At 60.7% G+C, this 57,671-nt stretch carries 52 protein-coding genes (1 of these 52 running past the window's edge); 17 read left to right on the top strand and 35 right to left on the bottom strand.

Annotated elements, in window-relative coordinates; translation table 11 throughout:
- Positions 1–724, top strand: the final stretch of a protein-coding gene (gene zwf / locus C3Y91_RS25790; protein ID WP_018480207.1) for a glucose-6-phosphate dehydrogenase. It extends 743 nt beyond the left edge of the window; the window shows 724 of its 1,467 coding nt (coding positions 744–1,467); its start codon lies off the left edge, out of view; the stop codon is at positions 722–724.
- 302 nt (positions 725–1,026) lie between these two features.
- Here zwf and C3Y91_RS38155 read toward each other — a convergent pair whose 3' ends face one another.
- The 13 genes from C3Y91_RS38155 to C3Y91_RS25725 all read right to left on the bottom strand — a co-directional run bounded on the left by C3Y91_RS38155 (position 1,027) and on the right by C3Y91_RS25725 (position 15,263).
- Positions 1,027–1,245, bottom strand: coding sequence for a hypothetical protein (locus C3Y91_RS38155; protein ID WP_130658080.1), 219 nt, complete (start codon positions 1,243–1,245; stop codon positions 1,027–1,029).
- A 367-nt stretch (positions 1,246–1,612) separates the two neighbouring features.
- Positions 1,613–2,659, bottom strand: a complete 1,047-nt coding sequence (locus C3Y91_RS25780; RefSeq protein WP_130698662.1) for an ABC transporter ATP-binding protein — start codon at positions 2,657–2,659, stop codon at positions 1,613–1,615.
- Between the two features lie 13 nt (positions 2,660–2,672).
- Complete coding sequence (locus C3Y91_RS25775) at positions 2,673–4,373, bottom strand: glycoside hydrolase family 32 protein (RefSeq protein WP_168575996.1); 1,701 nt, start codon at positions 4,371–4,373, stop codon at positions 2,673–2,675.
- Positions 4,374–4,375: 2 nt separating this feature from the next.
- The gene (locus C3Y91_RS25770; RefSeq protein ID WP_018480211.1) at positions 4,376–5,269 is read right to left on the bottom strand and encodes a carbohydrate ABC transporter permease; all 894 of its coding nucleotides are present in this window, start codon (positions 5,267–5,269) and stop codon (positions 4,376–4,378) included.
- On the bottom strand, positions 5,262–6,194 hold the full coding sequence (locus tag C3Y91_RS25765; RefSeq protein ID WP_018494273.1) for a carbohydrate ABC transporter permease: 933 nt from the start codon (positions 6,192–6,194) through the stop codon (positions 5,262–5,264). Before C3Y91_RS25765 ends, C3Y91_RS25770 begins: the two co-directional genes overlap by 8 nt.
- A gap of 73 nt (positions 6,195–6,267) precedes the next feature.
- Complete coding sequence (locus tag C3Y91_RS25760) at positions 6,268–7,560, bottom strand: ABC transporter substrate-binding protein (RefSeq protein WP_168575998.1); 1,293 nt, start codon at positions 7,558–7,560, stop codon at positions 6,268–6,270.
- A 46-nt stretch (positions 7,561–7,606) separates the two neighbouring features.
- The gene (locus C3Y91_RS25755; protein ID WP_027687940.1) at positions 7,607–8,617 is read right to left on the bottom strand and encodes a LacI family DNA-binding transcriptional regulator; all 1,011 of its coding nucleotides are present in this window, start codon (positions 8,615–8,617) and stop codon (positions 7,607–7,609) included.
- A gap of 170 nt (positions 8,618–8,787) precedes the next feature.
- Positions 8,788–9,537, bottom strand: a complete 750-nt coding sequence (locus C3Y91_RS25750; RefSeq protein WP_027687941.1) for a ribonuclease activity regulator RraA — start codon at positions 9,535–9,537, stop codon at positions 8,788–8,790.
- Between the two features lie 21 nt (positions 9,538–9,558).
- Positions 9,559–10,722 (bottom strand): mandelate racemase/muconate lactonizing enzyme family protein, encoded by a 1,164-nt coding sequence (locus tag C3Y91_RS25745; protein WP_130663129.1) that lies wholly within the window; start codon positions 10,720–10,722, stop codon positions 9,559–9,561.
- Between the two features lie 33 nt (positions 10,723–10,755).
- Complete coding sequence (locus tag C3Y91_RS25740; protein ID WP_130693684.1) at positions 10,756–11,853, bottom strand: ABC transporter ATP-binding protein; 1,098 nt, start codon at positions 11,851–11,853, stop codon at positions 10,756–10,758.
- Between the two features lie 11 nt (positions 11,854–11,864).
- Positions 11,865–12,755 (bottom strand): carbohydrate ABC transporter permease, encoded by an 891-nt coding sequence (locus C3Y91_RS25735; protein ID WP_018069653.1) that lies wholly within the window; start codon positions 12,753–12,755, stop codon positions 11,865–11,867.
- Positions 12,752–13,711, bottom strand: coding sequence for a carbohydrate ABC transporter permease (locus C3Y91_RS25730; protein ID WP_017967551.1), 960 nt, complete (start codon positions 13,709–13,711; stop codon positions 12,752–12,754). The genes C3Y91_RS25735 and C3Y91_RS25730 overlap by 4 nt, the downstream gene beginning before the upstream one ends.
- A 73-nt stretch (positions 13,712–13,784) precedes the next feature.
- Positions 13,785–15,263: an ABC transporter substrate-binding protein gene (locus tag C3Y91_RS25725; RefSeq protein ID WP_168575995.1), complete on the bottom strand. Its 1,479-nt coding sequence runs from the start codon at positions 15,261–15,263 to the stop codon at positions 13,785–13,787.
- Positions 15,264–15,470: 207 nt separating this feature from the next.
- Here C3Y91_RS25725 and C3Y91_RS25720 point away from each other — a divergent pair, with 207 nt between their 5' ends.
- From C3Y91_RS25720 to C3Y91_RS25705, 4 genes are all read left to right on the top strand, one after another.
- A complete protein-coding gene (locus C3Y91_RS25720) occupies positions 15,471–16,181 on the top strand; it encodes a GntR family transcriptional regulator (protein WP_024322990.1) in 711 nt (236 codons plus the stop codon).
- Positions 16,182–16,234: 53 nt separating this feature from the next.
- Positions 16,235–17,401, top strand: a complete 1,167-nt coding sequence (locus C3Y91_RS25715; RefSeq protein ID WP_018069650.1) for a mandelate racemase/muconate lactonizing enzyme family protein — start codon at positions 16,235–16,237, stop codon at positions 17,399–17,401.
- 69 nt (positions 17,402–17,470) lie between these two features.
- Positions 17,471–18,832 carry a mandelate racemase/muconate lactonizing enzyme family protein gene (locus C3Y91_RS25710; protein ID WP_130698664.1) on the top strand — a complete coding sequence of 454 codons (1,362 nt, stop codon included), beginning with the start codon at positions 17,471–17,473 and terminating at the stop codon, positions 18,830–18,832.
- A gap of 16 nt (positions 18,833–18,848) precedes the next feature.
- Entirely contained in the window at positions 18,849–20,048 is a 1,200-nt protein-coding gene (locus C3Y91_RS25705; RefSeq protein ID WP_024322987.1) for a mandelate racemase/muconate lactonizing enzyme family protein, read from the top strand.
- A gap of 281 nt (positions 20,049–20,329) precedes the next feature.
- On the opposite strand, the gene putA is transcribed toward C3Y91_RS25705, so the two are convergent.
- Both putA and C3Y91_RS25695 read right to left on the bottom strand, forming a co-directional pair.
- Positions 20,330–24,037, bottom strand: coding sequence for a trifunctional transcriptional regulator/proline dehydrogenase/L-glutamate gamma-semialdehyde dehydrogenase (putA, locus tag C3Y91_RS25700; RefSeq protein WP_168575994.1), 3,708 nt, complete (start codon positions 24,035–24,037; stop codon positions 20,330–20,332).
- A 28-nt stretch (positions 24,038–24,065) separates the two neighbouring features.
- The gene (locus C3Y91_RS25695) at positions 24,066–24,272 is read right to left on the bottom strand and encodes a hypothetical protein (RefSeq protein WP_130690073.1); all 207 of its coding nucleotides are present in this window, start codon (positions 24,270–24,272) and stop codon (positions 24,066–24,068) included.
- 151 nt (positions 24,273–24,423) lie between these two features.
- Here C3Y91_RS25695 and C3Y91_RS25690 point away from each other — a divergent pair, with 151 nt between their 5' ends.
- Positions 24,424–24,918 (top strand): Lrp/AsnC family transcriptional regulator, encoded by a 495-nt coding sequence (locus C3Y91_RS25690; protein WP_018480227.1) that lies wholly within the window; start codon positions 24,424–24,426, stop codon positions 24,916–24,918.
- Positions 24,919–25,093: 175 nt separating this feature from the next.
- Here the strand turns inward: C3Y91_RS25690 and C3Y91_RS25685 are convergent, their stop codons facing one another.
- Positions 25,094–25,474: a winged helix-turn-helix transcriptional regulator gene (locus tag C3Y91_RS25685; RefSeq protein WP_130663132.1), complete on the bottom strand. Its 381-nt coding sequence runs from the start codon at positions 25,472–25,474 to the stop codon at positions 25,094–25,096.
- Between the two features lie 148 nt (positions 25,475–25,622).
- On the opposite strand from C3Y91_RS25685, the gene C3Y91_RS25680 reads away from it, so the two are divergent.
- Together C3Y91_RS25680 and C3Y91_RS25675 are read left to right on the top strand one after the other, a co-directional pair.
- On the top strand, positions 25,623–26,015 hold the full coding sequence (locus C3Y91_RS25680; RefSeq protein WP_027687947.1) for a DoxX family protein: 393 nt from the start codon (positions 25,623–25,625) through the stop codon (positions 26,013–26,015).
- Between the two features lie 40 nt (positions 26,016–26,055).
- Positions 26,056–26,802, top strand: a complete 747-nt coding sequence (locus C3Y91_RS25675; RefSeq protein WP_130690072.1) for an SDR family NAD(P)-dependent oxidoreductase — start codon at positions 26,056–26,058, stop codon at positions 26,800–26,802.
- 83 nt (positions 26,803–26,885) lie between these two features.
- Here C3Y91_RS25675 and C3Y91_RS25670 read toward each other — a convergent pair whose 3' ends face one another.
- Positions 26,886–27,782, bottom strand: a complete 897-nt coding sequence (locus C3Y91_RS25670; protein ID WP_130761192.1) for a LysR family transcriptional regulator — start codon at positions 27,780–27,782, stop codon at positions 26,886–26,888.
- 94 nt (positions 27,783–27,876) lie between these two features.
- Between C3Y91_RS25670 and C3Y91_RS25665 the strand changes: the two genes are divergently transcribed.
- From C3Y91_RS25665 to C3Y91_RS25655, 3 genes are read left to right on the top strand one after another with little or no spacing between them, the layout of a single operon-like run.
- The gene (locus tag C3Y91_RS25665) at positions 27,877–29,064 is read left to right on the top strand and encodes an MFS transporter (protein WP_130676390.1); all 1,188 of its coding nucleotides are present in this window, start codon (positions 27,877–27,879) and stop codon (positions 29,062–29,064) included.
- Positions 29,065–29,095: 31 nt separating this feature from the next.
- Positions 29,096–29,842, top strand: coding sequence for an SDR family oxidoreductase (locus C3Y91_RS25660; protein WP_018069639.1), 747 nt, complete (start codon positions 29,096–29,098; stop codon positions 29,840–29,842).
- A 13-nt stretch (positions 29,843–29,855) separates the two neighbouring features.
- A complete protein-coding gene (locus C3Y91_RS25655; protein ID WP_018069638.1) occupies positions 29,856–30,326 on the top strand; it encodes a cyclophilin-like fold protein in 471 nt (156 codons plus the stop codon).
- A 132-nt stretch (positions 30,327–30,458) separates the two neighbouring features.
- On the opposite strand, the gene C3Y91_RS25650 is transcribed toward C3Y91_RS25655, so the two are convergent.
- Entirely contained in the window at positions 30,459–31,355 is an 897-nt protein-coding gene (locus C3Y91_RS25650) for a LysR family transcriptional regulator (protein WP_018069637.1), read from the bottom strand.
- Between the two features lie 129 nt (positions 31,356–31,484).
- Between C3Y91_RS25650 and C3Y91_RS25645 the strand changes: the two genes are divergently transcribed.
- Positions 31,485–32,342 (top strand): NmrA family NAD(P)-binding protein, encoded by an 858-nt coding sequence (locus tag C3Y91_RS25645; protein ID WP_130690069.1) that lies wholly within the window; start codon positions 31,485–31,487, stop codon positions 32,340–32,342.
- A gap of 395 nt (positions 32,343–32,737) precedes the next feature.
- On the opposite strand, the gene C3Y91_RS25640 is transcribed toward C3Y91_RS25645, so the two are convergent.
- Positions 32,738–33,775 (bottom strand): class I SAM-dependent methyltransferase, encoded by a 1,038-nt coding sequence (locus C3Y91_RS25640; RefSeq protein WP_027687952.1) that lies wholly within the window; start codon positions 33,773–33,775, stop codon positions 32,738–32,740.
- A gap of 230 nt (positions 33,776–34,005) precedes the next feature.
- Between C3Y91_RS25640 and C3Y91_RS25635 the strand changes: the two genes are divergently transcribed.
- Both C3Y91_RS25635 and C3Y91_RS25630 read left to right on the top strand, forming a co-directional pair.
- Entirely contained in the window at positions 34,006–35,952 is a 1,947-nt protein-coding gene (locus C3Y91_RS25635; RefSeq protein WP_130673760.1) for a putative bifunctional diguanylate cyclase/phosphodiesterase, read from the top strand.
- Between the two features lie 334 nt (positions 35,953–36,286).
- Entirely contained in the window at positions 36,287–37,939 is a 1,653-nt protein-coding gene (locus tag C3Y91_RS25630; RefSeq protein ID WP_130680577.1) for an acyltransferase, read from the top strand.
- A gap of 11 nt (positions 37,940–37,950) precedes the next feature.
- On the opposite strand, the gene C3Y91_RS25625 is transcribed toward C3Y91_RS25630, so the two are convergent.
- Positions 37,951–38,838 (bottom strand): LysR substrate-binding domain-containing protein, encoded by an 888-nt coding sequence (locus C3Y91_RS25625; protein ID WP_130680578.1) that lies wholly within the window; start codon positions 38,836–38,838, stop codon positions 37,951–37,953.
- Between the two features lie 111 nt (positions 38,839–38,949).
- Between C3Y91_RS25625 and C3Y91_RS25620 the strand changes: the two genes are divergently transcribed.
- The 3 genes from C3Y91_RS25620 to C3Y91_RS25610 are packed head-to-tail and all read left to right on the top strand — an operon-like array spanning position 38,950 to position 42,597.
- Positions 38,950–40,203 carry an aromatic ring-hydroxylating oxygenase subunit alpha gene (locus C3Y91_RS25620; protein ID WP_130680579.1) on the top strand — a complete coding sequence of 418 codons (1,254 nt, stop codon included), beginning with the start codon at positions 38,950–38,952 and terminating at the stop codon, positions 40,201–40,203.
- A 10-nt stretch (positions 40,204–40,213) separates the two neighbouring features.
- A complete protein-coding gene (locus C3Y91_RS25615) occupies positions 40,214–41,284 on the top strand; it encodes an FAD-binding oxidoreductase (protein ID WP_174827131.1) in 1,071 nt (356 codons plus the stop codon).
- Between the two features lie 32 nt (positions 41,285–41,316).
- Positions 41,317–42,597 carry a M24 family metallopeptidase gene (locus C3Y91_RS25610; RefSeq protein WP_130663138.1) on the top strand — a complete coding sequence of 427 codons (1,281 nt, stop codon included), beginning with the start codon at positions 41,317–41,319 and terminating at the stop codon, positions 42,595–42,597.
- 119 nt (positions 42,598–42,716) lie between these two features.
- Here the strand turns inward: C3Y91_RS25610 and C3Y91_RS25605 are convergent, their stop codons facing one another.
- From C3Y91_RS25605 to C3Y91_RS25535, 15 genes are all read right to left on the bottom strand, one after another.
- The gene (locus C3Y91_RS25605) at positions 42,717–43,730 is read right to left on the bottom strand and encodes a GlxA family transcriptional regulator (protein ID WP_130663367.1); all 1,014 of its coding nucleotides are present in this window, start codon (positions 43,728–43,730) and stop codon (positions 42,717–42,719) included.
- A gap of 29 nt (positions 43,731–43,759) precedes the next feature.
- Positions 43,760–44,758, bottom strand: coding sequence for a 4-hydroxyproline epimerase (locus C3Y91_RS25600; RefSeq protein WP_130663139.1), 999 nt, complete (start codon positions 44,756–44,758; stop codon positions 43,760–43,762).
- Between the two features lie 16 nt (positions 44,759–44,774).
- Positions 44,775–45,626, bottom strand: coding sequence for an ABC transporter permease (locus tag C3Y91_RS25595; RefSeq protein WP_018071458.1), 852 nt, complete (start codon positions 45,624–45,626; stop codon positions 44,775–44,777).
- Positions 45,623–46,471 (bottom strand): ABC transporter permease, encoded by an 849-nt coding sequence (locus C3Y91_RS25590; protein ID WP_018071457.1) that lies wholly within the window; start codon positions 46,469–46,471, stop codon positions 45,623–45,625. The genes C3Y91_RS25595 and C3Y91_RS25590 overlap by 4 nt, the downstream gene beginning before the upstream one ends.
- A gap of 5 nt (positions 46,472–46,476) precedes the next feature.
- Entirely contained in the window at positions 46,477–47,583 is a 1,107-nt protein-coding gene (locus tag C3Y91_RS25585) for a quaternary amine ABC transporter ATP-binding protein (protein ID WP_397462070.1), read from the bottom strand.
- 138 nt (positions 47,584–47,721) lie between these two features.
- Positions 47,722–48,573: a glycine betaine ABC transporter substrate-binding protein gene (locus C3Y91_RS25580; protein WP_027687961.1), complete on the bottom strand. Its 852-nt coding sequence runs from the start codon at positions 48,571–48,573 to the stop codon at positions 47,722–47,724.
- 79 nt (positions 48,574–48,652) lie between these two features.
- The gene (locus tag C3Y91_RS25575) at positions 48,653–49,999 is read right to left on the bottom strand and encodes an NAD(P)/FAD-dependent oxidoreductase (RefSeq protein WP_130663141.1); all 1,347 of its coding nucleotides are present in this window, start codon (positions 49,997–49,999) and stop codon (positions 48,653–48,655) included.
- Positions 49,996–51,513 (bottom strand): aldehyde dehydrogenase, encoded by a 1,518-nt coding sequence (locus C3Y91_RS25570; protein WP_130663142.1) that lies wholly within the window; start codon positions 51,511–51,513, stop codon positions 49,996–49,998. The genes C3Y91_RS25575 and C3Y91_RS25570 overlap by 4 nt, the downstream gene beginning before the upstream one ends.
- Positions 51,506–52,417: a dihydrodipicolinate synthase family protein gene (locus C3Y91_RS25565; protein ID WP_130663143.1), complete on the bottom strand. Its 912-nt coding sequence runs from the start codon at positions 52,415–52,417 to the stop codon at positions 51,506–51,508. Before C3Y91_RS25565 ends, C3Y91_RS25570 begins: the two co-directional genes overlap by 8 nt.
- Positions 52,414–53,130: a GntR family transcriptional regulator gene (locus tag C3Y91_RS25560; protein WP_018494241.1), complete on the bottom strand. Its 717-nt coding sequence runs from the start codon at positions 53,128–53,130 to the stop codon at positions 52,414–52,416. Before C3Y91_RS25560 ends, C3Y91_RS25565 begins: the two co-directional genes overlap by 4 nt.
- A 400-nt stretch (positions 53,131–53,530) precedes the next feature.
- Positions 53,531–54,103: an S-(hydroxymethyl)glutathione synthase gene (gene gfa / locus C3Y91_RS25555; RefSeq protein WP_168575992.1), complete on the bottom strand. Its 573-nt coding sequence runs from the start codon at positions 54,101–54,103 to the stop codon at positions 53,531–53,533.
- 54 nt (positions 54,104–54,157) lie between these two features.
- Positions 54,158–54,994 carry an S-formylglutathione hydrolase gene (fghA, locus tag C3Y91_RS25550; RefSeq protein ID WP_130663145.1) on the bottom strand — a complete coding sequence of 279 codons (837 nt, stop codon included), beginning with the start codon at positions 54,992–54,994 and terminating at the stop codon, positions 54,158–54,160.
- Positions 54,995–54,997: 3 nt separating this feature from the next.
- Positions 54,998–56,125 (bottom strand): S-(hydroxymethyl)glutathione dehydrogenase/class III alcohol dehydrogenase, encoded by a 1,128-nt coding sequence (locus C3Y91_RS25545; protein WP_168575991.1) that lies wholly within the window; start codon positions 56,123–56,125, stop codon positions 54,998–55,000.
- A gap of 152 nt (positions 56,126–56,277) precedes the next feature.
- On the bottom strand, positions 56,278–56,973 hold the full coding sequence (locus C3Y91_RS25540; protein WP_024324051.1) for a dimethylsulfonioproprionate lyase family protein: 696 nt from the start codon (positions 56,971–56,973) through the stop codon (positions 56,278–56,280).
- Between the two features lie 15 nt (positions 56,974–56,988).
- A partial coding sequence (locus tag C3Y91_RS25535; RefSeq protein WP_168575990.1) for an electron transfer flavoprotein subunit alpha/FixB family protein occupies positions 56,989–57,671 on the bottom strand: 683 nt, incomplete at its 5' end.

The following is a 57,671-nucleotide window of genomic DNA, read 5'->3' as shown; positions in this document are numbered from 1 at the left end:
CCAGATCCTCGCCTTCATGGCGATGGAGCCGCCCACTGCTCTTGAGCCTGCGCCAATCTCGGAAGAGAAGAACAAGGTGTTCCGCTCCATGTTGCCGATTGAGCCGCGCGACGTGGTGCGCGGTCAATACATTGGCTACCGTAATGAGCCTGGTGTCGATCCCGAAAGCGACACTGACACCTTCATCGCCCTAAAATGCGCCATCGACAACTGGCGCTGGGCCGGAGTGCCCTTCTACCTGCGTACAGGCAAGCGCATGGCCGAGGGGCAGCGCATTATTTCGATCGCATTCCGCGAGCCCCCGAAATCGATGTTCCCTGCGGGATCTGGCGTGGGGGCACAGGGCCCTGACCACCTCACCTTCGACCTCGCTGATGCCTCCAAGGTCTCGCTTTCCTTCTATGGCAAGCGCCCTGGCCCGGGCTTCCGGCTCGACAAGCTCTCGCTGCAATTCGCCATGAGCGAAACCGGCCTGATTGGCGAAGTTCTGGAGGCTTATGAGCGTCTGATCCTCGACGCCATGCGCGGTGACCACACGCTGTTCACTACGGCCGAGGGTATTGAGCGGCTCTGGGAGGTTTCCCAATCTCTCCTCGATAACCCGCCGCCCGTACGCCTCTACGACCAGGGCGGCTGGGGGCCGAAGTCGATCCACCAACTCATTGCCCCCCACGCCTGGCGCCTGCCGTTCGAGCGCGCCTGGAGGGATGCGGCAAAAGGGTGATTGACGGTCAAAAGTTGGATCGATGCCGGCGGTCGGAATGGCGCCGACCAATTGCGAACAATCCCAATAAAATGACGTTGGCAGAGACGTGCAGGAAACCGAGCTTCGACCGCTAATGCTCAGTTCCGAAGTGGCATTGGTGCGTGGACCTGCATTTGTGCAGATTTCGGTCTTTTGATACATCGTTTATTTCGTCGCCGCCGTCGGTACCTTGCAGCGAACGGATTTCGGGCGTCAGGAGGCGGGTGTTCGGTTCAGTATTGCAGCCGATCACAGCCCCTGTTTGCTGAGCGGCGAACGAGCTATGCAACCCGCTGCAACGTCGTCCTGAGGGGTATGTCTTTGAACAACCGCGATATGAGGCGCGGTCGCAATCCTTGCCTCTCATCGATGAGGAGGAATGACATTCTCTTTATCTCGATCGTGATCACGCCTGCATTGTCATGACGACGATAACTCCCCGAATCGATCGCATGGAATCCGTTTTCCACCGCCCAGGCGGCTATCATATCCGCGTTCATCAAGGTCCTGCTCTAGGAGATGCGGACGTGATTTCTCCAGCTGTCCCGCTCGTGCAAATCGCTTTTGCAGTCCTACGGATACCGTAACTGAAACGCTCTAATCCAGCCAAATCCTTCCGAGATACCAGTTCCCACATAGGTGGTGCGAGAAAGACTCGCAGCACTCGGCACGACTCAGCCTTAAGCCCCGCCCGTTTGGTGCTCTTGAAGACATTCGAACCGTGGCAACAGATCGCCGCGCAATTGGCCAATTCGATCAACTGAAGGGCCGAACACCCAATACCAAGACGTCGCAAGGCTGGACGGCACCGGCACCGAACCACGCCCGTCAAATGACGGACGCGGCTCAGCGGGAGGCGCCGGGGGATCAGCCTATCCGATTGCCTTCGGCGGAGAAGAGGTGGATTTTCTCGGATTTGGGCGCGAGGTGAATTTGCTGGTCGGGCTTTATATCCACCCGCCGGTGCAGCACGATGGTTGCCGTCTGCGTGCCGACACGCACCGAAAGATGGGTCTCCGCACCGGTCGGCTCGACAGTCAGCACGGTGGCCGGAATGCCCGTCTCCGCAATGTCGAGGTCCTCAGGGCGGATGCCGTAGGTGCGCGCCGCGCTTTGGCTCAATTGCGGGGGAAGCGGCAGGGAAACACCGCCTTCGATACGGAAGCCGCCGTCGCTGACGCCACCCTCGAAGAGGTTCATCGACGGCGAGCCGATGAAGGCGGCGACGAAGGTGTTATCTGGGCGGTCGTAGAGATCGAGCGGCTTGCCGATCTGCTCGATGCGGCCGGCGCGCATGACGACGATCTTGTCGGCCATGGTCATCGCCTCGATCTGATCGTGGGTGACGTAAACGATGGTCGTGCCAAGGCGGTGATGCAACTCCTTGATCTCGCTGCGCATGGTCACCCGCAGCTTGGCGTCGAGGTTGGACAGCGGCTCATCAAAGAGGAACACCTTCGGATGGCGTACGATGGCGCGGCCCATGGCGACGCGCTGGCGCTGGCCGCCGGAAAGCTGTTTCGGCAGGCGCTCCAGCAGGGGTTCAAGTGCAAGAATGCCGGCGGCTTCGCTCACCAGCTTGTCGATTGTCGCCTTATCGCGCCCCTGCAGCTTCAGCGCAAAGCCCATATTTTCGCGCACCGTCATGTGCGGATAGAGCGCGTAGGACTGGAACACCATGGCGATATCGCGCTCCTTCGGTGCGACGTCGTTGACGACGCGGCCGTCGATGCGGATTTCACCGCCACTGATATCCTCCAGCCCCGCCAGCATGCGCAGAAGCGTGGACTTGCCGCAGCCGGACGGCCCGACGAGCGTGACGAACTCACCGTCCTCGATATTCGCGGAAACCCCGTGGATAATGGAGACCGCGCCGTATTGCTTCAGAACCCGGTCGATTGCTACGGATGCCATTGTCTGTCCTCCCTCACAGTTTCAATTGCCAGACGCCGGCCGCGGCGACGGCGCCGGTGAGCGTTGCCGAACGTGCGGCGGAAAAGCCCGGAATGCGTTTGGACCCCGTCCAGCGGCCGTTGTCAGCGAAGACCTCGATGGAGCCGGCATCGAGGAAGATGCGCAGGCTCGACGGTTTCGCGCCGGTGGCGACGTAACGTGGCGGCGTCTTACCGGTGCGAGCGTCGAAGACAATCGCCAGACCATCGGCATCGAGTTTCACGCCTAGATCGACATCCGGATGATCGAAGGTGAGATCGAAGGCGGCGCCCGGCTCGGTGAGATCAAGTACGATCTCGACGGCGCCGGTGCCGAGCGGCACGGTCTTGCCGGCGGCAAGTGCGGTGTCGTCCAGCAACCGATGGCGCAGGCTTTCGACGGCTGCGATCGGCGGGGTCAGCACGGTGTCGCCGTCGAGAAGCACGCGGCGCGGCAGGGTCATGGTCGTCGGGAAATCGTCCCTCTTGGAAAAATCCGACCAGTTGGCGAGCCAGGCGATGCCGACCGGCTCGTCGCCATCAACGAAGGCCTGGAAGGCATAGGCATCCGAACCGAAATCCAACTCCTGCTCGAACTCCGCAGTGAAGGTGCGGCCATCGAAACCGCCGACGGTGACGGAGGTGAGGTTGCGGCGGCCGGTGGCCGGGTCGCGGCTGGTGAGCAGACCGAAGATCAGCGCCCAGCGGGTTTCTGCGTTTTTGCCGGAAAGCGGCACAATGCAGGGGCATTCCGCCGCCGTCATGCCGAAACCGTCCTCGCGATGGATGATGCCGAGGAAGGTCCAGCCATCGGCGCCTTGCGCGTCTGCGGTTTCATAGAGCAGTACGACGCCGCCCTGCCTGTCACGGCTGCCGAGCAGCATCTTCCAGCGACCGTCCGGGCCTTTGAAGACATAGGGGTCGCGGAAATCGGTGGTGAGGTTCAAGCCTTCCGGGCGCAGCGGCATGATGGTTTCCGACGGGCCGGCGACGATGCCGTCGCGGCTGACGGCGGAAAGCTGGATTTGCTCTTCCGGTTGCCGGTCACGCACATGCTCGGTGTAAAAGACGCGGATTTCCTCGCCTTCTGGGCCGGTGCCGGGGATCGCTGAGCCGGAGAAGGCACCGCCGCGGCCATCGTCCTTTTCCGATAGATGCGCCGCCGGGAAGAGGAACATGGGCAGATGCGTCCAGCGGACGAAATCCTTCGAGACGGCATGGCCCCAGTGCATGGTGTTCCAGCGCGGCTCATGAGGATAATGCTGGTAGAAGAGGTGAACGTTTCCGCCGAACCGTCCAAAACCGTTCGGATCGTTCATCCAGCCGAAGGGCGGGCGGAAGTGGTAGCTGTCGGGCACGTCGGGGGCGGCGGTGCGCGCATCGCTGTGCAGGACGCGGATGCCCTCCTTCATCACGGTTTCCGGCCGGAAGGCATAGGCGACGGAGAGCGCTGTGGTTGTCGCATCATAAGACAGCGCGGCACGACCGCCCTTCGCGAGCGTCACAGCGAAGAACTCAAATTCCCCCGTGCGGCGGGTCGAGGGCTCGCCGATGTCGTTGCCATCGACGGCGACGAAGAGCTTCGCCTCGTCGCCGGCATGGCGCGCCTTCAGCCACAGATGCAGCACCGTGCCTTCGGGCAGCGCCGCTTCGATGGTTTCAGGTGCTGACGTTTCGGATTTTGCCTGCAGAGACATGATCAACCTTTCACGGCGGAGCCGACGAATGAACTGACGAACCAGCGCTGGAAAGCCAGATAGAGAATGAGGACGGGGATCATCATCAGCACCGAGGCGGCCATGGCGCGGTCCCAGTAGATGCTGTCCTGTCCGAAGAAGGTGGCGATGGCGACGGCTATCGGCCGCGCATAGTCGGTCTGGGTGACCAGCGTCGGCCAGAGATACTGGTTCCAGCTTTCGATGCCCATGAGGATCGAGACCGTGGCGAGCGCCGGCAGGCTGAGCGGCATATAGATCGACCGGTAGATGCGGAAGGCCGATGCGCCATCCATTTCCGCCGCTTCATAGAGTTCCTTCGGCAGCTGCGCGAAGAACTGGTAGAAAAGGAAAACATAGAGCGGGCTTGCCACCCAGGGCAGGATCTGCACCGCGAATGTATCCGTCAGCCCCGCCCGCGACATCATGACGACGAGCGGCATGATGATGCTTTCCTGCGGGATGACATAGAGCGCGACGACCAGCGCCAAGAGCGCCGCCTTGCCGCGCAGCGAACCCCAGGCCAGAACGAAGCCCGCCATGGAATTGACGATCAGACCCGAGACGACGGTGGCGACGAGGATCACCAGCGAATTGAAGAGATATCGGCCGTAGGCCAGCTCGCCGGAGAAATGGGCGATCTCCTTGTAGTTCGACAGCGTCGGGTCGCTGACCCAGAAGGCGCGGAAGCTGCCCATGTCGGCGAGGATGCGGAAGCGGTCGTCCTTCAGGCTGGCGATCAGCAGCATGAACAGCGGCGAGATCATCACCAGCGCAATGACCAGGATGCAGAGGCTCTGCACGATGCGCAGGCTTCTCTTGCCGTTGCCCCTTGCGATTGCCAGCGGGGCGGGCTGGCTCAAAGCGATATCAGACATCGAACCGCCTCAGGAGTTTGCGTTGCAGGAGCGCGATCAGAAGAACGATGACGAAGAGGATGACGGAAACGGCCGATGCGTAGCCGAGTTTCTGCTCTTCGAAGCCGGCGCGCACCATGTAGTGGACAACGGTTTCGGTGCTCTCCTTCGGGCCGCCCTGAGTGAGGATCGCCACCTGCGTATAGAGCTTGAAGGCCTGGATGGTCGTGATGACCAGCACGAAGACATGGGTCGGGCGAAGGCCGGGCATGGTGACGTGCCAGAAGCGTCGCAGCGCGCTTGCCCCGTCGATGCGGGCGGCATCGTATAGTTCTTCGGGAATGCCCTGCAGGCCGGCGAGATAGATGATCATCTGAAAGCCATAGGCCTGCCAGGCTGAAAGCAACACGATGGAGAACATCGCCCAGTTGGGGTCGCCGAGCCAGTCGATCGGCTGGATCGTGCCGCCGGAAAGGAAACCGACGATCTGGTTGAGCGGCCCGCTCGGATACTGGAACAGCGTGCCCCAGATGACGCAGACCACCACCATGGAGGTGATCGCCGGCAGGAAGAACAAGCCGCGCAGCAGGTTTTGCATCGGCAGCTTCTGGTGCAAGAGTAGCGCGGTCAGGAAGGCGAGGCCGCACTGCACTGGCAGCACCCAGATGGTGAAGCGCGTAACGTTCCACAGCGAGGTCCAGAACAGCGGATCGGTGAAGACGCGCTCGAAATTCAGCAGGCCGACGAAGCGCACCGGCGTCGGCCGCGGCACGAGCGGTTGGTTGGTCATCGCCGTCCAGAAGGACAAGAGGAACGGCGCGATCAGGAATATCGCCAGAAGCAGAACGGCAGGTGCGATCATCGCCATTTCCTGCCAGAGCCGCCGCTTGTCGCGGCGTTTCGCCGGACGCCGCAAAGCGGGCGTGGAGGCCTGTTGCAAAGTCATTGTTTCCTCCTCATCGGTTATCCTTCCGAGATGGTCCAGGGCCGGCAGGACGAGCCGGCCCCGTCAAAACCCCTTACTGCTGCTCGTCGAAGGGCGGGTAGCCGGCGTTGTCCTCGATATCCTCGTCGATCTTCTTGGCAGCGGCCGTCAGCGCGTCCTGCGCGTCACCGCCATTGAAGATCTTGTCGACGGCCTGCATGAAGGCCGAGGTGATCGTCGGATAGGCCGGGTGCGGCGGACGGGCGATCGCGGTCTTGGAAGCCTGCTCAAAGGCGATGGCGAGCGGACCGCCTTGCGCATAGAGCGGGGATTCGGCAGCGAAGCTCTTCAGGCCCGGATAGGCGGACTGGGTCTTGGCGTACTCCCGGTACTCCTTGTCCTTCAGCAGGAAGCTCAGGAACTTGCCGGCGATCTCAGGGTTTTCCGAGGTCGCGGAAATGCCCCAGATCCAGGTTCCGTTCGGGCTCACGCCCTTGTCGCCGATCTTCGGCAGCGGCATGACGACGATATTGTCCTTCATCGCTGCCGATGCCTCCGCGTAGAACCAGTGGCCGCCCATGGCGAGCGCGGCCGGCTGTCCCTCGGCGTAGAACTGGTTGGTGCCCGACGAAGTCGGTACGACCCAGCCCTTCTTCACCCAGTCCTGCATCATCGTCAGCGCCTTGACGCAGGCCTCGCCATCGAGCGTGCCGCTGGCCTTCCAAGTCTTGCGGTCGATCAGGTCGCAGCCGGCGCTTTCGAGCAGGGGGCCGTAGGCATAGGTGATCCACTCGGTCTTGATGCCGTAACCTCGGAAGGTGTCGATCGGCCACTTCACGCCTTCAAGCTTGGAAAGCTTTTCGAGATAGCCTTCGAATTCCTCGCGGGTCCAGGCATCGTCGACCGATTTCGGAATGCGGGCGCCAATGGTTTCAAGATATTTCTTATTGCCGTAGAGCACGACCGAGGAGTCGGTTAGGCCGATCGCATAGAGGTCCTTGTCGATCGGATAGGTGCCCTGGGCGATATTCGAATCCGTCATGTCATCGAGCAGGTCCTTGTCAATGAGCGGCTTGACGGCCTGCAGATAGCCGGACCAGACATAATTGGCGAGGAACGGAGCATCGAGTTCCATGATATCGGGCAACTGCTTGGCCATGACGGCGGCGCTGAACTTTTCGTTATAGGCATCGTGCGGCGCGTATATCATCTCGATGTCGACATCGGGATTGGCGGCCTCGAAGCGGGCGGCAACGTCGCCATAGGCCTTCACCCACCCGGGATCGCCCTGGTGCATAACGTGGATGACAGTCTTCGCCTCGGCAAAACCGGCGGTTGCGACCAGCGCGGCGGACGCTAGGAGTGCGGAAAGTAAACGATTACCCATTGAAATGCTCATTGATATTCTCCTCCTGTTAGACACTATTCGATTTTCAGACGGATGCCCGTTCGACCAGATGGAACGGCAGTTTCCGCAGATGCGGCGGTTCGGGCTGCTCGGCCAGGAGGATCTCCATGGCAAGGCGGCCCATGGCGCGGTGCGGCAGGGCCATCGTCGTCAACGGCGGGTCCAGCCGCGAGGCAAGCTCGACCTGGTTGTCGAAGCTTGCCACCGCGATATCATCCGGAATGCGAAGACCGGCGCGGGCGAGCGCCGCATAGACTTCCATCGCCACGCGGTCATTACCGCACAGGATGGCGTCCGGCCGTTGACCGGATTTCAGAAGCGCCTCCACATGAGAGGCAACAAGGCTTGGCGCGCGGTCGCTATAGACGCTGCGGCGCACCGCCGGCAACACGCCGACGGGGTCGATGCCCCCCTCCTCAAGCGCCGCACGAAACCCCACCTCGCGCAGCGTGCCAGCGAGAATGCCCGGCAGGTTGATAAAGGCGATGCGTCGGCGGCCGGCGACGAGCAGATAATTCACGATCTCCCGCGCGCCGCCCTCTTCGTCCGGCACCAGCGCGGTGACGCGGCCGGCAGCCTCGCGGCAGTTGATCATGACGCCGACGGCGCCCGCCAACCTGTCCGACAGGGCGACATGCTTGTGATACATGGCGGCATAAGCAACGGCGCGCGGCCGGAACTGCTGCACCTCGTCGAGCACCGAGCCGATAGACTGGCCGCTTCTGTGGTTGACCGCAAAGACCGCCATGCCGGCGCTGCGGGCCGCCCCGTCGAGGCCACGCACGATCTCGGTGGCGAAGGGCGAAGTGATGAGGCCGTCGGAGACGACGCCGACCAGCGGCAGCCAGCCCTGACGAACGCCACGCGCCGCAAGGTTGGTCACGTAGCCGAGTTCTTCCGCAATGGCCTTGATCTTCTGGCGCGTATCGTCCGACATGCGGGCGGAGCCGCCGTGCAATGCGCCGGAAACCGTCTTTACCGAGACGCCCGCACGTTCCGCGATGTCAGAAAGCGAGACTGCCACGATCTTCACCATCCTCCTTGGGTTATCGATTACCCAATAGTGGCGGAAGACGCGTTTTGTCAAGCGGATTTTACGCGCACTGCTCGACGTTCCGCTGGCAATTGAGGGAGAACGCCAGCCTTTCTCGACGCGGTGCGCAAGTCGATGCGGCAGGTCGCCGGCCGCCTCCGGTAATCGAAAGGCTAACTTCGGTTCTCCAAGCGGTTTGTTTTGCGCCACTCTTCGTACTCTCCGCGGGCATCGTCATGCAGCGGATAGTAGCGCTGCAACGACCCGCCCTCCATAAGCTTCGCTCGCGAGAACTCCTCCCAATCGTGATGCTTTTGCGATTCTTCGATTACCTTCGAGGCCATTGCGACTGGAAGCACCACCACCCCGTCGTCGTCGGCGACGATGATGTCGCCGGGGATGACCGTGACACCGCCGCAGGCAATCGGAACGTTGACGGCATTGGGATAGATGCTGGTCTGCACATGGTAGTTGGGAGTCCAGCCGCGCAGCCATAGGGGGAGATCTAGCTTCTCGACATTGGGCCGATCGCGCATGCATCCGTCGATTACGATGCCAGCGCCGCCTCTGCCTTTGAAATACGTCGACATCATATCGCCAAAGACGCCCGAGCTCATGTCGCCGCGCGCGTCGACCACGACCACATCGCCCTCCTGCGCGTGATAGAGCACGTGCCGGTGCAACTGCGTCTCCGGATCGGCATATTCTCCCTCGGTGAAGAGGTCCGGCCGCTGCGGCATGAACTGGAGCGTCAGCGCCGGACCGACGATCGACTTCCCGCGGTTCTGCGGCACGGGACCGACCATGTGCGGATTGCGGAAGCCCATGTGGCCAAGCGTGCCGGCAACCGTCGCGGCGCCGATTTCCTTCAGTGCGTCGATCAGGTCTTTGGGCGGTCGCGTAATGTCGGGAGTATGGGTCATTTTAGACTCCGGTGGATGAAACTACCAGTTCGTAACAGAACCGTCGCGGCGCTTCAGGTGAGGCGCTTCCCAGAAACGAAAGCTCTCCGCCTTGACCGCCTCTTCATTGACCTCGACGCCGAGCCCCGGCAGATCGCTGACCGGATAGTCGGGGCCGTCGAGCCGTGGCTGCACGGGGAAGAAGTCGGAATTATCGAAGCCCAGCTTTGCTTCGGGCGCCCTGGTCTCGAGCCAAGCGAAATTCGGAACGGCGGCGGCGAGATGGATGGTCGCGGCCGTGCAGACTGGGCCGAGGGGATTGTGCGGCATCAGGTCCACATAGTGCGCCTCGCTCCAGCCAGCCACCTTCATCGCTTCGGTGAGCCCGCCAACATTGCAAACATCGAGCCGGTTGAACTGATGGATGCCGCGCTCGATATAGGGCAGGAATTGCCACTTGCTGGCAAATTCCTCGCCGATGGCGAACGGGATGTCGGTCATCGTGCGCAGGGATTCGTAGGCCTCCGGTGTCTCGTCCCGTATCGGCTCCTCGAGGAAATCAAGCACGCCACGGCCGAGCTTGTTGCAGAAGCTCGCCGCCTCTGCCACCGACAGCCGATGGTGATAGTCGATACCCAGGACGACGTCGTCGCCCAGCGCCTCGCGCGCCTTGTTTAGCATGCTTGCGGTAGTGCCGATCGATTCGCGCGGCTCAAAGATGTCCTTGCTGTTTTGCCCGATGGGAAAGAAGCGGATCGCCTGCCACCCCTGTGCGCGTAGTTCGCGGGCTCGTTCGATGGCAACATCGCCTTCGGCCTCGTCACCGGTCGAGGCGAAGGTAGGAATGCGGTCGCGCTGCTTGCCGCCCAGCAGGTCGTAGGCCGGCACCCCCAGCGCCTTGCCCTTGATGTCGTGAAGGGCAATGTCGATGGCGGAAATCGCCGCCTGCAGAACGCGCCCGCCTTCGAAGTATTGGCTGCGATAAACTTCCTGCCAGATCCGACCAATCTGCATCGCGTCTCGGCCGATGAGAAACTCGCGATAGTGCTCGATCGCGCCGGCCACGGCCTTCTCGCGACCGCTCAAGCCGCTCTCGCCCCAACCGAAGATGCCGTTGTCAGTCTCGACCTTGACCAGCATCTGGTTGCGCGTTCCTACCCATACCGGATAGGGCTTGATCGCCGTGATTTTAAGTTTCGTAGTCATCCACGCCCTCGTATCGCACACATCCGCTTGGTATCAGTTGGCCTTGAGGGCCATTTCTGTTTCGCCGTCGAACAGATGCATCCGCTCTTGGTCGAACTCGAGCCAAATCTGTTCGTCGGGCGCGACGGCAATGGTCGGCGGCACGCTGACGTTGACGATGGCGCCGGAAAGAAACGCCTGGACGAAGGTGACGTCTCCGGTCGGCTCCACCGTGTAGGCCTTGGCCGGGACGCTTCCAGGCATCGCACTTTTGTGCAGCTTGATCGTCGAGTGACGTGCGCCGAGCACAACCTTCTTGGTTGTTGCCCTTGAGACCTTCTGAGCGTTTTCTGGCGAGAGCTCGAGGCGCCAGCCCTCCGCGCTGGTCAACACAGTGTTGCCGCTTGCCGTTGACGCCTGCAGCGGAACAAGGCTCATCGCCGGGCTGCCGACGAAGCTGGCGACGAACATGTTCACCGGATGGGCAAAGACCTGCGCCGGTGAATCGTATTGCTGCAGGTAGCCGCCGTTCATCACCGCCATCCTGTCGGCCATGGTCACGGCTTCGAGCTGGTCGTGCGTCACATAGATGATCGTTGCCTTGAGGTCCTGGTGGAAGCGCTTGATCTCTGAGCGCATCTGCACGCGCAGCTTCGCGTCGAGGTTGGAGAGTGGTTCATCCATCAGGAATACCGCCGGATCGCGAACGAGGGCACGGCCGAGCGCCACGCGCTGCTGTTGCCCGCCCGAAAGTTCGCGTGGCTTGCGCTCGAGCAACTGCGTCATGTCGAGCACTCGCGCTGCTTCCTTGACCTTCTTGTCGATCTCGTCCCTTGGCAGTTTGCGCATCTGCAGCGGGAACGCCAGATTTTTGTAGACCGATTTTTGCGGATAGAGTGCGTAGTTCTGGAACACCATTGCGATGTCCCGGTCCTTGGGGTCGAGGTCGTTGACCACCCGGTCGCCGATGACGATGTCGCCCGATGTGATGGGGATTAGCCCCGCTACCAGATTGAGCGTGGTCGTCTTGCCGCAGCCTGAAGGGCCGACGAGCGCAACGAATTCGCCGTCGTTGACCGTCAGCGAAACATTGTTGACAGCTTTGAAGCTGCCATAGGTCTTGACCAGATCTTTGAGGACCACGTGGGCCACCGGCAACTCCTCTAGTGCTTGACTGCGCCTTCTGTAAGGGCGCGTACGAAGTATCGTTGCAGGACGAGGAACAGGACCACGACGGGCACGCTCATCATAAAGCTGGCCGCCATCAGGCCCGGAAAGTCCGTCGTATTTTCCGAGAAAAAGCGCTGGATGCCGACCGGCAGTGTCAACTGGTCGTTCTTGGAGAGGAAGGTGTAGGCGTAGATGTACTCGTTCCACGCGCCGATGAAGGCATAGATCGCCGTGGCGATGATTCCTGGCGCCGAGAGCGGCATCACGATCAGGACAAAGGCCTGGAACCGCGTCGCTCCGTCGATGCGCGCCGCCTGCTCGAGTTGCACCGGGATGTTGTCGTAGAAGCCCTTGAGGAGCCAGATCGCCAGCGGCAGGCCGAATGTGAGGTAGGTGAGGATGAGCGACGCATGCGTGTTCACCAGCCCGATCGCGCGCATCAGGATGAAGAGCGGCACGAGAAAGATCACGGCCGGGAACATGTTGCGAAGCAAGACGGCGAAGAACAGAAAGTTTCGGCCCGGGAAGGTGAAGCGCGAAAAAGCGTAGGCCGCAGGAACTGCCACGATGACCGAAAGGATGGTCGTGGCGGTGGAGACGAAAAGGCTGTTCCAGAAGAAGCGGAGGAAGTCCTGGCCAACGCTGTTTTGCGGATCGAGCAGCTTCTGGTAGCTGGCAAGGGTGGGTTGGTCAGGCCACCATTGCGGCGGGAATTGCATGGCCGCGAAGCCGGACTTGATCGAGGTGATCAGCATCCAGATCATCGGCAACGCGGTGTAAAGCAGCATGAACACGAGGAAGATGCGTCCGCCCCACCGCCATCCGTCGATGCGTATACGGCGACGGGCCTTGCCTCGAGGAGCAGTCTCGGCAATCGTGCTCATGCGCTCCCATCCTTCCGCTCGTTACCGCTTAGCGCACGGACGTAGAAGTAGCCGAGCGACATCAGGATCAGGAACAGCAGCACCGAATAGGCCGATGCTACCCCCCAGCGCTGGCGGCCGAAGGCGAGCTCATAGATGTGGGTGATCCAGATATGTGATGCGTTCGACGGCCCGCCGCCGGTCATGATCCAAGGGATGATGAATGAATTGAAGTTGGCCACTGCCAGCAGGAGGATCGTCACCGTCGAGACGTTTCTCAAGTGCGGGAAGGTGACGTGCCAGAACCGCTGCCATGCATTGGCTCCGTCAACTTTTGCGGCGCGCAGCAACTGATCGGGAACCGTCTGCAGGCCAGCCATCATCATGATCATGGCAAACGGAAACTCCCGCCAGATATTGACGACGATCAGGGAGGGCAGCACTGTGCTGACGCTGTCGATGAAATTCGGCGGCCTGTCGGCCAATCCGAGGCCGACCAGCACCGCGCCGATAATCCCAAAGTCCGAATGGTAGATCCACTTCCAGATATAGGACGCGGCGACCGCGCTGATAACCCAGGGAATGATCAGGACGGCGCGCAGGATGCCACGGCCGACAAAGTCGCGATGGAGCGCCAGGGCGCTGGCAAACCCCAGGACAAATGAGATGAAAGTGGATCCCAGTGTCCAGATAAGAGTGTTCGAGGTGACCGTCCAGAACACCGGACTTGTGAGGATGGCGGTGTAGTTGCCGAGGCCGATGAAAGTCTTGTCCCGGAGCTGCAGGCCCGGCGGCGTATTGAAGAACGACAGCTCGATCGTATAATAGATCGGATAGGCTATGACGATGAGCATCACAGCGATCGCAGGAAGCACGTACGCGTAGTCAGCGCGATGCTCCCAAATTTTTCGCAGCACGCTGGACCCGTCGGGTTGCAGTCTTCGGCGAGCCTCGGCCTTGCCAGTCAAGATCGTCACTGTGCCCTGCCCTTATTCTTGGGAACAAACCGGCTGCAATCGAGGCGCAGCCGGTCAGATCGTCAGGCTTGGACTAGAGTCCGCCGTCCATCAGGTCTTTCACCTTCTTGGCTGCGTCATCCGCTGCTTGGTCGACCGTCATGGCTCCGGTCAGGGCATTCTGCAGCATGTCCGGGACGATGATGTTCATGATCTCGGGCGACTGTGGCAGCGCCGGGAACGGGATACCGTATGGCAGCATCGAAGTCGTGACATCAAGGAACTTGATTTTTTCCAGGCGTTCCTTCATCCATTTGGTCTTGAAGCCGTTAAGGTTTCCCGGGTTCGAGCCGGCATAGGCCATCTTCAGCGACCATTCAGGGCTCGTCCACATGCAGATGATAGCCTTTGCAGCCGGCTCGTCTACCTTGCCGCCCTCGACATATTCGGGCTTCAGGATGTGAATGTTGGAACCGCCAAACACGACGGCACGCTTGCCGTCGGGGCCAGTCGGAATCAGACCGTAGCGCATGTTGTCGATGACGGTCTGCGCCTTGTCCTTGTCGGTACCCGTCGCCTTTTTCTGCAGGTCGAGCATGACGTTGTAGTCGGACGGGTGCGAGATCATCATGCCGAGCTGGCCAGCGAGGAAGAGGGGCTGGTTGTCGGCCTGCTGGTTGGTGAGCGCCGAAACCGGAACCGACTTGTCGCGAACATACATATCGTACGAGGCTTGCAGCGCCGCCTTGCTCTGCGGGCTGTTCAGCTCGACCTTCTTATAGGTCGGGTTGGCGGTAGCTTCGTCGAAGACGCCGCCGCCATAGGCCCACAGCTGCGGCATGAAGCGATACGGCGTATTGCCGGCATTCTTGCGAGCTACGAGGCCGTAACCGGCAATGCCGAGCTTGTCGTGGATCTGCTGGGAATCCTTGACGACGTCGTCCCAGGTTGCCGGAGCCTTGTCCGGATCGAGGCCTGCACGTTTGAAGATGTCGGCGTTCCAGATGAACGCCATCGTCTCGTTGTTGGTTGGAATGCCGTAGGTCACCCCGTCCCAGGTTACAGCCTTCATTGCGCCGGGCCAGAAATCCTCGGTCGAATACCCTACATCCTCGGGTTTGAGCGGCTGCAAATAGCCCTTTGAGGCGAACTCGGTGCCGCCCAGGATTTGCAGGCGGACCGCCATGGGCGCTGCATTGCCAAGGAGCGCGGTCCGGAACTTGTCCAGCAGGTCGTTATAGGTGAGGGCTTGTTCCTCAAGCTGGATGTTTGGATAGGTTTTGCGGAAGGTCTCGAAGAACTCCTTGTAATACTGGCGCAGGAGGTCGGGGTCGCCCTCGAAGACGCCCTGATACCAGAACGTCAGTCGCCCCTTGTAGTCGAGCGGGGTGACCTTGGCGCAATCGGCGGCCGTGTCAAAATCCTCTGTGCCGGCAATGGAGCGCACATATTGCGGCGACCACTTGCTCAAGTCGACCGGCGCACCCAGCGCGGACGCGGACATCAACGATACCATCAAAGCAGTGCAGACAGTGCCGCGCAGTACCGCACGGCCGAGTGAAATCCTCGTCATAAGGTATCCTCCAGGTTCTCCCATGCCGCTCTGCGTCGAGGCGAGCGGTCTTTGCTCCCCGGCCGCGGGACTTTCCACCTAATGTATCCCTTCGACCTAATCATACGTTTTCAGATTGAAGATTGTCTGTCAATCAAAGAAATCGTACATTGTTTATGGAAGCTTCGCATGATATCCGAGCAATATGTGTATTGATTGGGGACCGTCTTGGCCGGAACAAGCGATTTTAAAGCAATGCCACCCGAAGGGATCGACGCTATCGGGGCCTCCAGCGAGGGCGCCTCGCTTTATCAACTGATCAGGGAAGACATCATCGAAGGGCGGCTGGCTGCCAACGAGCGGCTTGTGGTCACCGACCTCGCCCGGCGCCACGGCACCTCAACCAACCCCGTGCGCGAGGCTCTGCAACTGTTGCGCGGGGAAGGCTTTGTCACCCTCGTTCCCAACCGCGGCGCGCGCGTGCGGCCCATAGATCAGGATTTTGTTCGGGACATCTACGAGATAGGAGTCTTGATCGAGCCGGCACTGACGCGATGGTTCGTGAATATGGCCACCGTCGAGGACATTGCTGAACTCGAACGCATCCAAGGCCTGATCGAAGACAACGACTTCGCCGACACGTTCAGGCACAGCGAGCTGGACACCGCCTTTCACACCGTAATGTACCAAAAGCACTACAACCGCCATGCCGCCGAGCTTTGGTGGAAGCATCGCGAAGTGCTTCGAGCCGTGAGCCGGCGTTTCAACTTCACGCTCGCCCGGCGTGCCGCGATCCTTAGCGAGCATCGCGAGCTCATCGCGCATGTAAAAGCGGGAAATGCGAACGAGGCAGCCGAACTCATTGCACGCCATGTCGAGGGCTCCGGCCGGCACATCCTCGAACACATGCGCGCGCGTAACGCCGCTCGGGCAGGATAGAATACATAGCCTGGAATATCGTTATCCCGACCATTTCAGTAAAGGCAGTTGAGATGAAAATCACCAGCGTCCGGCCGTGGCTAATCAGATCCGATGCTTCTTATTGGGGAGAGTATCTGTTCGTTGAGGTGACGACCGACGAGGGGGTGAGCGGCTGGGGAGAGATCACCACCACGACAAGGCTCGCCAATCGCGCCCTCTGCACGATCCTGCGGCAGATCGGTGCCGCTGTAACAGGCGAGGACCCGGCGCGTATCGAGTATCTGTGGCACAAGATATTCCGCAGCTTCACCTACATGGGCAGTCGCGGCGCCGCCGTCGAATGCGTAAGCGCCATCGACATCGCCCTTTGGGACATCCGAGGCAAAGTTCTTGGTCAGCCGATTTACGAGCTATTGGGCGGACCGGTCCGCGATGAAATCGCGCTCTACACCCATCCCAACCAGGCCAAGTTCACCAGCAAAGAGGCTGTAGTCCGGGAAATTCGAGACATCGTCGAGTCCGGCCACACTGCGCTCAAGTTCGATCCTTTCCCCCACCAGGGCCGCACCGCCGATGGACAGCCTCGCGAACAGCGGGACGGCTACCTCGATGGCAGCATGACCCGCAAGGATGAGCGCGAAGCCGCCGAACTCACGGCTCTGATCCGCGAAACGGCGGGCTCTGATGTCGACATTCTCATCGATGCGCATGGCCGGTTCGACGTTCCCACCGCCATTCGCCTTTGTCGGAGCCTCGAGGAAGCTGGTCAGATCGACTGGTTCGAGGAGCCTTGTCCACCGGAGAGCCTCAACGCTCTCAGACAGGTCCGTGAGAAGGTCAGCGCCGCTATCTCATGGGGCGAGCGCGGCCACACGAAGTGGGATTTCGTGCCGGTGCTCGAAAACAGGCTCGCCGACTACATCATGCCTGATGTCACCTGGACCGGCGGCATTACCGAACTCAAGAAGATTTCTGCCCTATGCGAAGCCTACTACATCCCGGTCTCGCCGCATGACGCCGCAGGGCCGATCAACGTGGTTGCGGGAGCGCAGGTGATGATGACCGTTCCTAATTTCTACAAACTTGAAACGTCAGAGTGGAACCTGGGCAAATACGATCACCTCATCGACAGACCACTCGATGTTTCGAACGGCAGCCTCAAGCTTACGCCCAAGCCTGGTCTCGGCGTTGAAATGAACCGCGACTACCTTCAAAGCCACGAGATAGAGCTGGACTAGCTAGCAACGCACTACGCCGCCGCAGCGGTGCGCGGCGACGAGCCCCGCCGACCAGAACGAGGATAAATCATGCCAGAGGCAGATGGAGCCGACGAGGCGCTCAATCGGGTGAACACGCATTCCAAGCCGTCCGACCTTCGCATCACCGACATGCGGGTAGCCGAAATTGTCGGCGCGCCGTTCACCTCGGTGCTGCTCAAGATTTACACCAACCAGGGCATCGTCGGGCTTGGCGAGGTGCGCGACGGCGCCAGCGCCACCTACGCGCTGATGCTGAAGAGCCGGCTGCTTGGCGAGAACCCTTGCGACATCGACCGCCTGTTTCGCCGGATCAAGCAGTTCGGCGGGCACGGCCGGCAAGGCGGCGGCGTATCGGCGGTTGAAATCGCGTTGTGGGATCTTGCCGGCAAGGCCTATGGCGTCCCCATCTACCAGATGCTCGGCGGCCGGTTTCGGGAGAAAGTGCGCGTCTACTGCGACACCGACGCCACCGTGCCGAGCGGCACCGAGACCGGCAGGCGCCTCAAGCAACGCATGGAGCTTGGGTTCACCTTTCTCAAGATGGATCTGGGGCTGATGCAGATCGCGGATGTGCCCGGTGCGGTCGTGTCTCCTGCCGGCTCACTTGAAGGGTACCGCGACCACCCCGGCCGAGGCCCGCTGAAGACCATTGAAGAGCGGCGCGTCCGCAACGCTGCGTACGATTTGCATAATGTCCCGCACCCGTTTACCGGCCTCCACTTTTCCGACAAGGGCCTCGACTTCCTTGAGCAATACATTGCCGAGGTTCGTGAGGTCATCGGCATGGATATTCCGCTCGCCATCGACCACATCGGCCACATCTCGGTGCAGAACGGCATTCGCCTTGCCAGGAGAATTGAAAAATACGTGCCAGCCTGGCTCGAGGATGTAATCCCATGGCAGTACACTGAGCAGTACCGACAACTGCAGGACGCCACTACGGTGCCGATCTGCACCGGCGAGGACATATACCTCAAGGAGGGCTTCGAGCCTCTGCTCAAGAGCGGCGGCCTCTCCGTTATCCACCCAGACCTGCTCACCAGCGGCGGCATCCTCGAGACCAAAAAGATCGGAGATATGGCGCAGGACCATGGTGTCGCCATGGCCATCCACATGGCAGAAAGTCCAATCGCCGCCATGGCCGCGGCACATGTCGCGACCGCGACTGAAAACTTCATGGCGCTCGAATACCACTCTGTCGATGTCGACTGGTGGGACGATATCGTCACCGGCCTTCCCAAGCCACTGGTGAAGGACGGCTTTATCACTGTTCCAGACAAGCCGGGCCTGGGGATTGACGATGTCGTCGACGAGATGATCTCGCAGCATCTGCAGCCGGGTGTCACCGGCATCTGGCAGCCCACGGATCGCTGGGACGATGAGTATTCCTGGGATCGCACCTGGAGCTGAGGCAAAAGGAACGAAGATGAAGATCACCGACCTCCGCTGTGCCGTTATCGGCAAACACCCAATCGTCCGCATCGTGACGGACGAGGGCCTCCATGGCTTGGGTGAAGTCGAATTCACCAAGTCCTACCTCAAGCCCTTTGTGCTGCATTTCCGCGAGGCGCTGATCGGCGAGGACCCGACCGACGTCGAGAGAGTCATGCTGAAGATCCGCCAACGCGGCTCTTTCAAGCCGTACGGCGCGGCGGTAAGCGCTATCGAGCATGCGCTGTGGGATATTGCCGGCAAGGCCGCGGGCGTGCCCGTCTATAAACTGCTCGGCGGCAAGGTGCGCGACAAGGTGCGCGTCTACAATGGCTCGATTCGCCAGAAACGCACGGGCGACCGGCCGGAGGACTACGCCGCTGACGTCAAATGGATGATGGAGCAGCCGCAGAACTTCTTCATGGTCAAGCAAGGAATCTCGTTCCACTCCAACATGAAGGACACCATCGAGGACTTCCACTACGGCGTGACGCAGAAGAAGGCCGGCTATCACGGCGCCATGGATCAGGGCATGATCAGCGAGCGCGGTTTCAATCACATGCTCGACTGCGTGATCGCGATGAAGGAAGTGCTGGGCGACAAAGTCAGCCTGGCGCTCGACTGCGGCCCGGGCTGGATGCTGCCCGATGCGATCAAGTTCGCTCGCGCGGTCGAGAAGTACAATTTGATGTGGCTCGAGGACATGCTGACTGGCGACTACGTGCCGTGGGTCAATCCGCAGGCCTATCGGGAACTGACAACCTCCACCTCGACGCCAATCCACACTGGTGAGCAGATCTACCTGCGACACAATTTCAAGGAACTGATCGAGACGCAGGCGGTGCGCGTCATCGGCCCCGATCCAGCCGATATTGGCGGCATTGCCGAGCTCAAATGGGTCGCCGAGCACGCCTACATGCACTCGATCCTGATGGCACCGCACGGCACCGCTAACGGCCTGCTGGGGCTCGGCGCGTTGATCAATGTCTGCGCCACATTGCCTGCAAATTACGTCGCGTTCGAATATCCGAGCGCCTCCGACCCCTGGTGGGAGGATCTGGTAATCGGCTTGCCACCGCAGATCGTGAAGGACAGCATGGTGGACCTACTGGAAGCTCCGGGGCTGGGCCTCGATATCGACGCCGAAGCGGCCAGGAGATATCTCAGGGAAGAGGATGCGGGCTTCTTCGACTGAACCTCCCTCCACCTGCATGAGGTGAATCGTCTACGCAAATGACTGGGATGACACGCTTCGGTTCATGCAGCGCTCAGTAAGCCCCGCCGGAATGGGAAGGGAGATCGGGCTCCTCGCGGCCTCCGCAGGCCCGTGTCGCGACGGAATCGCAGCCGCCCGACGCCCTTATAGGCCGACGTATCGAGATTGAATCCCGGAAGAGGCCTCTTTTCCGTCTCGAGTTTCATCGGCGCATGCAATATGCGGCCGAGGGCGCATTTTCTGCGCCCTCGTCTTGTCACTCAGCCGATGGCCATCAGGCTTGCATTGCCGCCGGCAGCCGCGGTGTTGATCGACGTCGACACTTCCTCCAGCAACCAATTGAGGCAATAGGCTTCGGGATCGCTCGCCAATTCCTCGGTCGTCGCGGCCTGGACCAGTAGAAGCGGACCGGGCAGGTGAGCGATCTTCTGATTGACGGCAAGAACCCTGTCGCGATCTCCTTCGACGAGGGCACCGGAGAACGGTCCGTCCTTTTCCCAATCCGATGTCCAGGAAATCCGGCCGGCGACAGCCGTCGGAAGGTCGGCCAGGACTGATTTCGATAGGGAGCCCGCGTCCACGACGATATGGTTGCCGGTCGATAGGGCTGCGGCGATCTGGCGGTGAAGCCCGCCCTCCGTCTGCGGCACGAGGAGAATACGACCGCGGGGATGGAGCGCGTAGAGATTGAGCTCCCCGACCGGACCGGTGAGTTCACGTTCGAGCCCGAGTGCCGAGCGGCTTGCATATCCACGCGCCACTTCCCCCTCGCCCGACAAGCCCTTCTTGTCGAGCCAGACGATGTAGTCACGAAGGGCGAGGTCCGTATGAACGGAGTCCTGCTGCGGCGGCACGGGCGCACGCTGCACCAGCCGGCCGATATAGAGCGGACCGCCGGCCTTCGGACCCGTTCCCGACAGGCCGCGGCCGCCGAATGGCTGCACGCCGACGACGGCGCCGATGATGTTCCGGTTGACGTAGAGGTTTCCGGCCTTGATCCGGCTGGTCACATGCGCGATCGTTTCATCAAGCCGGGTGTGAAGCCCGAATGTGAGACCATAACCCGATGCGTTGATGTCGTCGATCAGACGGTCGAGTCCGTTTCTCTTGAAGCGGATGACATGCAGAACCGGTCCGAAGACCTCCCTCGTCAGGTCCGACAGCGACTTGATTTCGATGATCGTCGGCGGAACGAACGTTCCCGCCGCCGCACTTTCGGGCAACGGCAGCTGATCCACCTTGCGGCCCAAGCCGCGCATATGCTCGATATGCTGGTCGATCTCCGTCTTTGCGCTGTCGTTGATGACTGGGCCGACATCGATGCTCAGCCGATCGGTCCGGCCGATCGTCAGCTCGCGGAAGGCGCCCTTCAGCATATTGAGGGTCCTGTCGGCGACATCGTCCTGAAGGCAGAGAACCCGGAGCGCCGAGCAGCGCTGACCGGCGCTGTCGAAGGCAGACGCAATGACGTCGGCCACCACCTGCTCGGCCAATGCCGAGGAGTCGACGATCATGCCGTTCTGGCCACCGGTTTCGGCAATCAGCGGAATCGGCTTGCCGCCTGCTGACAGCCGTTCCGCCAGCTGCGCCTGGATCATGCGGGCAACTTCGGTCGACCCGGTAAACATGACGCCTGCCGTTTCCGGAGCCCCGACCATGCCGGCGCCGAGGCGGCCGCTGCCGGGCACGAACTGCAAGGCACCGACCGGCACGCCCGCCTCGTGAAGGATCTTCACACTCTCCGAAGCGATGATCGGCGTGACGCCGGCCGGTTTCGCAAGCACGGGATTGCCGGCCACCAACGCTGCGGCGACCTGTCCGGTGAAAATCGCCAGCGGGAAATTCCACGGGCTGATGCAGACGACCGGACCGAGGGGCGCATGCGAGGGGCCGAGGGTCTTGCGGGCCTGTTCGGCATAGTAGCGCAGGAAGTCGATCGCCTCACGCACTTCACCGACGGCATTAGCGGCAGATTTGCCGGCCTCGCGCATGACGATGCCCATCAGCACCTTGATGCGGGCCTGCATGATATCGGCGGCCCGCTCCAGGCAGGCGGCACGCTCGGCCGGCGGCACTGCGGCCCATTGCGGCGCGTGCTCCGCAGCCATGCGGACGATGCGCGCTGCCTCCTCGACCTTCACTTCGGTCACCGTGCCGACGACATCCCGGTGATCGGCAGGATTGAGAACATCGCGTGTCACCCCATCGGTAGAGCCGTCGGCAAGGAGGGGAAGCGCATGCCACGGGGCAGCAGCCGTAGAAGTGAGCGCCTCAGCCAAATCCGAAAGGGTGGCCTCGTTCGAGAGATCGAGACCATCGGAATTGGCCCGGGCGTTGCCGTAAAGAGCCTTTGGCGAGGCGATCTGCACGTGGGGCGTGCCAACGACAGGCATGGCCGCGACGATTTCGGCGGGATCGGCGATCAGCGCCTCGACCGAGACATTCGGATCGGAGATGCGGTGCACGAAGGAGGAATTGGCGCCATTTTCCAGAAGGCGTCGAACCAGATAGGCGAGCAGCGTCTCATGGGTTCCCACAGGCGCATAGATGCGGCAGGGCCGGTCCAGCTTTTCCTTCCCGACGACCTCGTCGTAGAGCGGTTCGCCCATGCCATGCAGGCATTGGAACTCGTATTTGCCGACGGTGAAGTCAGGACCCGCCAGACGATAGATCGTGGCGAGCGTCTGCGCATTATGGGTGGCAAATTGCGGGAAGACCGCATCCGGAGCATCGAGCAGCTTGCGCGCGCAGGCGACGTAGGCGACATCGGTGTAGATCTTGCGAGTATAGACCGGATAGTCGTCGAGCCCGTCCAGCTGGGCGCGCTTGATCTCCGCATCCCAATAGGCGCCCTTGACGAGACGGACCATGATCCGGCGCCCGGAACGACGTGCCAGATCGATGATGTAGTCGAGGACGAAGGGGCAGCGCTTGCCATAGGCCTGCACGACGAAGCCAAGCCCACTCCATCCAGTCAGCTCCTGTGCAAAGCAAAGCTCCTCGAGGAGATCAAGCGAAAGCTCCAGCCGATCGGCCTCCTCGGCGTCGATATTGAGGCCGATATCATAGGTCTTGGCGAGAACGGCCAGCGCCTTGACTTTCGGCAGCAGCTCGCTCATCACCCGGCCGGCCTGCGACCTCATGTAACGGGGATGCAGGGCCGAGAGCTTGATCGATATGCCCGGGCCGTCATAGATGCCGCGCCCGTCCGACGCCTTGCCGATGGCGTGGATCGCCTTTTCGTAATCCCGGTAATAACGCTCGGCATCGGCGCCCGTCGTCGCGGCCTCGCCCAGCATGTCGTAGGAATAGCGGAAGCCGCGTGCTTCCAGTGGCCGGGCGCGCTTCAGCGCCTCCGCGATCGTTTCGCCGGTGACGAACTGCTCGCCCATCATGCGCATCGCCATATCGACGCCGCGACGGATGACCGGCTCGCCGGCGCGCGCGATCAGCCGCGTCAGCGCTGCCGACAGGCTTCGGTCGTTGACCGTCGAAGTCAGCTTGCCGGTGACGACGAGACCCCAGGTTGCGGCGTTGACGAACATGGATTTTCCACCGCCGATGTGAGAGGTCCAGTTGCCCTCGGCGATCTTGTCGCGGATTAGCGCGTCCCGGGTTTCGGTGTCGGGAATGCGCAGCAGCGCTTCGGCGAGGCACATGAGCGCCACGCCTTCCTGGCTGGAGAGCGAATATTCCTGCACCAGCCCTTCGACTCCGGTCCCCTTGTGCTTGGCGCGCAACGCTTCGATCAGGCTGCGGGCCGTGCTGCGGATATCATAGCGTTTTGCCTCGGAGACGCGCGCTGCTGCCACAAGAGGCGGCAGGCATTCGGTTTCCGGCCGGCGATAGGCTGCCGTGATGGCCTGGCGAAGTTGGGATTGCGGTCGGATCGGTGGGGCAAAGCCGGAGAACGGCGCGCCGTCGACGGCATCTTGGGAGGGCGTGGAGGGGGTCGCTGCGTTCAACATGGAAGTCCCTATTCAATCGATGTTTGGTCTAGCGGATAAATGGAACAGCGGGCTCATCGTCCCAATGCTCATCATCCGTGAAAGCGGGGCCGGAATATTCCGTCTCGTGCAGCGAGCGCGCATCTGGTCTGTCGCGCTTGAAGGTGAGCGCCGCCGCCACAGCCCTTATTGCCACCGGCCGGTAGTGAACGAGCAGGTCGGGTTTTTGGTCATCATCCGCTTCGTTGTCATGCATGTATGATCCCCCGTTTTGAAGTCGGCGCCGATACCGATCACAGCGCTCTTTCGCCCGGCACCTAATCTATCACAGCCACAAATCGCGATCTCACTTGATTTTTACAGTTTCTAGGCCGTATGAACTTATTAATGCGTCATCGAGAGTTCAAATGGCCACAGAAACTGACATCTTTAGTGAATTGGACCAGTTCGACAGAAAAATCCTCGCCGCACTCGCCGAGGACGGAAGGCTGTCGATCACCGATCTGGCTACGCGTGTCGGATTGTCGAAGACGCCATGCCAGATCCGCTTCAAAAGGCTGATCAGTGAAGGATACATCGAAGGCTTTAAGGCCATCCTCAATCCGTCGAAAATGCAGCTCGACCACATTGCTTTCGTCGAAGTGAAACTCTCCGATACCCGCGAGCATGCGCTGAAAAGCTTCAACGATGCCATCAAGAAGATCGGGGAAGTCGAAGAGTGCCATATGATTGCAGGCAGGTTCGACTATCTCTTAAAGATCCGCACCCGCGATATCGGCCGCTACCGTCGCGTCCTCGGCGAGCGCATCTCGACACTGCCCCATGTTGCCAGCACATCGACGAACGTCGCGATGGAAACGGTCAAGGAAGGCTGGGACAAGTCCGGTTCGAGTTTTTCGTGAATGTGATCCTTGGGATGACCACCTGCCGGTGAGTTGCCGCAGAATCCAAAATGCGCGCCGACCGAGCTGCGCATAATCCGTCCAATTTGCCGCCGGACGAACTGCGATATATTCATTGTCGTCGGCTATCGCGCCAAAGCGGTTGCGGCAAGGGTAGCAATCGCTCCCAGGCAGTTCAGCCATCTCTCGCTTTCCGACCGCGTGCGCTCGGTTTCACCGGCACACTCTTGCCGTACTCATTCCACCATGCCGTCAAGGCTTCCATGGTGGGGCCGAGGCCCCGCGCTTTTTTCGTGATCTCATATTCGACGCGCGGAGGAATCTCCGCAAAGATGGTGCGGGACACGAGACCGTCTGCTTCGAGCTCGCGGAGTTGCACCGTCAGCATGTGTTGGGTGATGCCGGGAATAGCCTTTCTCAGTTCGCCAAACCGGTGGACCCGCTGATGGAGCAGCCACATGATTTCCAGCTTCCATTTGCCGGAGAGGAGCGCGAATGCGCGACGCATCTCCTCATGCATATTGATTTCGCCATCGGCCATAGTCTGGTTTTCCATACTAGCTGCAAGTAATTCATCCTACTTGCAAAAATAGACCTTAGACGACATTTTCACAGGGGCGCAGTAAAAGGAGCGCCTCTCACATAGAAACCGACAGACTCGACGAGAGGAATGTTGCTGCGTGGGCAGCGACAGGGATGAACCTATGCTTGAATTTTACGGATACTGGATCAGCACGGCACTTCTATCCGTGCTCTACCTCGCTTCAGCCTACATGTATGCCACAAAGAAACAGTGGGTTCGTAAGGCGCTGACGGAACTCGGATACAGCGCGAACGCCCTCGTTCCGTTCATGATCATTGTTAAGGTCCTCGGCCCGGTCGCGATCCTTTCGCGCGTCAGCGTGCCGCTCAGCGATCTCGCCTATGCCGGCATCTTCTTTCACCTGCTGCTATCGGGTCTCGCGCATATCGGCGTTCGAAAACCTGTCGGCGCTCTGCCAGCGGCGATCGGCCTGGCGCTGCTGATCACCTCGTTCATGACGCAGAACGACGCCCGCGACCTCCCTTCCCCTTACATCAAGGCCGCCGCCCTCTGACGCCTCGAAGATTCCCAAGCCTTATCAAATGGAGATACACATGGGTCGACTCAATGGAAAAGTTGCCGTTATCACCGGCGCAAGCCGCGGCATTGGCCGCGCCACCGCAAAGCTGTTTGCGGCCGAAGGCGCGAAGGTCGCAATTCTTTCTCGGACATCCGAAGGCGTCGATCGCGTTGTCGCGGATATCGTCGAAGCGGGCGGCAACGCGCTCGGCGTCGTCTGCGACGTCGGTGAAGCCGATCAGATCACGGCCGCGGTGGACACGGTTGTCGCTACATATGGCCGCATCGACATTCTCGTGAACAATGCTTTCGATGGTTCTGCGGTCTTGTCTTCGGTCATCGACCTTTCGCTCGAGCAACTGCAACGGAACTTCGACACCGGGCCGATCGCATATCTACGCTTCATGCAGGCTTGTTATCCTCACCTTAGAGAAGGTGGAGAAGGGCGGATCATCAATTTCGGTTCGATGGCTGGCACCGTGGGGTTGGCTGGTTACGGTCCGTACAACATGGCCAAGGAGGCGGTGCGCGCGCTGACTCGCACGGCCGCACGCGAATGGGGTGCCGACAACATCACCGTGAACAACGTTCTGCCGATCGCGGACACCTGGGGTGCCGCGGAAAAGGATGTTCCTCCCCCAACGAACGCCCTCGCTCGTTTCGGCTCGCCGGAAGACGACATTGCCCCGGTGGTGCTGTTCCTGGCCAGCAAGGATTCCCAATTCATTACGGGATACAGCCTTACCCCAGATGGCGGCGCAATCATCGACAGCGCACGGTAACAGCCTTCGGCAACCGTGGATGAGCAAGGGGCGCAGCGTGTTGCGCCCCGTTGTCCGGCAGAGCCTCCCGACATGAGTGTTGGTTACCGATGCCGGTAGCGAAAGGCTTCGACGAAGGCGGAGAAAGCAGGGGATGGATGGCGCCGGCTGGGGTAGTAGAGATGATACCCTTGGAATGTTGGCGCCCAATCCGCGAGCACTTCGTTCAGTTGACCGCTGTCACAATATTGCCGGACGAGGTCTCTCGGCACATAAGACAGCCCCGCGCCATCGAGAGCGGCATTGATCGCCGGCCCTATGTTGCTCATCACGAGCTGGCCTTCCACACGAACGCTGAACTCGCGGCCATCCTTTTCAAACTCCCAGGCATAGAGAGCGCCTGACGTCGGAAGACGCAGGTTGACGCAATTGTGGTCCGTCAAGTCATGCGGGGTCGAAGGCACAGTGCGGGCCGCAAAATATTCGGGTGATCCGACCACGGCGTAAGAGATATCGGGTCCAATGCGAACGGCCACCATGTCGCGCGCAATCGCTTCGCCGAGCCGCACGCCGGCATCGAATTGGCGCTCCACGATATTTGTGAAACCGTTGTCGATGATGAGTTCCACCGCGATATCGGGGTAATCCCGTAGAAATGCCGGCAGCCTCGAACGGAAGACCAGCTCCACGGCATCATCGGGACATACGAGGCGGACTGTGCCCGAAGGTTTGTCGCGCAGCGCGCCGAGGGCACTGATCCCGGCGGCGATGCTCTCGAAATGCGGCTGGATAGTTTCCATGAGCCGGGCACCGGCAGCCGTGGGAGCCACGTCACGCGTCGTGCGGGAGAGAAGCCGGACGCCGAGCCGGGCTTCGAGCGCGCTGATCGTATGGCTCAGCGCCGAGCGCGTGACTCCCAACTTTGATGCAGCGCGGGTGAAACTCCGCTCCTGAGCCACCTCCAGAAACGCACGCATTTCCGTGAACTCGTCGCGCCGCATTGTTGAATCTCCTTCATCACGACGTTCAGATTATAGCTTCTAGTCGCGCAAAACCAGTCCGGCTATCTATCTGGCAACGGACAGGAGAACATGTATGACCGTCGAATTGACATTGAATGAGATCCCACTGACGGACGACACGGCGACCTCATGGTCTGCTGTGACCTGTCTCTCGCTTCTCACTTTCCTTCTGGTGGGTTTGGAATTTCTCCCTGTGAGCCTTCTGACCCCGATCGCCAGAGACCTCATAGTGTCAGAGGGGCAAGCCGGATTGGCGATCACCGTGTCGGGAGTCTTCGCGGTTATCACCAGCCTTTTCGGCAATGCCTTCTTGGCGAGGATCGACCGGAAGTCTGTCGTCTTGTTCTATACGGCGGTTCTTGTTGCATCGAGCTTGGCGGTTGCCCTCGCACCCAACTTCCCTGTCTTTCTCGTCGGGCGGTCCCTGGTCGGCGTTTCGATCGGCGGCTTCTGGTCGCTGTCGACGGCTATTCTGGCACGCCTGGCCTCGGGCCGTGACCTGCCCAAGGCCATTGCGCTTCTTCAAGGTGGCACCGCATTCGCCCTCGTCCTTGCCGCGCCGCTCGGCAGTTTTCTTGGCGGGTTGATCGGATGGCGCGGAACCTTCTTCATCACGGTGCCGATCGGAATTGCAGCGCTCGTCTGGCAACTGGTCGTCCTGCCGAGGATGCCGGCGACGTCAACCGTCTCGGTGGCCAGAATATTAGGGCTGCTGCGTAATCGCACATTCGCGATCGGAATGGCGGCGACCGCTCTCGCCTTCATCGGCCAGAACGCGCTGTCCATTTATCTTCGCCCGTTCCTCGAAGGCGTCACAGGACTGCAATTGAATGTTCTGTCCATGGTGCTTCTCGGCCTTGGTGTCGGCGGACTGGCTGGAACCTCCGTCATTGGCTTCGTCGCCCGGCGCCATCTCCTGCTCGTTCTAGCAGGACTGCCGGCTGCTCTTGCGGTCCTTGCCCTGCTGCTGATCGCTCTCGGGCCGTTCGCGGCGGTTACGGCATCCCTGCTCGTCATGTGGGGATTTTTCTCAACCCCGCTTCCGGTCGCCTGGAACACCTGGATGGCCGCTATCGTTCCCGGTGAATTGGAAGCGGCAGGTGGACTGCAGGTGGCGCTGATCCAACTCGCCATTGCAGGCGGTGCTTTCGCTGGCGGCATGCTGTTCGACACCGCGGGATGGTGGAGCCCCTTCCTTCTGGCCGCCTGCCTTCTCGCCGGTTCGGCTGTCCTCGCCGCACTCGCCGGTCGCCGTTCCTGAACCTTCAGAAACCTCACAACAGGAGATCATCATGTCCCAAGGAATCGAAAACAAAGTGGTCGTCATCACCGGGGCAAGCAGCGGGCTTGGCGAAGCCACCGCCCGTCACCTCGCCGAGCGCGGCGCTTCCGTCGTCCTCGGCGCACGGCGTAGCGACCGCATCGCTAAGCTCGCTGAGGAGCTGTCCGCCAAGGGCTATAAGGCCACGGCAGTCCAAACCGATGTCACGGACCAACATCAAGTCAAGACGCTCGTCGACACGGCCGTCAACGCGTTCGGTCGCATCGACGTGATGCTGAACAATGCCGGCCTGATGCCACTTGCGCCGCTCGAACGGCTCAAAGTTGACGAGTGGGATCGCATGATCGACGTGAACATCAAAGGGGTGCTCTACGGCATCGCAGCAGCGCTTCCCCACATGACAGCGCAGAAGTCGGGGCACATCATCAACGTGTCCTCCGTCTATGGTCATGTGGTCGATCCGGGTGCCGCCGTCTATTGCGCGACGAAATTCGCCGTGCGCGCCCTCTCGGAGGGGCTGCGGAAGGAAGTGAAGCCATACAACATCCGCACCACGATCATTTCACCCGGCGCAGTGAGCACCGAACTCCTCGAACACATCAGCGAAAAGGACATCCAGGCGGGCACCAAGGAGTTCGTCAGTAAAATCGCGATCAGCGCGGACACGTTCGCCCGAACGGTCGCCTTCGCGGTGAACGAACCAGACGATGTCGACATCAACGAAATCCTGTTCCGGCCCACGGCTCAACCTGTCTGACGCGAGGCGCGCTATGTCGATGACATCCAAGTTCATGAGCCGTCGCGCGGTGCTGGGCGGAACCTTGGCGGCCGCCGCTCTACCTCTTGTGGCGCAAGGGCAGGACGAGCGTGGCTCGGCGGATCCCGAGGCGACAGACGTCAGGATCAGGATAGGCTTCAACAATCTAACCCTGACCGCGACGCTCTCCGACAATCCGACGGCGCGCGATCTCGCTTCCATGCTGCCCTTGAACCTCAAGATCGAGGACTACGGCAGGAACGAAAAGATCGTCCATCTGCCGCGCAAGCTGACAGAAGAAGGCAGCGGTGCTTTCGGAAACGAGCAGCCGGGCGACCTTTGCTACTTCAAACCGTGGGGTAACCTGGCCTTGTTCTACGCGGATTATCGCTGGGACGGGCTAATCCGGCTCGGCCGCTTCGACAATGGCTTCGAGCCGTTGCTGCTGCGCGGCGAGTATCCGGTCCGCATAGAACGCATATAACAAGGGCTTTATGGCGGGAGATAGCAATTCGTCTTCCGCCCAAGCATGAAAGAACCCCATAGACGATACTTCCAGAACCAGAAAGCCGCGGCCGGCTTAAGCCAGCAGAGGCGCTCGACGGGGCGCCTCCGTCTATTCGATGATCTCGACGCAGAAATCTATAAAGGCCCTGACCTTAGCCGGAACATGCTGACGCGAGGGATAGAAGGCGTAGAGCGGGAATGTCTCGTCCGACCAGTCGGGAAAGAGGTTCACGAGCTGCCCATTGTTCAGATAATCCGCCATCCCGAGTGAGAAGACTTGCGCGATGCCTATCCCCGCAAGGCAGGTCGCCAAGGTCGTGCCGGCATCGTTGACTAAAATGCGGCTGCGGGTCTCGATCGAGACGACCTCTTCACCCCGCCGAAGCTCCCATTCGAAAGGCCTTGCAGTCAGCGGGTCCTGGAATTGGATACAGGTATGCTCGCTCAAATCCTGTGGACGGCTCGGCCGACCATGTCGCTCGATATAAGCGGGAGCCGCAATGGTGATCACGCGCGTCTGCATCAACAGGCGCGAAATAAGCGACCTCTGCGCAGGCTCGCCAAAGCGCACCGCGACGTCCATGCCATCAGCAACAAGATCGCCGATCTCGTTGCGGGTGATGATCTCGATCTGGATATCCGGATAACGATCGAGGAAGGCGCCGAGCCGCGGGCCGAGCACAAGGCGTGAGAAATATGGGTCGACATTGACTCGCAGTCGGCCACGCACCGCCTGTCTGGCGCCAACAGCTGTCTGCGCAGCCTCTTCAATGCCGCTCAAGAGTGGGGCCACCTGTTGGTAGAACCGCGCGCCGTCATCGGTCAACCGCATCGTGCGTGTTGTCCGGTCGAGCAGCCGCAGACCGATCCGCCCCTCCAGTCGAGAAATGGCGCGGCTGACACCCGACGCCGATAGTCCCATCAGCTCCGCCGCCCGCGCGAAACTTCCGCTCTCGATAACGGCGGCCAGTACGCTCACGCCATTCAACAATCGTCCGTCAAACATCGCGCATCCGTGATTTTTAGTCACCAATCATGTGACAGAAGCGCGCTTCAGTCAAATGCTGCCAAAGGACATGATCAGCATAACAAACCGCCAACCTGCTGACGGTGGAGGAAGCAAAGGAGTCTAACCATGTTTGTGATCACCGGAGTAACAGGCCAAGTCGGAGGCATTGTCGCCGCGCGTCTGCTGACGGCGGGGGTGCCGATACGCGCCGTCGCGCGCAATGCGGAAAAAGCAGCGGAATGGAAGGACAAAGGCGCGGAACTGGCCTTGGCCGAGATGAGCGACGCCGATGCGCTCACTAAGGCTTTCGCCGGCGCCGACGGCGTCTTTTTGCTGATCCCGCCGACCTTCGATCCAACCCCCGGCTTTATGGAAGTGCGCGCTGTCATTGCGGCCCTGAAGACCGCGCTTCTTTCGTCTCGTCCTGCCAAGGTCGTTTGCCTCTCCACCATCGGCGCGCAGGCCAGAGAACCTAACCTCTTGAGCCAGCTCGGTCTCGTCGAACAGAAGTTATCCGTCTTGCCAATGCCGATCGCCTTTCTGCGTGCCGGCTGGTTCATGGAGAACACGGCCTGGGATATCGCGCCGGCACGCGAGACTTGTGTCCTCTCGAGTTTCCTGCAGCCGCTCGATCAGCCCTATCCGATGGTTTCTGTCTTCGACGTCGGAGCCAAGGCGGCAGAACTGCTGCAGCACGAGTGGGTGGGCAAGCAGGTCGTCGAGTTGATGGGGCCAGAGGGCGTCACGCCCAACGATATCGCCGCTGTCCTATCGTCCATCCTCTGCAAACCCGTCCGGGCGGAGCCGGTCGCCCGCGACACCTGGGAGCAGATTTTCACCGATCAGGGCATGCAGAACCCACTCCCGCGGATGCGTATGATCGACGGCTTCAACGAAGGCTGGATCCGGTTCGAGGGCGAGCCGGTAAAGGGCACGACCACACTGGACACAGCCATGGGCCGTCTGATTTGCCCCGGCCGATAAACAGCTGAAAGGCCGTGGCGGAGAGCAGCCACGCCCTTTCTCATGCAGCCTCTGATAGGGTCGACTCCGGATTTTGAACTAAGGACTACCCGAAGACTGCCGGATTGGACGGCAGCCTATTTCAAACCCTTCAAGGATAGCTTCCCACGCCTTGTAGCCTTCCAGTTCGCAATAGTGGCCATACAATTTCGTTGAACCAAAGCTAATTGCTTTTCCTGAGTGAGCGATCTGCGCCGATCTGAAATTAAGGAGCAACCGCAATTGCGGCGAGGCCGAGGGTCGCTTGTGTCATCTCGGCGGCGCAGCGCTTGTCCGCTTTCGCGACCCGTCGGCACTCCTCTTCAGTGCGCCCAGTTATTGGCTCAAACGCCATTGCATGTCGGCCAACATGCGGCCTACTGCGGTTTTTGAATTTCACAGTAGACAATGCTGCGGTTTGAGCCGGACCAAACAGACACCTTCACATCCGCCCCAGTCACGCTTTCACTGGCGATCAAGCCCATCTCTCGTTCTGACCGCAACAGCAGCGCCCAGTTCATAAATGTCTCCATATAGCCATCGACGTCCGTCTCCGGGGAGAAGTTGGCGAATAGGAATGTGCCGCCAGGCTTCAGCATGCTGACGCACTTCCTGGTCAGCTTTACGGCTACCGCGTCCGGCAGATAGTCATAAAGACCCGCGGCATAAACGAAATCGAACATTCCCAGCGCGTGCCTTCCACCGAGCAGGGATTTGACCGACCCGTTCACCGCCTGGACGGACGTGCCGGCGAAATCGCGGGCGACGGTACCAACGCTCATCGGGTCTTGATCCAAAGCGACCCAGCGTCTGATCTCGCCGGCGCCGAGAGCGCGCGACAAAGGCCCCTCACGAAGATGCCCAGCCGCGATGGCGAGGACTTCGGTGGAACCAGGCCGGGCCGAAGCGATTTCGTCAACGCGGCGAGCCAAAATGTCTCGACGCTGCCTTACCGCGACGGATGACGAAGCATTACGAGTGTAGGCGTAGATCGAACGTCCCAAGTTGCTGGCTGATAAGACAGCGTCCTCAATCTCAGGTCTGCCGTAGATGAAGTCGAGAAGGCGTGCGTCGCCAGAATAGCCGCGCGGCTTTTCGAACGACCAGCGGGTCAATGGATCTTGATGAAGATAGTGAGCAACGGGATGAGATTGCGCGATCGGAACGATGACGTCCCACACCTCCGGATGAAAGCGCCGCCGTATCTGATGCAAGGCGTCGGTAAGACGCTCGATGATCGCATTAGGCTCGACGCCGGATCTGAACTGACGGATCGACACGTCAAGGCTGAGGGCAAGCTCGGCTCTGGCAACGATAAGGTGGCCGGGATCCGGGGCAGCAACCCTTCTTGCCGCCCGACGAATTTCACCGGGCGCAACAAGACTTTCACCGTCCAAGACCAGGCTTTGTTCCATTTCGAGACCCCTTTGACATAGCGTTAAGCATAATCAACCTCGAAATAGGATGCGACTAGAATCTACACGGGATAAGAGTATTTCTACTATTGCGGGTCAGATCCTATCCCTCTAAGAGTGCTCAGCAATAAGACCAATCGGGTTCAGGTTGCAGAATGTAACTTTGGAGGGCGCCGAAGTATGGCTTACTTTTTACCTTCTCTATATCGTTGCCAGGCCGGTGTTTTTGCATGAGCGCGGCTTACGCTAATGTGCGGCGCGACGAATTGACCGTCAGCTTCTCATCTGCCGAGGCCCTCAAGTCTCTGGAAACTGAAAATGATGCTGCCCGAAGGCGGAGCTCACGGCATGGTCTTTGGATCGCGGTCGTCGTTTATGTGGCCTTCGCACTTCCAGATCGATGGCTTATCCCGGATGTTGCGCCTGTGACGATCGCCGCGCGATTCGTCATTGCAACGATCGCGCTGCTGGCTTTCGAAGCCTTGCGACTGGCAAATGCGAAAACCGTCTGGCTTGACATCACATGTGCCGCCGCACTGCTTGTGGGCTATGTGGGTTGGCTTTACCCGGCGATTGCCACCCGCGACGTCACCGCCATGTCATACTACATGATATTCGGCGCCATCTTCATGATGGGCGCCAACCTCTTTTTCAGTTTCCCGTTTCGGCTTTCGGTGATCACCTCGGGCCTCGTTCTCTGCGCATTTTTCGTTACGATCGAGGAGTTTTTTCCTTCAAGCCAAACCTACAAGCTTGCCTTCGGGATTTTCTACATTTCGTGCTTTGCCTTCACGTCTTTCGTCAATTGGCGATTGAACGTGGAGCGTCGAAATGTGTTGTTGAACGCGGCGGAGGCTCGCCACCAGCACTGGGAGGCGTCCGAGCGTGGAAGGTCGCTGCTCGAGCTTTCACATACTGATTACCTGACGGGCATAAGCAACAGACGCGCCCTGGATCGGCGGCTCGACGAATGCTGGGCCGCCTGGAAAGACGAACGCCGCGACTTCTCCGTGTTCCTCATCGACGTCGACTTTTTCAAACGCTTCAATGATCGCTACGGACATCAGGAAGGAGACCGATGTCTGACTGTCATCGCCAATGCGCTGAAGGCGGTTGTAGAGTCGTCCGATGGCATGATCGGCAGGTATGGTGGCGAGGAGTTTATCGTGGTCATGCCGGCTGCCCTCCCCAAGTTCGCGATGACTCTCGCCGAGAAGATCAGAATGGAAGTCGAGTCTCTTGCGATTGCTCACGACGAGCGACCAGATGATATGTCGATCGTAACCGTCAGCATCGGCGTCGCCTTCACCCGCGAGAAAGTTGGAGAGAAAGTTGAACGAATAGTCCGTGAAGCCGACCTCGCTCTCTACAATGCCAAAGCAAGTGGCCGAAACTGCATTCGTAGTTTTGATCCGCTGTTGCCTCGCCCCGACGACCATGCTGGTAAGCTCGTCCCGCTGCTGGCGGCCGCCATCGATCGCAAACTGGTCTCGCTCGTGTACCAACCGATCTTCGACGTGACGAACGGGAAAGCAAGAGCTGTCGAGGCTTTGATGCGCCTCAGGATGCCGGACGGCACCGCGGTTTCGCCGAAGACATTCATTCCGGTTGCAGAACGAAGTGGCGCGATCCTCGAACTGGGCAGATGGGCGATCGAGACGGCATGCCGTGATATACTGATGACCGATCGCATGGCTTCCGTCAGCGTCAACGTGTCGCCAATACAACTGCGTTCCCCGGGCTTTGCTGCCAGTGTCGCTGATATCCTTGCTCGGTGCGGGATCTGCGGGTCGCGACTGGCCTTGGAGGTCACCGAGGGCCTGGACATGGATATGCAGTCGGAGGTGCTTAAATGCATTGCCGATCTGCGGGCGCTCGGCGTCGAGATCTGGCTTGACGACTTCGGCTGCGGCTTCGCGGGCCTCTCTTGGCTGAGGGCAATCGAGTTTCAGACGGTCAAGGTCGATAGAACCTTCCTGCACGACTGCTCGAACCCACGCGGTTTGACGATGCTTCAGGACATGATTGCTCTTATCCGCAATCGAGGGAATACGATCCTGGTGGAAGGCGTCGAAACTGCAGCACAATTTTCCCTTCTCAAGGATCTTCGCATCGACCGCGTCCAGGGCTTTCATATGGGAATGCCGGTTAGCGCTGAACTACTGAGCGCGGCATAACTCGACCTCAAGGTTTTCCAGTCGGCTCAGCACGTTGCCGATGATCGGTGCGTGGCGCATGACGTCTCTGCAAATCGCGAATTCGGACGCCTCGGCCGCACCGACCGCCCGCACGGCAAACAGCTATGAGGGGCCATCCTACGGGCGTTTGCGATCGCATCGGTCGCCGGGAGGCCGGACCCGATCAAAGCAATTGGAGCCATTTCAACGAGGGCTGCGCCGCCATTGTCGGAAGTCTTGCTTTTGGACGAATCAGGCCCTCTGATGCGGCGAGGCAACGGATCGCTGAAGGCAGATGAATATTCGGCGGTTGAACCTGAGAATGAGGATCGAGATGGATCACGCCAACGGCCCGCAATCGTCAGTGAGCGAAGAGAGGGAAGCGCGCAGGCTTCAATACCTGACCTGGGAACACGTTGCGTCTGACCTCCGTCATCCGGCTCACCTCGCCCGCAAGGCGGAACTCCGGCGATCATGCGGTGCGGAGCTGGCCGAGACGTCCTACATCGCCGAGGGCGCCGCAATCTTCACCGAACGCTTGACGATGGGCGAACGGTCCTGGATCGCTGGGCACGCGCTCGTTCGCGGCGATATAATCCTCGGCGACGATTGCACCATCAATCCCTATGCCTGTGTTTCCGGCAAGGTGACGTGCGGCAATGGCGTGCGGATTGCTTCGCATGCATCGATCGTCGGCTTCAATCATGGCTTCGACGATCCGAACATTCCTATACACCGCCAGGGTGTCGTCAGCATCGGCATCGTGATCGGTGACGATGTCTGGATCGGCGCCAACTGCGTAATCCTCGATGGCGCCACGATTGGAAATGGTGCGGTGATCGCCGCCGGAGCGGTGGTCACGGGGGACATTCCCGCCATGGCGATTGCCGGTGGCGTGCCCGCCCGGGTGCTGCGGAGCCGAGGCTCGGCACCGAGGAAATCCGGCACGGGCGACATCGAAGATCAATTGGTCAGGCTCGGTCAGAAGGCGAAAGACCAATGGCCGGACATTCTTGCGCGCTGGAAAACGGAGGGAGCCTATGAATCGCTGGAGGCAGACGGCATCCGGAGACCGGCGATCCGGCATCTCTGCGACGCAATCGAGATCGCTGCCGGATTCGGCCTGCTGCCGCCCGACCTCAATCCGGCGGAGACGGTCGGGCTTCTCCAAGGTCTGCAGGACCAAGAGACCGGCCTTTTCCCGGAAGAGCATTCGCGAATGCATGGCAAGGCGCTGAGGGATGATCCAAAGGCGCTCTATAACGTCCTTGCGGTTGGCTATGCGCTTGAACTGCTTGGTTCCGGTCCACGGCAACCTGTCCATGCGGTCGAGCTCGGCGCCGGAGAGCTCGATGAATGGCTGAGCGCCCTGCCCTGGTCGACCCGGGCGTGGCACGCCGGAAGCGTGGTTGATGCGATCGGAACTGCCATGTACTTCAATGCGAAGTATTTCGGCATCGGGCATTCACGGCAGGCACTTTTCGAGTGGCTGAACCGGAATGCCAACAGCGTCTCGGGGCTATGGGGTGAGCCGACCGCGGGGGAAGGATGGCTCCAACCGGTGAACGGCTTTTATCGCCTGACGCGCGGCACCTACGCCCAGTTCGGCGTGGCACTTCCCCACCCGCACGTCTCACTCGAAACGGTTCATCTCAACTATCGCAACCACAAGGGCTTCGTTGCTGCGAAATACAATGCATGCAACCTGCTCGATACGATACATCCTCTGCTGCTGATTGCCCGGCAGACCGACTACAGGCGGACTGACGGGGAGGCGATCGCCCGCAATCTCATATCGCGGGCGCTGGATAGATGGCGGGATGGCGAGGGATTCCCATTCGCGGATGGTGGTGAACCGAGCCTGCAGGGGACGGAAATGTGGCTTTCCGTCATTCACCTGGCGGCCGATTTCCTGGGACTGGCAGATCGCTTCGCCTTCGCCCCTAAAGGCGTTCACCGAACGGCAACCGTGGGGCTGGGTTTGTGACTACGCTTCGATCACCCGTGCAATGATGCCGTCAGCCAGGCGGCGGCAAGGTCGCGTGCGTTGCTTCGCTTGGCTTTGACGGGCACGATCACGTTGTAACGATCTTCCGCGGCAAGCTCGCCACCGTCGACCTGCACCAGGGTTCCATCCTCCAGAAAGGTGCCCACCAGCATACGCCATCCCAATGCAATCCCTTGGCCTGCGCGCGCCGCGGCAATGGTTTCGGTATAGTGGTTGAACCGAAGCGACGGCTTTATCTCGATATTGGCGCCGGTGAGTGAAAACCACTGCGCCCAGCTATACCAGGAACGATCGAGAACATCCGTTTCGATGAATTCGTCGAGGGAGCCGGGCGGACCATCTCCCCGGCGCCGGAGATAGTCGGGAGAGCAGACGGGGCAAATGACATCGCCGCGCGAGGCGATGACGGTTCCATCGCTGAAGGGCGCCACACCATAGCGAATTGCCACGTCGACTTCTCCGTCGTCGAGAGTGATCGGGCTGTCCTGGGATATCACTCGCACCAGGATACCCGGGTTCGCCCGGCGGAATTCGGCCAGCCGCGGCAGCAGCCAGAAAGAAGAGAATGCAACGGTCGCCCCTATCGTCAACACGTCCTGGCTGCGAGACTGGAGCGCTTCTACGCCCTCGGCAATATCGGCAAAGCTCTTCGCCAGCGTGGCTCCGAGGTTGATGCATGCCGCCGTCGGCTCGATCGCTCGATGCTTGCGCACGAATAAGGGCTGGCCGAATTCCTCTTCCAGCAACGCAATCTGCCTGCTGACCGCCGCCTGGGTGACGCCCAATTCGGTCGCAGCCGTGGTGAAGCTCTTCTTTCTGAGCACCGCCTCCAGGGTCACCAGTGCCGTCAGCGAGGGGATCCGTCTTCTAAAGTGCATCACAGAACTCCTCATCACATGATAAAAACTCATGCGAACCCAATTTTTTATGCCGTTGAAACATCGACACTGCAAGGGCAATCTCGGGAAACTCTCGCATAAGAGGTTCTGATGCTAAACAAGCTCCCATCTTCCATTTCCGCCCTTCTCGACGCTCGTGCCAACGGTCACTCTCTGCCGGCCGGCCTTTACGTCAGAGAAGATGTGTTCGAAGCAGACATCGACGTCTTCTTCCACAATCACTGGATCTGCGTCGGTCTCGATTGCGATGTTCCCGAACCCGGTGACGCCACGGTGATCGATATCGGCAAGACGAGCCTGATCCTTCTGCGTGACGACGACGGAGAAATTCGCGTCCTGCACAATGTCTGCCGCCATCGCGGCTCCCGCCTCCTCGATCCGGGCAAGACGATCGTTTCAAAACTCGTCTGTCCCTATCACACCTGGACATACGAACTGACGGGTGAGCTCAGCTACGCGCCTCACATGGGCAAGGACTTCGACAAGGAGTGTCGGAGCCTCAAGTCGGTCACCTTCAAGTCGATCGGCGGACTGATTTATGTCTGTCTTTCCGACAATCCGCCCGAGGACATCGCTCTCCTCGAGCAGGCCATGATCGAGCGCCTCGCCCCATACGACATCCGGAATGCAAAGATTGCCTTCCAGACGGATGTCATCGAGGATGGCAACTGGAAGCTCACGATGGAGAACAATCGCGAATGCTACCATTGCTCCGCGAACCATCCGGAGCTCTGCGTCTCCTTCGTCGATCTCGACTTCGGCTTCGACCCCGAAACGCTGAGCCCGGAGGATCGCGAGCAGGCCGAGGAGCATTTCAGGCTGTATGAAGAGCGGACGAAGGCCTGGGAGTCCGACGGCTTTCCGTCGGCGGCCGTCGAGCAGCTCGCCGACTGCGCCACCAACTTCCGCACCCAACGGCTGATCATCGCAGGCGCCGGCGAATCCCAGACCCACGACGCCACCGCCGCATCCTCCAAGCTTCTTGGCCACATGACCCGCAAGGATCTCGGCGACACGCATCTTTGGGGCCACAACAGCTGGAACCACTTCATGGGCGACCATGCGGTGGTGGCAACCGTCATTCCGCTCTCGGCGGGCAAGACGCTCGTGAGAACCAAGTGGCTGGTCCACAAGGACGCCGTCGAAGGCGTGGATTACGATCTCGACAAGCTGACGGATGTCTGGGTCGCGACGACGGACCAGGACGCCGATCTTGTCGCGCGCTCCCATGCAGGCACTCTCGACCCGGCCTATCAGCCCGGCCCCTACTCCCGCTTCTCCGAGACGAACCTCGACAAGTTCGCCAGCTGGTACATCGATCGGATGCGCGCCCATGGATACTAGGAGCCCGCAGATGCCCGCAGCCAGGGCCGCCCTTGACGACGTCTGGAACCCGGAAGAAGACGACGCGCTCGTCTGCCTCGACGTTCAGCAGGAAACCCATGACGTCAAGACATTCACCTTCGCATCGCGCGAGGGCAAGCGGTTCGCGTTCAAGGCCGGGCAGTACTTTCTGTTCGACCTGGAACATAATGGAGACGCTGAAAACAGGTGCTACAGCATCTCCTCCTCGCCGCATCGGACAAACGCCTTCTCCGTGACGGTGAAGCGCGTTCCCGGCGGAAAGATCTCCAACTGGCTTCACGACACCCTGGTTCCCGGCGCGACCGTCAAGGCGAACGGGCCGCTCGGCCACTTCGTCAGGCCCGAGACGTCGGGACGCAAGCTTCTGCTTTTGTCCGGCGGCTCCGGCATTACCCCCGTCATGTCCATTCTGCGGGAACTCGCCGACAGTTGCGAACCTGCCGACGTCGTCTTCATGCATGCGGGCCGGACGCCGCAAGACCTGATCTTTCGCGACGAACTGGCCTGCATCGCCCGCAGGCTGAAAGGCCTTCGCCTGCATTTCCTCCCGGAGACCGTGGCCAGCGAGCCGTCCTGGCCCGGTCTGACCGGTCGCATTTCGAAAGACTATATCAGGCTTGCGGTTCCCGATATCGCCGAGCGAACCGTGATGTGCTGCGGCCCCGCCCCGTTCATGGCCGCCGCGCGCACCATTGCCGCCGAACTCGGCGTGCCCGCCTCGAACTACCTGGAGGAAAGCTTCGACGCAGCGGTCATCGACGAACCCGAAATCCCTGCGGTTCAGGAGGCAACTGCCAAGGTATTTCAGGTCACCTTCTCCAAGCAGGCCCGCAGCATCGAGGTAACAGGCGACCAAAGCGTGCTTTCTTGTGCGAAGAAGTCAGGCGTCAGGATCCCGTCGTCCTGTGCGAACGGCGTCTGCGGCACCTGCAAGTCGAAGCTCGCCTCCGGAACCGTCGACATGAACCACAATGGCGGAATTCGCCAGAGGGAAATCGACGCCGGCTTCTTCCTGCCCTGTTGCTCCAAGCCGCTCAGCGATCTGGTCATCGAGCGCTGACTGTCACTCACCGACACCAGGGACTGACTGAGATGCTGCGAGAGGAAAGCGATTCCGCCGAGTTGACCGGCTCGACGGTCTTCAAGGACGAGCGAAAGCAGGCATATTTCAATCCTGAAGGAGCCGACCGGCCTCTTATCAGTCCTGTGCCGGTCGCGACGCTCGATCTGGCTCGCCGCTATCGTCTGGAGCGCCTGCGCAGGAAAATGCGCGAATGGGACTGCGGCGCCCTGCTTCTCTACGACCCCGTCAACATCCGATATGCCTTCGATTCATCGAATATGAGCATTTGGACGATGCACAACGCCTCGCGTTACGCTCTGATCCTGGCCGATGGTCCGGCCATACTTTTCGAATTCGAAGGCGCCGACCATGTCAATGACGGGCTTCCCGGCATCGACGAGATCCGGCCGGCGAAGTCATGGATATTCTTCACGGCCGGGAACCTTATGGAACCTCGCCTGAAAGCCTGGGCGGACGAGGTCGCGGACCTCGTAAGCCGCAATGGCGGTAATAAACGCGTGGCGGTGGACAGGCTCGAACCCGCCGGCGCGTTCGAATTGCGGGAACGCGGCTTCATGCTCTTAGACGGCCAGGAACTGGCCGAGCGGGCGCGATCCATCAAGAGCACCGAGGAGATCGAGCTGATGCGATGGACGATCCGTGTCTGCGAAGCAGGCATGGCGCGGATGTACGAGATTTCTGAACCGGGCCGCACCGAAAGAGAGATCTGGGCCGAGCTTCACTTCGAAAACGCACGCAGCGGTGGCGAGTGGCTCGAGACCAAGCTCTTGACCGCAGGCCCGAGAACGAACCCCTGGTATCAGGAATGTTCGGACTACGTCATCAAACGCGGGGAGATGATATCCTTCGACACCGACATGATCGGACCCTACGGCTATTGCGCCGATCTCTCGCGCTCGTGGACAGCGGGACACGTCGCGATGAGCGCCAAGCAGAAGGAACTTTACGCCGCCGCCCGGGATCAGATCGAGCACAATCTTTCAATCATCAGGCCCGGGATGACGTTCCAGGAATTCAACGAACTGTCGTGGCGGATTCCGGAGAAATACCAGCCTTATCGATACACGCTTGCTCTGCACGGAACCGGAATGGCGGACGAATGGCCGGGGATCCTTCTGCATCCGGATTTCGACCCGAACTTCAGCGGTAGCATCGAGGAGAACATGGTGCTCAACGTCGAAAGCCTGATCGCCGAAGCCGGATCCGAGAGCATCAAGCTGGAAACCCAGGCGCTGATCACGGCAAGGGGAGCGGTGCGGCTGGACACGTTTCCGTGGGAAGATATCTGAATAAGCCTAGAGCATGATGCCGAAAAGTGTGAGCGGTTTTCGGACGACATCATACTCTAACTATTTAATGTAGAACAGGATTCAGATTTTAGGCCGACCCGGCCTAAAATCATCCTGTTCTAGTGCGCTCTCGAAGCGGCTGCGCGATGCTGCGACGGCGTTTGCCCGAATGTGCGCTTGAAGGTTCTGGTGAACTGCGAGGCGTTTTCAAAGCCGACGTCCAGCGCGATCTCGATCATTGGCGCCTTCGACTGGGCCAGGATCGATTTCGCCCGCTCCATGCGAACACGATTATAGGCCTTGGCGGGAGACATTCCCGTCTTGTCGATGAAGATCCTCTCCAGTTGCCGCCGAGACAGGCCAACCGTGGCGGCAAGCTTCTGTATAGACATGCTGCCATCGACGAACTGTTCCATCGTAATCATCGCCGCCTTGACGCGGGCGTCGTCATAATCGTCGTAGAGCGGACGCCTGGGCTGTATGTCCGCTGAAGTCCGGGCCTTTTCGATCTGAAGGACCTCCAGCGCGTTTCGTTCGGCGTCGCGGCTGATGCATTTCCTGACCAGCAATGCCGCCATGTCGGCGGAGCTGCTGCCGCCTGCGCACGATCCGCGCTGGCGATCGAGATTGAAGAGCCGGTCGGAACGAACGCTAAGCTCAGGGAACCGCTCCCGAAACTCCTTGTAGTGCAGCCAGCTCACACAGGAGTCGTGCCGCTTCATCAGGCCTGCCTCAGCAAGGATGAACGAACCCGTGCACACGCCGATCAGCGGCACCTTCTTGGCGTCGGCCTGCTTGAGAAAAGCGATGGTCTCCTGGTCGACAGGGTTCTCCACCGTCAAAAGGCCGCCGACGACCACGATGTAATCGAACTTCGACGGATCGAGGAAATCGGACGTCGGAGCGACCTGGACGCCGCAGCTCGCAGTGATCAGGTGCCGCGTGCTGCCGATCACCTGCCAGTCGGCAAGGACCCTTCCCGAACGATCCTGCTCGTCGCTGGCAAGCCGCAGCGTGTCCACGAAGAGGGCGAAGGCGGACAGCGTGAACGATCGCGCCAAAACGAAGCCCACCTTGAGCCGGCCAGCCGACTTCGCGGCGTCGTCTGCCTGTCGATGCTGCCCGGGTCGCATAGTCATCTCATCACCGTTTCTGAATGCGCTCATCGAATCTGAAAACCGTGCGCCAGCGGATCACGATCGTCAACGAAAATGGTGTTGTGTCCGATGACGCGTGCCCAGCCTCCGATGCTTGGAAGAATACCGCTATAGGGTCCAATACTTGCCTCGGCTTCGACCCGCCCCTCGAAAACGGTTCCGATCAGGCTTTCATGGCGGTATCTCGACCCGACGGTAAGCCGTCCCTTGCCGTAGAGCTGGGCCATGCGGGCGGAGGTGCCGGTTCCGCCCGGCGAGCGATCGATGGCCTTCTCGCCATAGAAGACGGCGCAGCGTCCATCCGAGACGTCATTCACCGGGCGGCCGCACCAGATGGCGTGATGCACGCCTCTAATCCTGGCGTCGTCGGGATGAACGGGATCGCAGATACCGGCAAGTGCTGACCTCAGTCTCTGGCTGCAGCCGACAATGTCGGATGCGGTCATGCCATCGAGGCCGATCCAGTTATCCTGTGGTTCGATGACAGCATAATAGTTGCCGCCATAGGATATATCGACACGCAGACGGCCCATTCCCGGCACCTCCACCTCGACATCAGCCTCATGGAGATAGCTCGCCACATTGTGGAGACGAACGGAATCGACATACCCGCCCTTCTCCTCATAGGTAACATCAACTCTCCCTGCAGGCGTCTCGATGGCGACGCGGCCGGGTTCGCGCGGCTTGACCAGCCCTTCCTCGATCGCAGCGGTCACGGTGCCGATGGTGCCGGCGCCGCACATCGGCAGGCAGCCGCTCACCTCGATGAAAAGCACGGCGAAATCGCAATCCTCCCGATAGGCCGGATAGATGATCGCGCCTGACATGATGTCGTGCCCCCTTGGCTCGAACATCAGCGCCTTGCGCACCCAGTCGTGATCCCGGACAAAAATCTCCCGTCGCTCACTGATCGGCGCATGCGCAAGCAACGGACCGCCTCCGGCGACGAGGCGGACGGGATTGCCGCAGGTATGCGCATCGATACAGAAGAAGCTGTTTCTCATCTTTTCATGTCCTTGCTCATCCGGCCTTGCGTGGCCTGTCGCGGTCGAGCAGGCCGCGGGACAGCCGGTCGAGCAGAAGGGCGACTGCAACGATCGCCAGGCCCGCCCGCAGGCCAAGCCCCATCTCCATGCGCGTCAGGCCGCGCGTCACCTCCGCACCGAGACCGCCCGCGCCGACAAGGCCGGCCAATACGACCATCGCCAGCGACAGAAGGATGCATTGGTTGAGCCCGACCAGGAGCGTCTGCCTGGCCAGGGGGATCTCGATCTTCCAAAGCACCGAACTGGGAGGCGCGCCGATGGCGCTGCCGAGTTCCACAAATTCTCTCGGCACCTGGTTGAACGCCAGCGTGGTCAGGCGGAGCATCGGCGGAATGCCATAGACGATGGTGGCGATGATTGCCGGCACCCGTCCAAGGCTGAAGATCATCACCGCAGGAATGAGGTAGACCCACGGCGGCACGGTCTGCATTACGTCGAGAACCGGGCGAACCATCGCCTCCAATGTCTTGTGGCGCGAGCACAGGACGCCGATCGGGAAGGCGATAAGCACGGAGATCAGAACCGCGACAGTGACCAGAGAGAGGGTCTGCATCGATGCCGTCCACAGTCCCATGAGGAGACAGAAGCCCAGGCAAAGACCCGCAAGGATCGCGGCGCGCAGACCGACGGCGACGAATGCCAGGATGACGACGATCGCGATAAGCCCATAGGGCGGCACGAAGAGGAGCGCCGCCTCGAATCCGGAAAGGACCGTTTCGATCAGATAGCTGATCGCCGCAAACAGCGGATGAAGATTGGTGTTGAGCCAATCGACCGACGGTGCCAGGAAAGCGCCCGGCGAAAACTGCAGGATGGACGGATTCATGACTTCCTCCCCGTTCCGAGCCGAGCGGCGCTCTGAGTTATCCGGTCAAGCACCATAGTCAGTACCACGATGGCTATCGCTCCATTGATCGAGGTCGCGATGTCGAGCGTTCTGATCGCGCCGTAGATCGTCTCTCCGAGCCCGCCGGAGCCGACGATGCCGGCGATGACGACCATGCCGAAGGCCATCATCAGGCTCTGGTTTATGCCTGCCATGATGCTCGGCAGTGCAAAGGGAAGGCGGATCTTGAAGAACATCTTCGCCGGCGTCATCCCCAACGCCTCTCCGAGTTCGATGAACTCCTTGGGCGTCATCCGGATACCGAGAGAGGTCAGGCGGATCGCCGGCGGCACGGCGACGATCACCGTCGCGATCAGTGCCGTCGCCGGTCCATAGCCGAGCAGAGCGATCGCCGGCAGCAGGTAGATGTATGGCGGAAGCGTCTGGATGAGATCGAGGCCGGGTTCCATGAAGCGGTCGAGGCCGGTGAAGAAGCCGGCGGCGATTCCGATCGGGATGCCGATCGCCAGGGCGAGCGCGGTCGCGGTCAAGACCAGCGCGAGCGTGCTCATCGTCTCCGGCCAGAGTCCCATGGAAAAACAAAGCGCCAGCGCTGCGCCGCTCAGCACGGCGAACCAGACATTGACCAGCCGCCAGCCGATAAGCGCTACGATCAGCGCGACCAGGTAGAATGGTGGAAGCTCGAGGAGCCATAAGATCCCGTCATAGAGCCCTTCGAGAACCTGTCTGATGGTATCGAAGAGGAATTCGCCATTGTCGCTCACCCACTCAAGCGCGGCGTCCGTCCATTCGTCAAAAAGATCGGTGAAGCCTGAACTATCCATGTCAATCAGCTCCAGTTGTGGGACGCCGCCGTCAGATCGCGGGTGGACGTCCCCTTGACGCCCATAAGCAGGCTGCGTGGCGTGACCACGCCGACGACCTGATCGTTATCGACGACGGCGATGGCGTCGCGCTCCGATTGCATCGTCAACGTGATGAGTTCGTCGATGTCGGCGTCCGGCGTCGTGCGCGCCAGCGACGCGATGTCGGAATTCGGCTGGCTCTGCTGGAATTCGGCGACGCTGCGCATGACGGAGTGCGCCTTGATCAGATGGAGGCGGGATATGCCGGCGACGAATTCGGCGACATAGGCATCCGCCGGGTTGAGGATGATTTCCTCGGCCGTGCCGGTCTGGATGATGACGCCGTCCTTCATGATCGCAATGCGATCGCCGATCCGGATCGCCTCGTCGAGATCATGGGTGATGAAGACCGCCGACTTGCCCAAGGCCTTCGTCAGCTGGCGGAATTCGTCTTGAAGCTGACGCCGGATGAGTGGATCAAGAGCGCTGAACGGCTCGTCCATCAGAATGATCTCGGGGTCGGAAGCGAGCGCGCGGGCGAGCCCGACGCGTTGCTGCATGCCGCCGGAAAGCTCGTTCGGATATCGGCTCACCCAGTCGGCGAGACCGACCTTCTCGAGCGCCGCAGCAGCGGTCTTGTTTCGCTCCGGCTTGGTTATGCCCTGAACCTCGAGGCCGAAGGCCGCGTTTTCCAGGACTGTGCGATGCGGCAAAAGAGCGACGCTCTGAAACACCATGCCGATGTTCCTGGCGCGCATCTGCCTCAGATCGACCGGCGACAGGGCGGCAAGGTCGCGTCCCTTGACGAGGACTTTCCCGGAGCTCGGCGTGATCAGCTTGTTAAGGAGGCGGATGAGCGTCGATTTTCCGCTTCCCGACAAGCCCATGATGCAGAAGATTTCACCGCGCCGAACCTCAATGCTCGCATCGGATACGCCGACGACGCAGTTGAACTCCTTCAAGACCTCTTTTTTGCCGAGGCCGCGTTCCTTGATCGACTTCATTGCCGCTGCGGACTTGTCACCGAAGACTTTCCAAAGGGATTGGCAGTCGATCAGGACATCATTGATATCGGCATTTACGGTTTTCATAGCGATCCCCTTGAGCCAATCGGCGCTGGCTTCTCTCATTATGCAGCCATTCAAAGTGCGACAGCGTCTCCTTTGCGCATCTGAAAGACGAGCGGCGCTGCAGGTGGCCGCCCGACGGATCGGACGGCCACGACGCGTTTAGTTCTTCTTGATGTTTTCCCAACGCTTGATCAGTTCGGCATGGGCGCCGATCCAATCCTGCACGGCCTGGTCCATGGTCTTGCCTTCATTGACTGCGCCGTTGATGGCAGTGATGTCGGCGATCGGCACGTAGACGCTGGCCATCACTTCACGCGCATGCGGGTTCTCTGCGGAGAAGCCCTTGTGGCCGATCCAGTAGTAGCTCTGCGGCGGCGGGAACACGCCCTTCGGATCCTTGAGGTACTTGACCTCGTACTTCTGAACCATCCAGGACGGCTCCCAGATCGTCACCGCAATCCACTCCTTGCGATCATAGGCGGACTTCAGCGCCGCCGTCATCGCGGCCGTGCTGCCCTCGACGAGCTGGAGCTTGAGACCGTAGTCCTTGACCGCGTTCGAGGTATCGCGCATCAGGCCGGAACCCGGTTCGATACCAATGATCTTGCCCCCGAACTTGTCGGCGTTTTCATTGAGCTGTTCCAGCGAGTCGATCGGGACATATTTGGGAACCGCGACACCCTGATAGAGGCCATGCGAAACGGGTGAGATCTTCTCGAGCCGGTTCTTGTTCTTGTCCCAGTAGTCCTGAGCGACGTAGTCCGTCTGCGAAGTGAGAGCCTGGATATCGCCCTTGGCGAGAGCGGCATAGGCGATGCCCCATTCGGAGAACTCGGTCACCTTGACGGTATAGCCGGCGTCTTCGAGAACCTTCTTGGTAATGCCGGTGATGGGTGTCAGGTCCTCCCACGACATCGTGCCCAGATTGATCGTCTTTTCTTCCGCGCGAGCAGGAAGGATGCTGACCCCGATCATCGCAGCGGCGCAGAGCGCCTTCCACAAAGTCTTCATTGTTCTTACTCCTGTTTTTCGTTCCCATTCTCATTGAAGTCTGCAAGCGGGCAGTCTTCATATTGCGCGGGCCGAGGGATCATCCCTCGCGGCCTGCACGCAATTCCTGTAGGCGGATGACCGAGTTGACGCCGAGCCACGCGATGGGCTCGGGCGGCAATCTCACCGGTTCCGGCTGGTTCTTGTATTTGTCGAGTTCGGGGCTTGCGGCTCCTGTGGCGAGATCGGCTGCCATCATTCCCGCAAGCGTGCTCTTGACCGTGCCGAGACCATTCTCGCAGCAGGCGGAAAAAAGCCCCTCTTCGACTTCGCCGAATGCCGGCACATGGTTTCGGCTGAGGCAGAGAGCACCCGCCCAGCTATATTCCATCGGCAGGCTTTCCAGTCCGGGAAACCGCGCGTCGAACGACCGGCGCTGCTCGGCCGCCACGCCGGCGACCCGCCTCTCCGACACCTGGAGGCTCGGGTCGTAGGTGAACCTCGTCCTGATGACGATTCTCGAACGACCATCGGTGGTGATCTTTCGGACCGTCGCTCCCATCGGGTCGGCCGGCAGCAGCGCCCAACGATCTGCGCCGGTCACATCGCCGCCGAACTCATTCTGGGAAAAGGCTGATGTCATCGACGCGTAGGTAAAGATGTGCATCAGCCGTCCGCGAAAATGGCCGAAGCTTTGAATATGGCCGTTCACACCCAGAATGACCTTCGGCGCGGAAATAGATCCGCGGCCGGACTTCGCCTTCCAGGACATGCCCTCGCGCGAAAGCTCCAGCACCGGCGAGTGCTCGTGGATGGCGACCTTTGAGCTAAGTCCGCGCGCCAGTCCGCGGATATAGTCTGCGGGCTGGATCATCACGGCGCCTGGCGTATAGAGCCCTCCGCGATAATAGCGCGAGCCGGTCATCTCCCGCATCTGATCGGCATCGAGAACGAGATGCTCCTCGCCGATCTTTTCGAGCGACTTCCTGTAGTTGTCGTTGAGCCCGAGCCCCCGCTCGGAGGCGGCCGCATTCACCTTGCCCGACGGATCGAAGGTTTCCTTGGACAGGCCGTATTCCGCCGCGACATCGGCTGCGAAGGAAATCGCCAGACGGTTCTGTCGAATCTCGTCCTTGGTCGCCTCTTCGTCGGCCACCGAATATTCGCCCGAGGACAGATTGTGCGGCACGTCGATCATGAAGCCGGAATTCCTCCCGGCCGGTCCCTTGGCGACTTCGCGAGCCTCGAGGACGACGATCTTGTCCTCAGGGCGCAATTGCGAAAGGCGGCGCGCCGCCGACAGGCCGGCGAACCCCCCGCCGACGATCAGCCAGTCCGCGGTAATGTCGTGCTCAAGCGCTGTTGCGGGAAAGGCGCGTTCGCTGATCGCCTCCCATCCCGAAACGCCGGTGTCGATCGGCAAGCGCTTGATCACATGGCGGGTCATCGGATCGTCTCGTCGACCGAGCGTTCCGAGACATCGATCCAGATGGTCTTCAGTTCGCAGTAGTTGTCGTGGGCGAAGACCGACTTGTCGCGGCCGCCGAACCCGGACTCCTTGTAGCCACCGAACGGCGTGGTGGCGTCTCCTTCGCCGAAGCAATTGACCGTGACGACGCCGGCACGGATCTCGCGCGAGAGCTTGATGGCGTTTCTCAGGCTGCCGGTATAGACGGACGCCGTGAGACCATAATTCGTGTCGTTGGCAAGAGCGATCGCCTCGGCAAGCGAATTGAAGGTCGTGACCGAAAGCACCGGCCCGAAGATCTCTTCCTGGAAAAGACGGCTGGCAGGCGTTACACCCTCGACCACTGTCGGTTCGATGAAGATGCCGCCATACGTTTCACCGCCATGGGTGACCGTCAGCTTCTCCTTCCTGGCGTCGTCGAGGAAGGATTTCACCTTCTCGAAATGGGCCTTGCTGACAAGCGCGCCGATGCGGTTTACCGGGTCGAGCGGATCGCCCGTCTTCCATTCGCGCATATAAGCGCCGATGCGCTTCAGCAGCTCGTCCTTGACCTTGGAATGAACGATGAGACGCGACGTGGCCGAGCAGTTCTCGCCCATGTTCCAGAAGGCGCCGTTGACGACCTGCTCGGCAACGAGGTCCAAGTCTTCGGCATCGTCGAGAACGACCGCGGGGTTCTTGCCGCCGCATTCGAGCACGATTTTCTTGAGGTTCGAGTCCGCGGCGTAACGCAAGAAACGGCGGCCAGTCGGCGTCGATCCGGTGAAGGCCACCATATCGACATCCATGTGCAGGCCGATCGGCTCGCCGACCTCCTTGCCGCCACCGGTCACGACATTGAACACGCCGCCTGGAATGCCCGCTTCGTGGGCAAGCTCGGCGACGCGCAACGTGGTGAGCGTCGTTTCCTGCGCAGGCTTGACGATGACCGAGCAGCCGGCAGCGAGCGCCGGGCCGATCTTCCAGGCCAGCATCAGCAGCGGGAAATTCCACGGCAGCACGCATCCGACAACACCGATAGGCTCGCGCACGATCATCGTCAGCGCGTTGGCGCCGACCGGAGCCGTGTTGTCATAGAGCTTGTCGATCAGTTCGGCATGCCAGCGGAGCGTATGAATGGTATCGGGAACATCAACCGTCTGGCATTCGCGGACCGGCTTGCCGCTGTCGAGGCTTTCCATGACGGCGAGTTCATGCCTGTTGCGCTCCAAGAGTTTGGCGAGCTTCAGAAGCACTTCCTTGCGCTCATTGGGAGAACGAAGCCGCCAACGGCCATCGTCGAAGGCTTGCTTTGCCTTGGAGACGGCGGCGTCGACATCGGTGGCATCGCATGCGGCGATCTCGGCGAGAACCTCGCCCGTCGCGGGATTCGTCGAGGTGAAAGTCTTGCCGGAATTTGCCGGACGAAATGCGCCATCGATGAAGGCATTCGTCGGAAACTGAAGCTCGGCGGCGATCGCCTTGTATTCGGCGACGGTCAAGGGTTCATGCATGATTGGCTCCCGACGTGATCTGGGCGACCGTGCGCTTCAATGTGGCGACGACGGTCTGAAGGGTTCGCTTTTCTTCGGAGTTGAGCGGACGCAGCGGTGCGCGGACCGATCCGACATTCAGCCCGATCAACTCGCATCCGTGCTTGATCGATTGGACGAACTTGCCGCATTCCAGGAAATCCATGAGCGGCAGCATCGCCATCATGATCGCGCGGCCCTTGTCGAAATTCTTTTCGAGGACGCAGGCTTCGTAGAGGGCGACATGTTCGCGCGGGAGGAAATTGGAGCCGGCGCAGACCCAGCTCTTCGCGCCCCATGCGAAGAATTCGAGCGCCTGGTCGTCCCAGCCGCAGGACAGCGCGATGTGCGGAAATTTCCGGGCGAGCAGGTGAAGATTGCCCATGTCGCCGGAGCTTTCCTTGATGGCGATCACGTTCTTCGACTTGCCGACGCGGGAGAAATACTCTTCACCCATCACGACACCCATGCGGGCGGGATAGTTGTAGAGCATGATCGGCAGGTTCGCCGCGCGATCGACCGTCAAGGCATGGACCGCATTCTCGCGCTCGGTCGGCAGCGCGTATGGCGGTGACGACACCAGGATCGCATCCGCGCCGATTTCCTTCGCCGCCTTGGCGTATTCGACTGAATCTTCGGTGCGCGTGGCGCCGGTCCCGATAATGAGCGGTAGCCGCGTGCCGATCACTTCTTTCGCATAGGTCGCGAGCTCGAAACGCTCCTGGCTGCTCTGGGCGTAATACTCGCCCGTCGAGCCGCCGACGATGATGCCGTGAACGCCCGCCTCGATCAGCGACTCGAGCACGGCGGCAAACCCAGCCCTGTCGATCCGGCCATTTTGATCAAGCGGCGTCACCGCCGGTGTATAGATCCCCTCAAACTTCACGACGATTTCTCCAATAGTTGCGTGGCGGGGCCGCCGAGGAAGGCGTCCGCCTTGAGGCCTTGCGGGGCGATGAACATTTCCATGTTCTCGCGGGACAATTCCCAGTGTTCGAAGACGAGGTCGACGACGGCATTCTCGTCGTGGGCGCCGAGCGCATCGATGAAGCCGTCATGATGGTCGACGGCCACTTGAAGCCGCCGCTTCATGTCCTCGTTCCTCGGCCGGAAGAAGGTGTGGCCGATGCGCGCGTGGTCGATGAGCAGCCGGCCAAGACTCGGCTGCAGATAGACGTTGCCCGACATCTCGCCGAAAATTTCGTGAAAGCGGTTGTTCTCGAGAACCATCGCCAGAGGGTCCATGTTCTCGCTGGCGGCGCGGAACCGCTCCTGGGTCTGCTTCAGGTCTGAAAGCTGGGAGGGTTTGAAGTTCTGTACGGCGAGACGACCGATCGCCGCGTAGATCATCGGCGCGACGAGAAAGAAATTCCGCAGGGTGGAGTGGTTCATCGGAATGACCCGCGCGCCCCTGTTCTCGCGGATGTCGATATAGCCCTCACCGGCAAGGCGCCGGAATATGTCGCGGACCGGGGTCCGGGAGAGCCCGTATTTTTCGCTCAGACTGGCCTCGTCCAGATCGGCGTCCGGATCCAGCTCCATCGTCAGAATCTGCCGTTTCAGGTCTTCGTAGAGATTGCTCTTGGGGGTCTTCGCCATCGTCGCTCTCCGGCCGCTCGTTGCTCTACGCCGTGAAGATGGCACGCCTCTCGGGGCGAGTCAACAATTGTGTACTTTGCGTACACAATTGGTATTTCTTAAATACACAATCGCATCGAGCAAGCGGCCCGGTGCCCGCAAGGCGCCATTTCAAAGCGCTCCCCATGATCGGGCGCCCCGCGGCGGCGGCCATCGCGGAGTTTCCCAAGCGGACTATCGTGGCAGGTCTGTGAGAATTTCTGTGCACCAAGGTTGATGCGGCTTTATGCGCATCAACCTCGATCATCAGGCGTCGGAAGCCTGGCCGCCGGCAAGCCGGTGCGCGGCCATCACGGAAAGCTCGATATCCGGTGGCGGCGGTTTTGTCGGGGAGCGCCGGCTCGGCGCTCCCCGGGATCGATCACGCGGCCAGGATGCCGCTCTTCTTGGCCATCCAGGTTGCGATATAGTCCATCAGGCCGGGGTTTAGGCAATCGTAAGGCTCGATGCCGGACGTCCTTAGCTGCGCTCTGACGGCGTCCATCTTCGCGGGGTCGAAGCCGCTCTCGATGATCGACGACACGAAGGCCGCAAAGCCAGGCTTCGCCCAGCCGCTTTCCTGAAAGCGCTCCGGATGGACGAACGACAATCCCTGGAACGGATGTTCGCGCACGACCGGCCCATACATATGGACGCCGCATTCCTTGCAGGCGTGGCGCTGGATCAAGGCTGTGGAATCGACGACGGCGAGCTTATCGCCATTCTCCAGGACTTCGACGCTTTCGGTCGGCGCGACCGCCACCACCGAAAAGACTGCGCCCTCGGGCTTCCAGCACTTCGTGCAGCCGCAGGCGTGATTGTGGGCGATATCGCTCTTGATCCTCACCTTCACGGGATTGCTGGCGCACTTGCAGACGAGCGTCCCGCCTGCGAAAGCAGCGTCAGTCGCCCGAAAGCCCGAATCCACTGCCGGATGTATGGCTATGCTGGTCATGGGTTTCTCCTCCCCTTCTGGGCCGTTTGCGATATGCCCGGCCAAGCTCTGCAATCAGTCTCCCAATCTTCGCGCGTGCCAGCGCAGATGGTCTTCCATGAATGTCGAAATGAAGAAGTAGGAGTGGCCGTAGCCTTCCTGCATGCGAAGCCGCAGGCTGATGCCGGCCGTCTCGCAGGCTTGCCTGAGCTCTTCGGGGCGCAATCCATCCTCCAGGAAGCTATCCGCTGTCCCCTGGTCGACGAGGAATTCCGGGAAACGGTGCCCGTCTTCGATCAGCGAGCAGGCATCATATGCCCGCCAGCGCGCTTCATCCGATCCGAGGTATTTCTGGAATGCCGGCTTTGACCAGCCGGAGACCGAGGGATGGCTGATCGGCGCGAAGGCCGAGCAACTGCCGAAGCGCTCGGGGTTCTTGAGCGCGATCGTGATCGCGCCATGTCCCCCCATCGAGTGACCGAAGATTCCCTGTCGCGTCATGTCGACCGGAAACTCGGCCGCGATAAGCTTCGGCAATTCATCGACGATGTAGCTGTACATCCGATAGTTCTGTGCGAACGGCGGCTCGGTGGCGTCGACGTAGAAGCCGGCACCCTTGCCAAACTGCCAATTATCCGGTTCGTCCGGGACGGCATCGCCCCGCGGACTGGTATCGGGGCAGACAATGATAATGCCGAGTTCTGCGGCAAGACGCCGATACTCTCCCTTGTCCATGACGTTCGCATGGGTGCAGGTCAGACCGGAAAGGTACCATAGAACTGGCAGCTTCCGTCCTTTGGCCTGCGGCGGCAGGAATACCGCAAAGGTCATGTCGCAGTCGCAGACATCCGAGCGATTGACGTAAACGCCCTGGGTGCCGCCGTGAGAATTTTCGGTCGAGATGGTTTTCATGGCTCAGTACACCACCACGCCGCGGATGCTCTTGCCCGAATGCATCAGCTCGAAGCCCTTGTTGATGTCTTCGAGCGGCATGGTGTGGGTGATCATCGGATCGATCTGGATCTTGCCTTGCATGTACCATTCGACGATCTTCGGCACGTCGGTGCGCCCGCGCGCGCCGCCGAAGGCGGTGCCCATCCAGTTGCGGCCGGTGACCAGCTGGAACGGGCGGGTGGAGATTTCCTGGCCGGCGCCGGCAACGCCGATGATAACCGACTTGCCCCAGCCGCGGTGCGATGCTTCCAGTGCCTGGCGCATCACCTTGGTGTTGCCGGTGCAGTCGAAGGTGTAGTCGGCGCCGCCGATCAGGTCGCCGTTGCGTTTGGTCAGGTTGACGAGGTAAGGCACGATGTCGTCACCGACCTCCTTCGGATTGACGAAGTGGGTCATGCCGAACTTTTCGCCCCAGGCCTTGCGATCATTGTTGATGTCGACGCCGATGATCATGTCGGCACCGGCAAGACGCAGGCCCTGCAGCACGTTGAGGCCGATGCCGCCGAGACCGAAGACGATCGCCGTGGCGCCGATCTCGACCTTGGCGGTGTTGATGACGGCGCCGATGCCGGTGGTCACGCCGCAGCCGATGTAGCAGATCTTGTCGAACGGCGCGTCGGGGTTGACCTTGGCAAGGGCGATCTCCGGCAGCACGGTGAAGTTCGAAAAGGTCGAGCACCCCATATAGTGGTGGATCTTGTCCTTGCCGATCGAAAAGCGGCTCGTTCCATCCGGCATCAGGCCCTGGCCCTGGGTTGATCGAATCGCGGTGCAGAGATTGGTCTTGCGGGAAAGGCAGGAATAGCATTCGCGGCATTCCGGGGTGTAGAGCGGAATGACGTGGTCGCCCTTCTTGACCGAGGTGACGCCGGGACCGACATCGACGACGATGCCGGCGCCCTCATGGCCGAGGATCGCCGGGAAGAGGCCTTCGGGATCGGCGCCCGACAAGGTGAAATCGTCAGTATGGCAGATGCCCGTCGCCTTGACCTCGACCAGCACTTCGCCGGCCCGCGGCCCCTCCAGCTGCACGGTCATCACTTCCAGCGGTTTTCCTGCCTGAACGGCAACGGCGGCGCGAACGTCCATGTTGATATCCTTCCTCTTAAATTGAATTCTGATGCTACATATTCGAAGGGATCGGCTTCTCACCGATCTGCTTTGCTGCGTCACAGCCGAGATTTTATGCTCTCGCCGTCGCGCTTTTCGTTCATCTCATACTCATCGTCGCCAAAGATCCATCAGGTCTCCGGCTCAACCTGGCACCAGACCGCAAGCAGCGGCCGGGCCGTGCATCTTATCGCGAAGGATTGGCCGGCATCGTTCGCAAAGACCGTCCCGATAGCGGCAGAGAACCACTCGGAATCGCCAAGGCGGATTTCGCCCGGCGAAAGCAGAATGAAGGCGCGGGGCTGGGTCTGAACATGATCGGGGAACCGGGTGTAGCGATCCATGTAGATCACGCCGACCCTCAGATCGGCGCGCTCCTCCATGCCGCTGGGGCCGACCACGACCGCATGGGAATGCGTATCGCCGAAATTCAGGCTTGCAAACGGACCGGAGCGGCCGCGTCTCCACAGCAGCTTGTCGGCGAGACTACGGAACTGGCTGGCGATCGCCTCGTATTTCCGTCCCGACTTCGCAAGATGGTTGATGGCGTCATCAAGCCCTTCCGGCGCGCCGGGAAGAGACCCGCCCTCCGGGCGCACCTTGCCGGTCTTGAGCAGTCTCTGGAGAACCTTGCCCGCGACGAAGCTGGCAACGGCAGGAGCCTCCGCCGACAACATCAGTCCGCCGACATCGTTGAGGAATTCCTGCAACGGTCGCGAACGTCTTTCCCTCCCGATGTCGTGCAGCCGTATGTATGCCGGCTTCTCGTCATCGTTCAGAAGAAGGTCGGCACCAGGTTTGATTGGACGTCCCACGACGCGCGCCACGTTCGGTCTCCCTCGCTAGAGCGCCTTTTGCAATTCCGGCAGGGCGTCGAAGAGATCGGCGACCAATCCGTAGTCGGCGACCTGGAAGATCGGTGCCTCTTCGTCCTTGTTGATGGCGACGATGACCTTCGAATCCTTCATGCCGGCCAGATGCTGGATGGCGCCTGATATGCCGCAGGCGATATAGAGCTGCGGCGCCACCACCTTGCCGGTCTGGCCGACCTGCCAGTCGTTCGGGGCATAACCAGCATCGACGGCAGCTCTGGATGCGCCGACGGCAGCCCCCAGTTTGTCGGCGAGCGGCAGGATGACCTCCTTGAATTTTTCCGCTGAGCCGAGCGCGCGGCCGCCGGAGATGATGATCTTGGCAGAGGTCAGCTCCGGCCGGTCGGAGTTGGAGAGCGCGTCCCTGACGAAGGTCGACAGCCCCGGATCGGAAACCGCCGGGATCGCCTCGACGGTGGCCGAGCCGCCTTCGGGCGCAGCAGCAAAGGAGGCGGTGCGCACGGTGATGACCTTCTTGGCGTCCGTTGCCTGCACCGTCTGGATGGCATTGCCGGCATAGATCGGCCGCTTGAAGGTGTCGGACGAGATCACCTCGATGATCTCCGAGACCTGGGCGACATCGAGAAGGGCTGCCACCCGCGGCAGCACGTTCTTGCCGACCGAGGTGGCGGCAGACAGGATCGTGTCGTAGC

The organism is Rhizobium ruizarguesonis (assembly GCF_012349115.1).
GTDB lineage: Bacteria > Pseudomonadota > Alphaproteobacteria > Rhizobiales > Rhizobiaceae > Rhizobium > Rhizobium ruizarguesonis.
The sequence above is the reverse complement of the archived record's forward strand: the minus strand, read 5'-3'. Positions and strand labels throughout refer to the sequence as shown.

Coding starts and splice junctions, on each gene's coding strand:
- C3Y91_RS25600 (WP_130663139.1), bottom strand. CDS start 44,758: ATGAGAAACAGCTTCTTCTGTATCGATGCGCATACCTGCGGCAATCCC.
- C3Y91_RS25760 (WP_168575998.1), bottom strand. CDS start 7,560: ATGGGTAATCGTTTACTTTCCGCACTCCTAGCGTCCGCCGCGCTGGTC.
- fghA (WP_130663145.1), bottom strand. CDS start 54,994: ATGAAAACCATCTCGACCGAAAATTCTCACGGCGGCACCCAGGGCGTT.
- C3Y91_RS38155 (WP_130658080.1), bottom strand. CDS start 1,245: ATGAACGCGGATATGATAGCCGCCTGGGCGGTGGAAAACGGATTCCAT.
- C3Y91_RS25705 (WP_024322987.1), top strand. CDS start 18,849: ATGAAGATCACCGACCTCCGCTGTGCCGTTATCGGCAAACACCCAATC.
- C3Y91_RS25765 (WP_018494273.1), bottom strand. CDS start 6,194: ATGACTTTGCAACAGGCCTCCACGCCCGCTTTGCGGCGTCCGGCGAAA.
- C3Y91_RS25575 (WP_130663141.1), bottom strand. CDS start 49,999: ATGACCCGCCATGTGATCAAGCGCTTGCCGATCGACACCGGCGTTTCG.
- C3Y91_RS25680 (WP_027687947.1), top strand. CDS start 25,623: ATGCTTGAATTTTACGGATACTGGATCAGCACGGCACTTCTATCCGTG.
- C3Y91_RS25650 (WP_018069637.1), bottom strand. CDS start 31,355: ATGTTTGACGGACGATTGTTGAATGGCGTGAGCGTACTGGCCGCCGTT.
- C3Y91_RS25710 (WP_130698664.1), top strand. CDS start 17,471: ATGCCAGAGGCAGATGGAGCCGACGAGGCGCTCAATCGGGTGAACACG.
- C3Y91_RS25780 (WP_130698662.1), bottom strand. CDS start 2,659: ATGGCATCCGTAGCAATCGACCGGGTTCTGAAGCAATACGGCGCGGTC.
- C3Y91_RS25755 (WP_027687940.1), bottom strand. CDS start 8,617: ATGGTGAAGATCGTGGCAGTCTCGCTTTCTGACATCGCGGAACGTGCG.
- C3Y91_RS25580 (WP_027687961.1), bottom strand. CDS start 48,573: ATGAAGACTTTGTGGAAGGCGCTCTGCGCCGCTGCGATGATCGGGGTC.
- C3Y91_RS25725 (WP_168575995.1), bottom strand. CDS start 15,263: ATGACGAGGATTTCACTCGGCCGTGCGGTACTGCGCGGCACTGTCTGC.
- C3Y91_RS25670 (WP_130761192.1), bottom strand. CDS start 27,782: ATGCGGCGCGACGAGTTCACGGAAATGCGTGCGTTTCTGGAGGTGGCT.
- C3Y91_RS25690 (WP_018480227.1), top strand. CDS start 24,424: ATGGCCACAGAAACTGACATCTTTAGTGAATTGGACCAGTTCGACAGA.
- C3Y91_RS25635 (WP_130673760.1), top strand. CDS start 34,006: ATGAGCGCGGCTTACGCTAATGTGCGGCGCGACGAATTGACCGTCAGC.
- putA (WP_168575994.1), bottom strand. CDS start 24,037: ATGTTGAACGCAGCGACCCCCTCCACGCCCTCCCAAGATGCCGTCGAC.
- C3Y91_RS25560 (WP_018494241.1), bottom strand. CDS start 53,130: ATGGCGAAGACCCCCAAGAGCAATCTCTACGAAGACCTGAAACGGCAG.
- C3Y91_RS25545 (WP_168575991.1), bottom strand. CDS start 56,125: ATGGACGTTCGCGCCGCCGTTGCCGTTCAGGCAGGAAAACCGCTGGAA.
- C3Y91_RS25625 (WP_130680578.1), bottom strand. CDS start 38,838: ATGCACTTTAGAAGACGGATCCCCTCGCTGACGGCACTGGTGACCCTG.
- C3Y91_RS25685 (WP_130663132.1), bottom strand. CDS start 25,474: ATGGAAAACCAGACTATGGCCGATGGCGAAATCAATATGCATGAGGAG.
- C3Y91_RS25660 (WP_018069639.1), top strand. CDS start 29,096: ATGTCCCAAGGAATCGAAAACAAAGTGGTCGTCATCACCGGGGCAAGC.
- C3Y91_RS25605 (WP_130663367.1), bottom strand. CDS start 43,730: ATGCGACCCGGGCAGCATCGACAGGCAGACGACGCCGCGAAGTCGGCT.
- C3Y91_RS25620 (WP_130680579.1), top strand. CDS start 38,950: ATGCTAAACAAGCTCCCATCTTCCATTTCCGCCCTTCTCGACGCTCGT.
- C3Y91_RS25655 (WP_018069638.1), top strand. CDS start 29,856: ATGTCGATGACATCCAAGTTCATGAGCCGTCGCGCGGTGCTGGGCGGA.
- C3Y91_RS25590 (WP_018071457.1), bottom strand. CDS start 46,471: ATGGATAGTTCAGGCTTCACCGATCTTTTTGACGAATGGACGGACGCC.
- C3Y91_RS25735 (WP_018069653.1), bottom strand. CDS start 12,755: ATGAGCACGATTGCCGAGACTGCTCCTCGAGGCAAGGCCCGTCGCCGT.
- C3Y91_RS25645 (WP_130690069.1), top strand. CDS start 31,485: ATGTTTGTGATCACCGGAGTAACAGGCCAAGTCGGAGGCATTGTCGCC.
- C3Y91_RS25770 (WP_018480211.1), bottom strand. CDS start 5,269: ATGTCTGATATCGCTTTGAGCCAGCCCGCCCCGCTGGCAATCGCAAGG.
- C3Y91_RS25745 (WP_130663129.1), bottom strand. CDS start 10,722: ATGACTACGAAACTTAAAATCACGGCGATCAAGCCCTATCCGGTATGG.
- C3Y91_RS25775 (WP_168575996.1), bottom strand. CDS start 4,373: ATGTCTCTGCAGGCAAAATCCGAAACGTCAGCACCTGAAACCATCGAA.
- gfa (WP_168575992.1), bottom strand. CDS start 54,103: ATGACCAGCATAGCCATACATCCGGCAGTGGATTCGGGCTTTCGGGCG.
- C3Y91_RS25675 (WP_130690072.1), top strand. CDS start 26,056: ATGGGTCGACTCAATGGAAAAGTTGCCGTTATCACCGGCGCAAGCCGC.
- C3Y91_RS25630 (WP_130680577.1), top strand. CDS start 36,287: ATGGATCACGCCAACGGCCCGCAATCGTCAGTGAGCGAAGAGAGGGAA.
- C3Y91_RS25570 (WP_130663142.1), bottom strand. CDS start 51,513: ATGCATGAACCCTTGACCGTCGCCGAATACAAGGCGATCGCCGCCGAG.
- C3Y91_RS25695 (WP_130690073.1), bottom strand. CDS start 24,272: ATGCATGACAACGAAGCGGATGATGACCAAAAACCCGACCTGCTCGTT.
- C3Y91_RS25715 (WP_018069650.1), top strand. CDS start 16,235: ATGAAAATCACCAGCGTCCGGCCGTGGCTAATCAGATCCGATGCTTCT.
- C3Y91_RS25665 (WP_130676390.1), top strand. CDS start 27,877: ATGACCGTCGAATTGACATTGAATGAGATCCCACTGACGGACGACACG.
- C3Y91_RS25610 (WP_130663138.1), top strand. CDS start 41,317: ATGCTGCGAGAGGAAAGCGATTCCGCCGAGTTGACCGGCTCGACGGTC.
- C3Y91_RS25615 (WP_174827131.1), top strand. CDS start 40,214: ATGCCCGCAGCCAGGGCCGCCCTTGACGACGTCTGGAACCCGGAAGAA.
- C3Y91_RS25640 (WP_027687952.1), bottom strand. CDS start 33,775: ATGGAACAAAGCCTGGTCTTGGACGGTGAAAGTCTTGTTGCGCCCGGT.
- C3Y91_RS25595 (WP_018071458.1), bottom strand. CDS start 45,626: ATGAATCCGTCCATCCTGCAGTTTTCGCCGGGCGCTTTCCTGGCACCG.
- C3Y91_RS25585 (WP_397462070.1), bottom strand. CDS start 47,583: ATGAAAACCGTAAATGCCGATATCAATGATGTCCTGATCGACTGCCAA.
- C3Y91_RS25750 (WP_027687941.1), bottom strand. CDS start 9,537: ATGACCCATACTCCCGACATTACGCGACCGCCCAAAGACCTGATCGAC.